This is a genomic window from Alteromonas sp. Cnat3-28 (assembly GCF_022348265.1).
GTDB classification, from domain to species: Bacteria; Pseudomonadota; Gammaproteobacteria; order Enterobacterales; family Alteromonadaceae; genus Alteromonas; species Alteromonas macleodii.
Window position 1 is genome coordinate 230,685 of sequence record NZ_JAKREY010000002.1, and the last position, 57,671, is coordinate 288,355.

Sequence of the window (57,671 nt, forward strand, 5' to 3'; positions counted from 1 at the left end):
CGCCGTCTAAAGATGTGCAAATTGTGGAGTTTGGCAATTACAAGCTGAACCTTGCCACCCGCGAGATGACAGCGGGCGATACGCCTTTAACCCTGACAAGCGGTGAGTTTGCGGTATTAAAATCTTTGGTTACTCACCCACGTGAGCCTTTGTCACGTGACAAACTGATGAACCTAGCGCGTGGTCGCGACTACAGCGCATTAGAGCGCAGTATTGACGTTCAGGTTTCACGCTTACGAAGAATGCTTGAAGAAGACCCTGCCAACCCTCGTTATATACAAACTGTATGGGGATTGGGCTACGTATTCGTGCCTGATGGCGAACAAGTTTAGCACCTATGACTGATACGGCGGGCTCTACCGTCTTGGCCTGTGCGCAAGTGAAGTATGTTTACTCATGACCCCTAATTATGCGTTTACCTACTGCCAATCCAAACTCTGGCTTATGATTCAAAGCGACGGCATGTTATGCGTTTAATTCCCAAAAGTGCATTTGGCCAAACCGTCATGCTTATTGGCGTGCTGTTGCTTATTAATCAGATTGTGTCCTACATCTCTGTTACCTATTACTTTATTCAGCCCAGCTACCAACAAATTAACAGCTTATTGGCCACCCAAGTTAAATCTGTGCTCGCCAACGATTTGTTAGTGACTAACCAAGAAACTCGCGACCGCTATTTTCAAAAAACCCAGGTACAGGTCTTTGACGAAAGCGTTGCCAAACAGAATGGATTAGAAAGCGCCGTATACTATAGCTATATTTCTTCTCAGGTTAGCGAGCAGCTCCGGCAGCTTGCAGATGTGCGCATTAGCACCACCACGCAGGCCAGTGACGAAAATGCGCCATACATTGTTTGGATATCCCTGAACCGCTACCCAGATACGTGGATCTCTATTCCTATTTCAGGACTTAACGAAGCGAATATATCCCCTCTTACTATGTACTTGATGGTAATTGGCATATTGAGTGTGGCCGGGGGCTGGTTGTTTGTAAGACGCATGACGCGTCCATTGTCAGCCCTGCAAAAAGCAGCAATAGCGGTGGGTAAAGGCGAGCACCCGGCGCCGCTTCGCGAACAAGGCAGCACCGAAATGATTCAGGTTACTCGGGCGTTTAACCGCATGAATCAGGGTATTAAGCAGCTTGAGAATGACCGAAATATTATGACAGCGGGCATTTCTCACGACTTGCGCACGCCGCTTACCCGTATTCGCCTAGCCTCAGAAATGCTGCCGGAAGACCAAGATTGGATAAAAGACGGCATTGTAAATGACATAGAAGACATGAACGCCATCATCGATCAGTTCATTGACTATGCACGCTACGACACCGAAGAAGTCACTCAAGAAACTGATTTAAACGCGATTATTGCAGAGCTGGTACAAGCCAGACATTTAGACGACAAGCACCACATCGAACTCAAACTCAACGCCATTCCTCCGCTGTCACTTCGGCGAATTGCAATGAAACGCGTGATCGACAACCTCATCGAAAATGCTTTCAAGTACGGCTCGGACGATATTGCAATTAGCAGCTTTTACAATCGTCACGAAAAGCGCGTGTATTGCAAAGTACGCGACTTTGGCCCGGGAATACCGGAAGCGGAGCTCGACGGTGTATTCATGCCGTTTGCACAAGGCGACAAAGCCCGCAATTCGTCAGGTTCAGGCCTTGGCCTTGCCATAATAAGGCGAATTGTAGAAGCTCACGATGGTGAGGTGACGTTGCGAAATCATCCTCAGCAGGGCTTGGTCGCAGAGTTTTATTTACCCTATCAAACCCATTAAGCCCAAAAACACTACACGGATTGGTATTAACTTCTGTGGTACTTAATTTTTCGGCTGTATCCATAAGATGCCAACCACAGCACGCAGCCGCCAAGTGGGATCACCCAAAACGCCGTAGTAAGTGGCGCGAAGTTCGCCCATAGTCCGGTAGAAAACGATGCCACTTGAACGCCTGTAGAGTTACCGATAATTGAAATACCAGAAAGTACGGGGCCGTTGTCACTGTCGATATTCATTGCCGCAGAAAGTGCTAACGGGAAGAGCCCACCTAGCCCTAAGCCAAGCAGTAAGTTACCAGCGCCAATCCCATAAAATGAAGGCATTAGTTTCAGTGCAAATACACCCGCTAGCGAGGCTGTTGCCATGATTACAATCATGCGGTGTACCGATACGAATCGCAGTAAAAAAGGGAAGGTAAGACGACTGATCACCATGCCAGCGGTAAAAAATGCCAGTAAGTTTCTCGATTGTTCGCCGGTAAAGCCTAAGCCGTTTTGCGCATAGCTCACAAACCAGTTCGCGTTACCGAACTCTACGGCACCATAGCCAAAGGTTAGCAAAGTTAGAAATATGAAAACGGGCTGCTTGATAATAACCCCAAATGCCAAGGTCTTTTTAGGTGCTTTAGGCTGACCTTTAAGCACTTTTGCCTGAGAACGCGCCGCAATAAATGCATAGCACGAAAGCACAATCATAACGCCTGCCAACACCTGGATAGGTAAACGCCAGTTGTGCTCAACAAGGTATAACAGCGTTACAAAGAACGACGCCGCAAACGTTCCTAAACTGAACATAAAGTCCATTAAGCCCATCATAGTAAAGCGCTTTTCTGCGTACATTCGTGCAATAAGCGTGTGGCCAATAGTAAATATTGTTGAGCTCACCACACCGATTAATACCGCTAACACCAAAAACCACTGCCAAGCGGTAAGTACTGACACAAGCAGCAACAGCGCCGTATTCATACTGAATAATGTAGCTAATAGCGGCATATACTCAAAGCGACTGGCATACTTGCCACCAATCACAGCGCCTAACATCATGCCTACAGAGAAGAGCGAAAAAAGTGCGCCGCTGACTACTTCAGACATTTGCAAATCGGCTGCAATATCTGGCAGTAATATTCCCCACAAGAGAAACAATTTACCAATTAGAAAAAAACCAGCGAAAATAACGATGGTGGCAGGAAGTCGGCTCATTTAGGCTCCATGGCTGATATCAGTAGAAAGACATCCGATTTAGGCGTGAGGGCACAGCGTAGTTATGCCCTTGAACACAAAGTGAACCTTTTGAGGGCGCTGACCTTTACTGTGCAAGAAAGAACAGCAGCCCTTAATTATCACATAATCACTACCTTTACAGATTGCTGATAATCGCAAGAAATTGCAAGTGAAAGCGTTTTCCCTTTTTCATCCCACATTACAGGCACGCTCCTGCCATCAATTGAAACGCTCTGTGGTTTTTCGCTTAAACCGTGCACGATGTAAGTGATGTCTCGCTGCTTAGGCATACCTATATAGCTGCCTTCGCTATCAAGAGTCAGGGTTAATGCGGCCTTTTCGTCTACTGACGCATTAAGAAGTAGCTTTGTATATAAGCCTTTTTTGACAGACGCTGGATTTTTGCCGTCATCCTCGTAATAAGTATATGAAGATGAATTCACTGAATTGTCATGCCAGTAGTGCATTTCTATTTTACGTGCATCAAACTGCTCTGTGCGGCTAAGCCCTTTAGTCATTGGCATAAAGCTTCCCGCTTTTACCCACACTGGGTAATTATCTTGGCTTAGCGGGTAGTTAACGGTTTGACCACCTTGGTATTTCGTATCAGAGAAAAAATCAAACCATACGCCTTCGGGAAGCAAAGTCGGCCACTCCGCTTGGTTAGCGCTCGTCACAGGCGAAACTAACAGACCATCGCCCCACAGATAACTGTCTGCATTTTCAAACCAATCGCTTTCACCGTACGCCATAGCTAACGGGCGCATTAATGGCGTGCCGTAAAGCGCATTTTCAAAGGCCAATGAATAGTTATAAGGCAGCATGTCGTAGCGAAGTTGGATAAACTTGCGCGCAATAGACTTTACGGGATCGGCGTGGAAAATTGGCTCTGGCGCAATATTATCTTGGGCATGAGGCCTAAATACCGGTGAAAAGGTACCGAACTGAAGCCATCTTGTATAAAGCTCAGGATCAAAGATTTCGCCTCCAGCAAACCCACCTAAGTCGGAATGGGTATACGCCATTCCAAAAACACTCATTTGAAGTGCCAACTCTACCTGAGGTTTAAGTCCGCCCCAGCTTCGACTCACATCGCCTGTCCACGGCACCATTCCGTACCGTTGACTGCCCAAAAATCCTGAACGCATCAGCACAAAGGGGCGCGTGTCGGGTTGTAGCGCAGTTAAATTGTTATGCACGGTTTTCGCCCACTGATGACCGTAGGCATTGTGCACTTCTGCGCCGCTTACTTTTGTAGACTGCCACATGTGCTGAATGTCATCAGGGTGCACTTCAGGCTCACCCAAGTCGCCCCACCAGCCGGAAACACCCTGTGCAGCAAGCTTTTCATAATATTGCCAAAACCAATTTTGACCCGCTTCACTGAACACATCAACAAGGCCGGTATTGCCAAAATAGAAATCGAAAGTATACGGCGCACCATCATCGTTTTGAGCAAGGGCATTACTGGCAACGGCACTATCCCATTGCTTTGACGTCGTAAGAATAAAAGGCTCGGTTATCAGCACGGTTTTCACGTCTTGAGCGCGTAGCTCACTAATCATTTTCTCGGGCTCAGGGAAAGTGGCGGCGTCCCAACTTAAGTTCCCCATGTGCCCCTTAATGTCTTTGCCAAACCAATATAAATCGAGCACTACGGCATCAACGGGAATATCTTGCGTATTAAAGGCATCGACAACATCCATCACCTCATTTTGAGATTTATAGCCAAATCGAGATGCAAAGTTACCCAGCAGCCAACGCGGTGGAAGCGGCTGTTTTCCCGTAACTGCTACGGTATTCGTAACCGTGTCTTCTAAATTTTCACCCAACACCATGATGTAGCTAGCACGGCCGCCTTGTGCCTTAAATAGCAACTCGTCGTTGTTCGTTTTGCCAATATCTAGCTCACCAGAAGCGGTGTTATCGAACAATACGCTGTAATTTTTTGACGACATCACAGCCGACAAACCAAAGTACATTTGATTTGAAGACGTGGTGTAGCCATAGTGTGCTTTGTTATATAGCGGCATGCTATGACCACGACGATCCATACCTAAGACGCGCTGGCCGCCACCATAGAGTTTTTCGTTTTTATCTAACGCAAACGACAGGCTGACGCCGTTATCAGAAATGTTTAGCCCATCTTGTTCTTTTGCTACTACTTTGCCGTTTACCGAGTAACTGATAACGTGCGTTGATTTATCGACATGTGCAGAAATATTATTGAGTTTTAAGATTAGGGTTGTCGCAGTTTCAACTAGCTCTACATCATTAGCTTTTTTGTTTGTAACATCAGTCAACGCGGGCTCGGGAAGCGCCATAGACGGTAGATTTGCGTAAGGCGAGCCATTATCATCAGTAAGATACGTTACTTGAAAGCCACTATCGTGCAACGCGCTTATCGTGAAGTCATTGGTATCCGTATCAATATTTAGCGTTGTATTTTCGAGTGTCGCTGTTTGAACTTCGGCTACCGTATTTACCGAGAAAAATGCCAAACCAGCACATGCAAGTGCTATACGCTGTTTCCTGTCTATCATGCTCAAAACCTTCTTTATGCTTCAAAGCGAAGCGCACCTAATTAGCGAACCGCACTTAATTAACGAAGCGCGCTTAATTAAAGCCTTCTTGTGTACGGTGAATGATAGCCAGTGCATTACTCAACTTAAATAAACATACGTATTCATAATGTTAAATTTGTTAACAACAATACAAAAAAAGCCCGCAACACGGTGCGGGCAAAACATCAATCACGTTGAGTGTGATGAACGTTGGGAAGGGGCGAACCGAGTGTTAGTTACCCGGCCCGGCTTTAACGATAGCGTCGCTAACGTCATATTTTTCAAAGTTCTGTTTAAAGTCGTTAACCAAGTTAGCGGCGTATTCGTTGTACTTCTCTTTGTCTGCCCACGTATTTTGTGGCACAAGCAAATTGCTGTCTACACCGTCTATTGCCACTGGCACATCTAGGTTTAATGCGTCAATGTGCTGGGTTTCAACATCAGCTAAGTTACCCGATACAATCGCATCGATGATGGCGCGTGTGGTAGGGATATCAAAACGGCTACCTGTGCCGTAAGGACCGCCTGTCCAACCGGTATTAACCAAGTAAACCTTAGCGCCAAACGCTTTAACACGCTTAATCAGAAGCTCTGCATATACGCCTGCTGGACGTGGGAAGAAAGGCGCACCAAAACAAGTTGAGAAGGTTGATTCAATATCGCTTGTAGAGCCAATTTCAGTAGAGCCTACTTTCGCTGTGTAACCGCTTAGGAAGTGATACGCCGCAGCTTCTTCACTTAACACTGAAACAGGAGGCAATACGCCACTTACGTCACAGGTCAAAAATACAACCGAGCGAGGTTCACCGCCTCGGTTTTCAGCAACGCGCTTTTCAATGTGCGAAAGCGGGTAGGCCGCACGTGAGTTTTGGGTTAACGACGTGTCGGTATAATCAGGCGTGCGTGTTTCATCAAGCACTACGTTTTCTAGGATGGTACCAAACTTGATAGCATTCCAAATTACTGGCTCGTTCTTTTGAGATAGGTCGATACATTTAGCGTAGCAACCGCCTTCAATATTAAATACGCTACCTGGTGCCCAGCCGTGCTCGTCGTCACCAATCAAGAAGCGTTTAGGATCGGCTGAAAGCGTGGTTTTACCTGTGCCTGAAAGACCGAAGAACAGAGTCACATCGCCTTCTTCACCCACGTTGGCAGAACAGTGCATAGGTAGCACGTCTTTTGCCGGAAGCAGGAAGTTTTGCACGGAGAACATGGCTTTTTTCATTTCGCCCGCGTAACGCATGCCAGCGAGCAACACACGCTTTTTAGCGAAGTTGATGATAACTGTGCCATCACTGTTTGTGCCGTCACGCTCTGGCTCACAAGTGAAACCAGGTACGTTTAAGATTTGCCAAGGCTGGTCGCCTTTAACATTCCATTGTTCAGGAATAATAAAAAGGTTGCGGGCAAAAACGTGCTGCCACGCGGTTTGCGTTCTTACTTCAAGCGACAAAGCATGTTCAGGATCGGAGCCCACTTGAAGGTGTGAAAGAAAGTGTTCTTGGGTAGACAGGTAGGCTTCAACGCGGTCCCACAGCGCATCAAATTTATCAGCGTCAAAAGGCTTGTTCACCTTGCCCCAATCGATGTCATTTTCGGTTGTTGACTCTTTAACGATAAATCTATCATTTGGAGAGCGACCGGTTCGTTTTCCGGTCTCAACGACAAGCGCCCCGTTTTTGTCAAGGACACCTTCGCCGCGCTTTACGGCGCGCTCGATAAGTTCTGCATTTGGCAGATCGGTGAGTGGCGTTACTTTCAGTTCCGTTTGAATTGAGGCTGCTGCGGTCATGGCTGTTACCCTATATGTAATTTTTCAAAAGCACTTTCAAAAAAGTATCACCTCTTCAAGTGTAATGTAAACAAGGCCTAGCACGCATTTATAAAACACATACTCACTATTTCTCATATGTTAATTTCATAAATATTGTAAATTAATTACAAGGAAAGCCTTTTCCTTTGATATAAATGCAAAAATAAGGCGTAGAAAACCTATATTGATCGATGAATTTCAAAATAAAAAATGACAATTTTTTTTTAGAAAGTGAAGGTGAAAATTTTCACCACAACAGGAAGAAAAGGAAAATAGGATGATGTAGGAAAGTTAAACACTTACTACTGGGTATTTTTTAACCACAAGTGAAGTGTTGGGAAAATGAACCTATCTAGACGGTGAGAGATTCAGAAACAAAAAAGCACCTTCGAAAGAAGGTGCTTTAACACAGCAGTAAACAAGTAGTTACTGATTTGAAGACGGTGCGTCGAAGTTGCCGCTGTGAATAGCCTCTACGTCGATACTATCGAAGCGATATTCGGTATGACAATACTGGCAGTTCATTTTGATTGCACCTTCTTCAGCTATAATTGCGTGAAGCTCAGACTTCTCAACGTGACGAAGTGCTTCAGCGCTGCGCTCCTTCGAGCATGAACAAGCAAAGGTTACGTCCTTCGCTGGATACACTTCCACGTCTTCTTGGTGGTAAAGACGATATAAAATGTCTTCAACCGACAACGTAAACATCTCTTCTTTGGTCAACGTTTGAGTAAGTTTAGAGATATGAGCAAACTCATTGGCTTGCGACACATCAGTAGCGCTGGCATCAGTCGGTAAGACCTGAAGTAACACACCCGACGCTTTCGCGTTTTTAGGGTCGCTCATGTCGGTCATTAGGTGCACGCTGGTCGCTAGCTGCTCTGACTGAGCAAAGTAGCCTTCAATACATTCAGCTAGAGAAGGCTTATCTAATGCAACAACGCCTTGATAACGCTCGCCTTCATCAGGTGTGATAGTAATGACCAATACCGCTTGAGACAATAACTCTGAAAACGTTTCTGGCAATGTTTCTAATGTCTCGTCCCAGCGCGCCACACCGCGAAGCGTTTGTTCGTGAGTGGCGTTTAACACCGCGTAACTTACTGGACCTTTGCTTTGAATTTGAAGAGAAATTTCACCTTTAAACTTAAGCGTTGCCGTTAACAATGACGTCGCTGCCGCCATTTCACTTAGCAATGTTTGAATTTGCACAGGGTATTCATAGCTGTGCACAATTTGCTTTAAGCTCTCATCAAGACGAACCAATTCGCCACGAACGTTAGCTTGGGTAAATAAGAAGCGGTGTAATTTATCGAAATCGCTCATAACTAATCCTGTTGAGCAGCTCATTATTGCTGCTTAAATTTAATAATCTGTCGTCGCTGCTTTTTATCAGGTCTATGATCTGGTTTAGGGCTGTGAAAGGCGTTCATTTTGCGCGCCGTTTGGTTTTCTTCACGTTTCGTTACACTTTCAATCGTCTCTTCAAAAAGCGCCTGCGCCAAAGGCGCGCTCAAACGCTTGTCACTTAAGCCTAGCACCTTAATTTCACGATTATCCCATCCTGAGGGAACTTTAATCATGGCGCCAAGCTCTACATGCTTACCAGGTTTGGCTCTTTGCCCGTTGTACTGGACTTTTCCCGACTGCACCATGTCTCTTGCTATTGCGCGGGTCTTAAAGAACCTTGCAGCCCATAGCCACTTGTCCAGCCTGACATTTTGTGTTGTATTGTTGCTATCCGATTGGCTCATGTAATATTTTCGTAATGGTGTGGCTTTAGTGTTGTGACCCTCACCTTTACTAGGCTATTATGGGTTTGCTAAAGCGCGGTTAACCAAAAATTCACTATATTATAATAAAGCAGTACCATCAGTGGCAGCATGACATTCAATAAACCCAACCCACAATCTCTGGTTGTTTATCTGAACCAGCATCAAAAACAGCTACATACCATCGTAGTGGTTCTGCTCAGCCTGTATTTAATTGCATTTGCTGCCAAACTCGTGTGGCGAATTATACCCGAACCTCAACTATCTGCGACACCCACAGTAAGCCGTGCTCCGGTTATTTCTTCGTCGTCAGGCCAAAATGGGGGCAACATCGCCAAAATACAACAGCTGAATTTATTTGGTAATGCTGCGGCCAAACCTGCTGAACCGGTCGCCGAGGTTACCGACGCACCAGAAACGCGCTTAAACCTAACCCTGACGGGCGTTGTGGCCAGTTCAGAGCAGGAGGCGGGTACCGCTATTATTGAAAATCGCGGCAGCCAAGCGGTTTATGGCCTAGGTGAGAAGATTGAAGGCACCAATGCCACGTTGCAAAAAGTGTACAACGATCGCGTTATTATTAGGAACGGGGTGAGAAACGAAACCCTGATGCTTGACGGAATTGACTACGACGAAGCTAATCGTCGCCGTGAAATGCAGGCAAGAAACCGACCTGAGCCAGAAGAATTAGAAGAAGACACCGTTGAGCTTAGCGACGAAGCATTAGAGGCAACTGCAGCTCTGCGAGAGCGTCCAGCCAACTTCACAGACTTTATTTCAATATCGCCAAAAACTGAAGAAGGCCAGCTTATCGGCTACCAAGTGAGCCCAGGCAAAGAGCCTGAATTATTTAAATCGGCAGGGCTTCAGGCTGGTGATGTCATTACACAGATTAACGGGCTAGACCTTACCGACTTGCAGCAATCGCAAGAGGCGCTGTCTGAGCTACGCAATGCACAAACTATAGAATTAACGATTATTCGAGATGGCAGTTTAACTACGCTATACCTAGATTTACCCGAGTCTTAATACCACTAACGGTAGCAGCGCTATATTGTCGCTAGGTAAGCAAAATAACAAATAAAGCAATTCGGTCATCGACAAGTTAGGAAATGAAGGAAGTTAGAATGAAAAGGCGCACTAGCCAAAAACTATTATCTCGCTTGAGCACAGCCATGTGTACAGCGCTTCTGTGTTTCTCGGTGACGGCCGCTGAGTACATGCCTAATTTCAAAGATACTGACATCAACGAGTTTATTAATATTGTTGGTAAAAATCTTGAGCGCACCATTATTGTCGACCCTAACGTACGTGGAAAAATAAGCGTACGCAGCTATGACATGCTCGATGAAGATCAGTACTACCAGTTTTTCCTAAACGTACTTCAAGTGTATGACTTTGCCGTTGTAGAAATGCCTAGCGGTATTTTGAAAGTGGTTCGCTCGAAAGACGCTAAAACATCCAATATTCCTGTTGTTGAAGGCGCTAATCGCGACGGCGATGAAATGATCACTCGCGTTGTGCCTGTTTATAACGTACCGGTGCGCGAACTTGCACCTATTTTACGTCAGCTAAATGACCAGGCGGGCGGCGGTAACGTGGTTAGCCACGACCCATCGAACGTAATGATGCTAACCGGCCGTGCTGCGGTAGTTAACCGACTAGTAGAAATTATCGAGCGCGTGGACCGTGCCGGTGACGAAGAAGTAGAAATCGTTAAACTTCGCTATGCGTCAGCATCAGAAATGGTGCGCATTATTGACAGCATTAATAAGTCGCAAGGCAAAGCCAATACTGGCACTAAGTCGGAGCCTCGCGTTGTGGCAGACGACAGAACTAACTCGGTTATTGTGAGCGGCGATATTAAAGCACGCCAGCGTCTTATCAACCTTATTCAGCGCATGGACCAAGAGCTTGAATCAAACGGCAACACCCGCGTGCTGTTTCTTAACTACGCTAAAGCGGAAGATTTAGTAAAAGTATTACAGGGCGTATCTGCAAGCATTCAAGCTGAAGAGCAAGGCGGTGGCACTACATCGCGCCGAGCGGGTTCTAACCGTGAAATCAGCATTGATGCGCACGAAGATTCTAATGCCATTGTTATTACCGCAGAGCCGGACATGATGCGCTCGTTAGAAGAGGTAGTACGTCAGCTTGATATTCGCCGTGCGCAGGTACAAGTTGAAGCCATTATCGTTGAAGTCTTTGAAGGCGACGGCACTACATTGGGTGTGCAGTGGGCTTCTGAAGCCGGCGGCGGTACACAGTTCAGCAACGGTGTTGTACCGGTTGGATCATTGGCGGTAGCCCTTAAGCAAGCAGAAGACGATACCGATACCGAAGCCTATGTAACAGATGATGGCGAAGTGGTCACAGTTAACACCACCGATGAAGGCGATTACACCGCACTAGCGAGCCTTTTAGGCGGCGCTAACGGCCTTATTGCCGGCGTTATCGAAAATGGCTGGGGCGCGGTAGTACAAGCAGTAAGCACCGACACCAATTCAAATATTCTTGCCACACCTCACCTAACTACTATGGATAACGAAGAAGCGTTTTTCATTGTAGGTCAGGAAGTGCCTATTATCACAGGCACAACTACAGGCGCGAACAACTCTAACCCTTTTCAAACCGTTGACCGCCAAGAAGTGGGTATCAAACTTAAAGTTACGCCACAAATCAACGAAGGCGACGCGGTACAGCTGCTTATCGAACAAGAAGTGTCTAGCGTAAGTGGCGCTACATCGGTAGATATTTCAATTAACAAGCGTGAAATTAAAACCACGGTGATTGTAGATGATGGCGGCACTATTGTTCTTGGCGGTTTGATTGACGAAGACGTGCAAGAAAGCGAATCAAAAGTGCCGTTATTAGGTGACATTCCAATACTCGGTCACTTATTCAAATCGACATCAACCAGCAAGCGTAAGCGCAACTTGATGGTATTTCTAAAGCCGACTATCGTCCGCGACGGCGCAACAATGAACGCAATCAGCCATCGCAAATACAACTACATTCGCGCACTTCAGCTTAAACGCCAGCAAGAAGGTGTTTCGCTAATGCCTTATGAAGAGACGCCAAGCATTCCTCAATGGGATGACGCACTCGCTTTACCTCCTTCATTTGAAGAATACCTCTCGGAGAAAGAGAAGCAGAAACAAGAAGAAGGTAACGACTAACATGGCAGGGCAGGACGAACAGATTACTCAGGCATTAGAGGCACAAGAAGAAGCCTTAGAAGCCATGGGTGAAGAAGCCGGTTTGCCTGAAGAAGAGGCCGGTCCAAGACAGCTTTCTTTTAGCTTTGCAAAGCGTAATCAGGTGTTGCTGGAAACCAATGAAACACCTGCGGTCTTATATTTTACAGAGAATACGCCGTTTGATGTATTTGCCGAAGTGCGACGCTTCTACGGCGAACCTTTTGTTCCTAAAACTATTCCTGCCAATGAGTTTGAAAGCCTGCTTACCAGCGCCTTTCAGCGCGATAGTTCTGCGGCTAAACAACTTATGGAAGACCTTGGTAACGAAAGTGATTTGTTCGCTCTTGCTGAAGACTTGCCTGACACTGAAGACCTGTTAGACAGTGAAGACGATGCGCCTATCATCAAGCTTATCAACGCCATGTTGGGCGAGGCGATCAAAGAAGGTGCATCAGATATTCACATTGAAACCTTTGAAAACCAGCTTGTGGTTCGTTTCAGGGTAGACGGCGTATTACGCGAAATTTTACGTCCTAACCGCAAGCTGTCTTCCATGTTGGTGTCACGTATAAAAGTTATGGCGAAGTTAGACATTGCCGAGAAACGTGTGCCTCAGGATGGTCGTATAACGTTGCGTATTGCAGGGCGAGCGGTGGATGTGCGTGTTTCTACTATGCCTTCAAGTCACGGCGAGCGCGTGGTGCTGCGTCTATTGGATAAGAACAATGCGCGCTTAAATCTAGAAGATTTAGGCATGACGCTGCAAAACCGTAACCACTTTTCATCTCTTATTCGCAAGCCTCACGGCATTATATTGGTTACCGGTCCAACGGGCTCGGGTAAAAGTACCACCTTGTACGCAGGGTTAACCGAAATAAACTCGCGAGACAGAAACATTTTAACCGTTGAAGATCCTATTGAGTTCGATCTTCCGGGCATCGGACAAACGCAGGTTAACCCTCGCGTAGATATGACATTCGCCCGCGGCCTTCGCGCTATTTTGCGTCAAGACCCCGATGTAGTCATGGTGGGTGAGATTCGTGATATCGAAACCGCGCAAATTGCTGTTCAAGCCAGTTTAACCGGCCACTTGGTACTTTCTACCCTGCATACCAATACGGCAGCGGGCGCGATTACCCGTTTAGAAGACATGGGCATTGAGCCATTTCTGTTGTCTTCGAGCTTATTGGCCGTATTGTCACAGCGACTCGTTCGTACCCTGTGCCCAGATTGCAAAAAGCCACATTCACCTGACGCCTCTGAGCTGGAAATACTAGGGCAGAATGCCACAAGCGACACCACTATCTATAAGCCGCACGGCTGCGCCGCGTGTAACCAAACGGGATACCGTGGTCGTACCGGTATTCACGAGCTATTGTTGGTAGATGAAAAAGTGCGTGAAATGATGCACGAAGGTGTAGGTGAGCAAGCCATTGAACGCTACATCAGAAAGACGACACCAAGTATTCGTGAAGACGGCTGTAGCAAAGTGCTTGCTGGTGCTACCTCACTTGAAGAAGTGCTTCGAGTTACGAGGGAAGACTAAATGGCGGCATTCGCTTTTAAGGCGGTTAATGCCCGCGGTAAAAATACAAACGGTGTGCTTGAAGGCGATAATGCACGTCAGGTTCGTCAGCAGCTGCGTGAAAAAGGCTTAATTCCCTTAGAAGTAGAGCAGGTCGCAGAGCGTACACAAAGCGAAGGCAAAGGTCTTTCGTTTTCTTTATTCAAACCGCGAATTTCTGCATCAGATTTAGCGCTACTCACGCGCCAGCTTGCTACCCTTGTCGAATCGGCCCTTCCTGTTGAAGAAGCATTACTTGCCGTAGCCGAACAGTGTGAAAAGCCTCGCCAGAAAAACATGATGATGGCGGTGCGCAGTAAAGTGGTGGAAGGTCATGGGCTTGCCGATGCTTTGGGTCAATTTCCGAGTGTGTTTGATGAGCTATACCGCGCAATGGTTGCAGCAGGGGAAAAATCCGGTCATCTTGATACCGTGTTGAATCGCCTTGCCGACTACACTGAGCGCAGGCAACAAACCCGTAGCCAAATCACGCAAGCAATGATTTATCCATCGCTAATGCTATTTTTTGCCATGGGTATCGTGTTGCTGCTGTTAACCGTAGTAGTGCCAAAGATAGTTGGGCAGTTCGATCACATGGGGCAAGACCTTCCTGCCATTACACAATTTCTTATATCCGTAAGTACGTGGCTGCAAAACTACGGCCTGTTCATGCTTATTGGTATTGGTGTGCTCATTGTCATTATTCAGCGCGTGCTGCAGCAAAAGCACATGAAGCTGCGCTACCACAGAGCGCTGTTAACCTTGCCGTTAATTGGCCGGGTATCTCGCGGTCTTAATACCGCGCGTTTTGCTCGCACCTTAAGTATTCTCAGCGCCAGCGCAGTACCCTTGCTTGAAGCCATGCGTATATCGGGTGATGTACTGGAAAATCAACATATTAAGAACCAAGTAGCTGAAGCAGCCATTAACGTTAAAGAAGGCAGCAGCCTGCGGGCGGCACTAGATAACACAAAAATGTTTCCACCAATGATGATGCATATGATTGCGTCTGGTGAAAAATCGGGTGAGCTACAGCAAATGCTAGCTCGCGCCGCAGATAATCAAGATAGGGAATTTGAAGCGCTTATTGGTGTCTCACTTAAGGTATTTGAACCCTTACTTATTGTATCGATGGCAGGCATTGTTCTGTTTATCGTTATGGCAATATTGCAACCAATTTTAGCATTGAACAACATGGTGAATATTTAATGAAAACACTTAATCGCAGTTCTGGTTTCAGTTTGATTGAAGTCATGGTCGTACTTCTAATCATCGGTATTATGGCGTCTATGGTGGCACCGCAAATCTTGGGTAACCAAGAAGAAGCGCAGCTTAAAAAGGCGGCGGTAGACATCCAGCAAATGGAAAGTGCGCTTGAGATGTACAAGCTGCGTAACAACCGCTTTCCAACCACAGAACAGGGACTAGAAGCGCTAGTTACCGCGCCGACTATCGACCCGATTCCTCGTAATTACCCTGAAGGTGGTTTCATTAAACGCCTGCCTGAAGATCCGTGGGGCAATCCATATGCACTAATTAGCCCGGGAGAACTTGGCGTAGTTGATATTTTTTCTAATGGTCCAGACGGCGAACCGGGTACTGATGATGACATTGGTAACTGGAACATTAACGAATACCTGAACTAACCTTTATGCGCAACCGCGGCAGTACATCTTTGAAAAAAGCAGGCTTTACCCTATTAGAAGTCATGCTGGTACTGCTGCTTATGGGATTGGCGGCGGGTTACGTTATGTTTAACGCATTCGGTGCGAGTAAATCTGACCTGCTAAAAACCCAAGCGCAACGCCTGCAGGTGATTGTTGATATGGCCAGCGATTTTGCGGTGTTAAATCAACAACAGCTTGGTGTGCGGTTTGAAGCCGATAAAAATGAATACTACTTTGTCTACTTAGACGACGATGATGAGTGGCAGCGTATCGAAGGCGAAAAAACCTACGAGCCTTATACGTTACCTGAGCCTTTCACCTTCACTTTAAATTTAGACGACTTACCATGGGATGTTGAAGACAGGCTCTTTGACAGGGAACTATTCGACGAGAATTTAAGTGTTTCTGATGAAGGGGTTGAAATAGGTAACGAAGAAGAGAAAAAGCTGCCTCCGCCTCAAGTGCTTATAATGTCGAGTGGCGAAATTACGCCTTTTACCTTGTCGTTTAATTACGAAGGTGATGACGGCGACAACCCCGTCTATTACAGCCTGCAAAACCAAGATCTTCCGCCTTTAGTGCTTGAAGGGCCGCTGGAGAGACCACTATGAGTGCGTTCAACGTTGATGCATCGACAAAGAACGTTGCACCTGCCACGCCACGCCAGCAAAGTGGCTTGACGCTACTGGAGGTTATGGTTGCCCTGCTTATTTTTGCGCTAACCGGTACAGCAGTACTTAAAGCTGCAGGCGAGCACTTATCAAGCGTTGGGCAAATAGAATCTGTCACCTTTGCCAACTGGGTGGCAAGCAATCGCTTAAACCAGCTTCAATTAGATACCACGTGGCCGCCCAAGAACAACTTAAAAGGCACGATGGAGATGGCCGATCGCACGTGGTACTGGCAGCAAACGGTGACAAAAACCAACGACAACGACTTGCGATCGGTAACCGTTTCGGTGGGTGAAGACGAAAGCTACGGCAGTTCAGTTACATCAGTAACCACTTTCGTTGCTAAACCGACGGCGGGAAATTAGCATGCAGCGCGGATTTACGCTTATCGAAATACTGATTGCTATGGCCATATTCACCCTAATTGGGCTTGCATCCACAGGTCTACTTACCACAGTTATCGACAGCAATGATATTTCAGAAGAGCGTTTTGCAAAACTTCAATTATTGCAGCGTGCCATGATCACGATTGAGCGAGACCTTCAGCAAGCCGTGCCTCGCGCAGCAAGGGTTAACGGCGAAAAGCAAGACGTGGTCATGTCTGGCGGTGAAACCGACGACAGTGACGATGACGGCATTGGTTTTGTACGCGGAGGGTGGCACAACCCTCAGTTAATGTTGCCACGAAGTACCCTACAGTTTGTCGCCTATAGACTTAGAGAAAACAAACTGGAGCGCCTTTACAGCAACTATGTGGATAACGTCATAGGCTACGAGCCCAAAGTCCGTGTGCTGTTAGAGGATGTAGAAAGCTTAAAAATTGAATTCCTTGCCACCGCTAACAGTAGTTCCTTAGATGAAGACGAAGACCTGTCGTGGAGCGAAAGTTATAAAGGAGCTGCACTGCCGCGCGCGGTGGCCATTGAGTTTGTCAGTAAAGACTTCGGAAAAATACGCAGAGAATTTACCTTAACTACGGGTGAATCGTCATGACAATCAAGAGTACTCAGCGCAAGTCGATTGCTCCACCCGCTAAGCAGCAAGGCGTGGCATTAATGATTGTGCTCATGATAGTAGCCTTGGTTGCGGTATTAGCCACAGAAATGGGTACACGCTTGCAGCTTCAGGTGCAGCGTACGATGAACTTAAAAGACAACAATCAAGCCTACTGGTACGCCATGGGAGCCGAGGCTTTTGCGCGTAAGTCTATTCAGTCTTTGATAGAAGAAAGCCCGAATGTGATTTCTATAGATCAGCCTTGGGCACAAGAATTCAGCTATCCTTTAGAAAACGGTGGTTTAACCGCTAACTTAGACGATTTGCAAGCGTGTTTTAATTTAAACGCGATTACGTCTGGCAGTGCAGGAGGCGCGGGCAGTAACAGCGGTAATGGCAGCAGTGGGGCAAGTAACACCACGGAAACCATGGACGCTTTTCACACTATGTTGCTATCACTTAGCGTTGACGGACTAGACAACTACACCGCAGATACCTTACGCGACAGTTTAGCCGACTGGGTCGACGAAGATGACAGAATGCGCCCTTACGGTGCAGAAGACAGCGAATACGAGTCCAGAGAGTTTCCTTACCTAGCAGCTAACGGACCACTGGCATCAAAAAGTGAATTGCGTATTATTAACGGTGTATCACCACAATGGCTAGACGCATTACTGCCATTAGTTTGCGTGATCCCGGATTACAATGAGTTGAAAATTAACGTCAACACATTAGAAGAAGAAGATGCACCATTACTTGCAGGCCTAACGGGGTTAGACATTCAGCAGGCCGCAAGTTTGATTAGCAGTCGCCCGCAAAACGGCTGGGACGATACCAATGCATTTTTAAGCGAGCCCTCTATTCAAGCGCTTAATTTAACAAGCACTCGACAAGATTGGTTTTCGGTTAAAACTGAATATTTTATGTTGCATACAAAAACACAATACAACAAAGCAACCTTTAAGCTTTCCACCGTGTTTCACGTTAATGCCGATACCGGCGTTAGTATTGTGAATCGCGAGTTTGGGGGAACCTATTGATGGAACAACTCTTGGTGCGTTTAGGCGCCAACCATACAGACCCAATTAGCTGGCTCGTTTATTCGCGAACCGAAGATGAAATTATTGCATCGGGCGAGCTGCCTAATGCAGAAGCCTTATCTTCGCTGACCGAACGCGCGGGACAACGAAGTGTTATTGCCTTAGCTCCTAGCAGCGAAATTTTACTCAAATGGGTTGAGCTGCCGCCTAAAGCTGGCCGCAAGATCATTTCTGCTATCCCGTTTATGCTAGAAGATGAGCTTGCCACTGACATTAGCCAGCAGTTTTTTGCGATCGGCCCTAAGCGAGGCGATGAACAGGCCGTTGCAGTAGTTAGCCATGAAAAGATGGAGCTGTGGCAGTCCTGGCTTAGCGAAGCAGGGTTATTCTGCGACATCATTATTCCTGATGTACTCGCAGTGCCAGTCACCGAAAACGGTTGGTCAGTGCTTACGTTAGGTGAACAGCTTCTCGTTCGACAAGACACATTCAAAGGCGTGCAGGGCGAGGCAACATGGTTACTGCCAACTCTTGTCCATTTTACAGCACAACAAGAAAGCCCGATAACCATTACCAATTATGCGGGTATCGATTTAAGCACTTTGCCAAATATTGAGGAAGCGCAGGCACCCTTAGAGCTGCCTATGCAAGTATTGGCAAAAGAAGCGATGCAAAGCAGCTTTAACCTATGCCAAGGCGATTACAAGGTAAAGCGCAAGCGCAGCGGTGTTCTGAATCAGTGGCGTGTTGCTGCAGTATTAGCAGTGTTAGCGCTATGCACCAGCCTTATCGACAAAGGATTTTCTCTTTACCAGCTTAAAGCCCAAAATCAGGCGTTAAGCAGTGAGATTAATACCGCTGTTAAAGCGGGTTTCCCCAATATTGGTACCTATCGCAACGTGCGATTGAAGCTACAAAGCGAGCTTGCCAAGTTAGAACAAGGTGGTGGCAGTGCCTCTATGCTTATTATGCTAGACCAGCTCGCTCCGGCTTTTTCAGCCACTGATGTAAAACCGCAAACACTGCGCTTCGATGCCACCCGCACTGAGATTCGCATTCAGGCGCAAGGTAAAAACTTTGAAGCGCTAGAGCAGTTTAAACGTACAGCAGAAAACGCAGGCTTTGTGGTTGAACAAGGGGCCATAAACAATCGTGACAATGGCGTTGTAGGTACAGTATCAGTAAGGAGTACCTCATGAATGCACTCTTAGAAAAGTACAAAGCGCTGACCGAGCGCGAACAAAAGTTAGTACTGGTTTCAGCTGTGCTATTAATAATTGCGCTATTTTATTTTGCGGTATGGTCGCCGCTTAATGCTGCTTTAGATAAACAGAAACAGCTTCTCGACAATCAGCAATCCTTGTTGGTTTGGGTAAAAGACAGTGCAGCAAGAGCACAGCAATTGCGCCGCAGCAGCGGGGGTAAACGAACATTCTCTGGCTCGTTACCGCAAGCGGTAAACCGCACTACTGCTCAGCACGACATTGCTATATCTCGTATGCAGCCACAAGGCGACGAGCTTCAGGTGTGGGTTGATCAGGCGCCGTTTAACAGTGTTTTAGAATGGCTCAAAGCCATGGAAAATATGGGCGTGATTATTCTTCAAGCGGATATTGCCGAGGCCGATGCGCCAGGCTATATCAAAATTCGCCGATTACAATTAGGTAAAGCATGAAGTCGAAAGTTAGTTGGATTATAGGCGGCATTATTGCCTTCTTATTGTTTGCCATTGCTTACATGCCTGCTGTTCACGTTATTGGCCGTATTGCGTTACCTAGCAATGTTGCCGTTAGTGGTGTTAGCGGCACCTTGTTTTCAGGCAAGGCGCAAACTGTAGTGGTTAATGGCCTGCCTATCAACAATGTAAAATGGGAGCTTAGTCCCTTACATATGTTGATAGGTAAAATTAAATTAAACCTTAAAGCAGGTAATATTCGCGATAAAAACGACATTGCATTTGAAGGGCCTATTACCACGGGACTTTTCAGCCAAAACAGCGTAAATACCGAAAACTTCACGCTGTATTTACCGGTAGACCGCGTGCTTGCACAAGTTCGCCTTCCGCTGCCAGTAAATGCTGGAGGGCGCTTTAAAGTGTCGCTTAGTGACTTAACGTTTGGGCCTGCGTGTCAATCGCTAAACGGTACCGGAGATTGGCTAAACGCGACAGTTGCCGGCACACAGGGTCCTATTGATTTTGGCACTTATTCCGCAAAGCTGCGTTGTGAAGGCGATGACATTGGAATACTAGTAAGCGAGCCTAACTTACTAAGCTTGTCGATGGATGCGGTTATCCCTACTACGATGAAAAATATTCGAGTAAGTGGTAAATTTAAGCCTGACGACAGCTTACCGCAAGAAGTCCATCAGGCCGCACGCTTGTTTGGTGCGCCGGATAGTAGCGGCTATATCGCTATTAAGCTGTGATGCATTAGCACAAACTATGCGTAGAATTTCTAGGCCACCAACGTACTTCACGTTTGTGGCCAGAGGAACTGGGAACACTTTTTAACAAAGGATTGTAATCATGAACAAACCTCTTCTAGCTGGCGCGGGCGTAACTTTGGTTGCACTTGGCGTTGCCCCTTATTTTATTGGCACTAGCGTTCACGAAAATGTTAACGCCGCCGTAAACGAAATTAACCAACAAGCCGTTTATTCTGCCGAGGTACTTTCGTATGACAAAGGCTGGTTTTCGACAACAGCAGAAATCAAGCTTGCTGTCGATTTTCAAGCGCTAATCAATGCACAGAATGTTGACTCCACTGATATACCAATGGAAGAAAACCCTAGCATTACCGCTACGCTAGTAGCTCATCACGGACCGGTGTACTTTGGCGATGGCTTAGGATTAGGCCGCGTTCACTATACGGTGTCTATTGATGGAGATGAGTTAAGAGAATACGTTCAGTGGGATGGCCAACAGCCAATTTATCGCAACGAAGGCGTGGTTGGTTTGTTTGGTGGACTAAGCTACGCAGACGTTATTCCAGCGCTTAGCGCGACGGCCGAAGAAGAGGGGTTCACACTGCTTTTCTCTGGTTATGCGGGTGAAGCTGAGCCTGATGGTGACCAAACTTTGTATACGTCGTCGGGTGAATCGCTAAGCATAAGTGCAGATGAATTTTCCTTAGAGATGAAAAACCTGTCTATGGATATGAGCTATAATGGCGATATGGTAGCGGCGTTCAAAGGTGACTTATTTGAATCTACTGGTAAGGCGCGTATTGAAAGCATAGAAATTTCTAACATTGAGCCAGGTGCGACAGTTAAGATTGAGAACCTAGCTTTTGCTACTGACGTCAAGATTGACGAAGACAATAACACCGCCAATGTCTACGTAGAATACGCTGTCGACAAAGCCGTGGGCCCTGAGCTTGATGCTACAGACATGGTATTAGGCGTTGCCATCAATAACTTAGATATCGACTTCATTAAGGCCTATCAAGATTTTAGCAACAATTCATTATTGGTGCCTTCTAAAGAAGTGCCAGCCAAAATGATGGAGTTTATTGAAGCTAACTTGCTAACACAGCTTAAAGCTGAGCCAGAGATTAATATAACGAAGCTGAAAGCAACGTTGCCTGAAGGGTCGTTTAACGCTTACGCAAACACGAAATTAGTGGGTATAGATGCACTTCCCGGTACGTTGGAAGACGCCGCTTATTGGGTCACGCATTTGCTGGCTGATGCACAAATCACCGCCGATAAAGCGCTAGCACAGAGTATGGCATCTGGCTATATGATGGGCCAACTAATGGCGACGCCACAAGCACAAAATATGACGGCTGAAGAGCTTCAAGCCGCTGTAGAACAACAGACACCTATGATGCTAAGTACCTTTGCTCAACAAGGCTTAATAAAAGAAACCGAGAAAGGTTACGAGACAAAGCTAACACTAAAAGATGGCGAAGCCAGTGTAAACGGTACGCCTATTCCGCTGCCTTTTGCCCCTCAATAGTAGTTAGAGAACCTCTATAAAAGCGTAAACCGTGTATCGCAAACGGTTTACGCTTACTTTACTCCTGTTCAGACAGGGTAATGTTCATTAAATCTTCAGCGGCATATACTCGACCTTCTGCTACAACAGTAACCGCCTCAGTAAGTGCATCAAGACCCGGTTCGCTACGTTTCATAATATGAGACAACACTATTTGCTTAGCGTTTGACTGCGCGGCAATGTCGATAATCTGAGTCGGCGTCATATGCAAGTTCTTAGCAACCTGACCCGCGTCATCACCAATGGCGTTGTGCAGCACCAAAAGGTCCGCGTTTTTAGCAAAACGAGCAAGGTTTCCTTGTTTATCATTGGTATCGCCTGAAAATACAGCCTCGCAGCCATTGGCCTTGACCTTCCACGCTAATGCTGGAATAGGCCCGTGGTTCACCGTCATTGCCTCAACACTGACGCTATCGTTTACATTACGTTTAAACGGTTGTTCAAAGGTTGTGGCCCCGATGCTTTTTGTGGATATCGTATAGTCATCTTGGCCTTCTATGGTGTAAGAAGACAGATACTTAAACGCGCCGTTTTTCCCTATTAACGACGACACATAGGCGTTTGTGGACGGCATAATGTCGTTGCCCTCTGGCCCCATTATTATTAAATCCTTCTCGCGATCGGTGAAATACCCACCTTTTACAAAGCTTGGTAAATCGGCGGAGTGATCGGTGTGTAAGTGGGAAAGCAAGATAACTTCTAACGATTCAAACGTTGCCCCCGCAGCGCCAAACTGAACGCTGCTTCCGCTTCCAGCGTCTACCAACACGCGGGCGCTGTCATTTATCCAAACCACATAGGCACTAGATGTTCTGCCGTCATCCAATTCAGGTCCACCCGACCCTAATATTTGCACTGAAACGTTATGGCAACCCATAGGAGGACTGGTGCTTAGGCCGGCATCGTCTGATGTAGTTGATAGTTGAGACAACGGCTGCGCTAAAGCCGAGAACGATAGAATAGCAGTGGTTGTCATAGCGCAAAAAAACGCAGTTTGTTTTCTACCGCGCAGTTTGTCCTGCCTTGTAAGCCCAATGCCTGATCTTACATTGCTTAAGCGTTTATTTATAACCGTCATAACCATCGCCTTATGTTATTCCCTACTCATTAATACACAGATATTTGATTAAAAGACCGTTTGCCCGGACGAAACTATTCAGCCTAGTTGACTGTGCACTGTTTTTTCCCCTGAATGTTTTCGATTACATGGACTTGACTGTGCGACTACCTTAATGAATAGGGCGTACGGCAAAACAAAAAAGGCGAACCCTGAAGTTCGCCTTTCTTCTCATTGCTTCTTACCGAAGTGCACTACTCGGCCGATTTCTCAGCGACCATGATAGTTTTGATATTGACGAATTCACGCATACCATAACCTCCGTGCTCACGACCGTAACCGCTGTCTTTCACACCACCAAAAGGTAAGTTTGGCTGAGCGAGTGAATAGCCATTAATATTTACCATTCCTGTATCAAATTCGTCTTTCGCCAACGCAATGGCTTTATCAGTATCTGTACTGAAAATACCACCGCCTAAGCCATAGCGTGAATCATTTGCTACTTCCATGGCTTGCTTGTCGTCGCGTACGCGAATGAGCGACGCAACTGGTCCAAATAGCTCATCATCATAAGCGGGCATACCTGGCGATACATCTTCCAGCACCGTGATTGGGTAGAAATAGCCATCAGAGTCTGGAATTTCTCCACCCAGTGATAGCGTAGCGCCGTTTTCTAGCGACTTTTTCACTTGCTCATGAAGTTCATCGCGCAAGTCTTCTCTCGCCATTGGGCCCAAATCCGTGTTTTCGTTTGTGGGGTCGCCAACTTTTAGCTTTTTACACTGCGCCACAAATTTGTCTCGGAATTCTTCATAGACGCTATCCACAATAACAAAGCGTTTAGCCGCCACACAGGTTTCACCGTTATTAATAACGCGTCCTTGGATACACATTTCTACAGCATGGTCGATGTCAGCATCCTCTAACACCAAAAAGGCGTCGTTACTTCCAAGCTCCATTACGGTTTTCTTAGACAAGCTTGCAGCTTCCTTAGCCACTTCTTTACCTACTTCGTCACTCCCGGTAAAAGTAACGCCGCGAACGTATTTGTGCTTGATTAAGTCACTTGCCGTGCTGCCATCAATTAGCAGCGACTGGTAAACATTTTTAGGAAAGCCAGCATCTTCGTACATTTGCTGAATGGCTTGCGCCATACCAAACACGTTTTTAGCATGTTTCAGTACCGTGGTGTTACCCGCCATTATGTTTGAGGCGCTGTAACGAATAACTTGGTACAACGGAAAGTTCCACGGTTGGATGCCAAGAATAACGCCAATGGGCTGGTACGTAATGATTGCTCGACCGCCTTCGAAAATGCGGTGTTCGTCTTCCAAAATTGAAGCGCCGTGTTCGGCCGTATAGCGGCATATTTCAGCGCATAGCTGCACTTCTTGCTTTCCTTGCGCGGTAACCTTACCCATTTCCCGTGTCATCAGGCTGGCGAGATCGTCAATTCGCTCTTCCATCAGGTTTGCAAGGTTATTAAATAAATCTGCGCGGGTCTCAAATGACGTACGGCGCCAGTTCAAATAGGCTTCTTGTGAACGGGTAACTGCTTGCTCGGCGTCCTCGGCTGACATCAAATGATAATGATCGATCTTTTCACCTGTAGCAGGGTTGTAGGTATTGATTGTCTCACTCATTGTCACTCTCCTTATTCCGTTTGGTCTGAAGGAAGTGCAACTAAAAAGCCAAGGTGTCAAAAAATATTTTTTAACCTATTTTCAATAATATAGAAGTAACTTGAAGTCTAAGTAATGGATAGTGTCAGAAAGGATCCAGAAAAGATTACCTATCGCAGTAAAGATTTCAGGGCGACCGTTGCGATCGCCTTATCATTTTTCCTAAGTAAGGATACCCTTGCGGCTCTCTGTTTGATTAACGGTGTAATGCGCCTTGTTGTACAGCACAAGAGGTTCAACACTAGTCAGTGTATAAGTCGGGGAAATGGAACTTTGCCATAGCAAGCGTTAACGCCACCTCATAAACACTTTGTCGCGAGGCGTGATTTAGAGTAAGCAAACCAATAGCCCCCCCTTTTTGCTTTATGTTTACCGTATCAAAGAGCTTGTCCATAACTGGCCCAAGTTCTTCTCCACGCTGTAGCGCCTGATATACGCTTACAGGAAGAGGCAAGCTTGCACTTCGCGTTACCGACCAGTGACCTTCATGGTATATCGCCACATAGGCAAAGGTAGCAGGACCATCTTCAAATACATCCACACCACCTTCAATTGCCACATACCACGCATCTGTGATTCCGCCTTGATGATGAGCAAGCATGGCCTTCACGCGATTAATTGCGCCCAAGCGCGTTTCATCTTCATTCATTGGCTGGTCAGGCACGCCGCTTGGTACAGCCATACCCTGAGCGTCGAAATCGTGCTCTAGTGTGTCAGAGAGTGTATTGAGCGCAGCATTAATTTTTACCGGATTCAGCGACCCTACATAAATTGTGTCAGAAACCATGTGCTTTCGTCCTTTAAAAACGTCCTTTCGAAACAGTCCCCACAGGGTTCTGCTTAATATCTTCTAGCATTAAACGGTAATCGCGCACCGCTGGAAACTCACTAATATTGCGATTTGGCAAGGTACTATCAGGGTTATCGACAGCAAGTAAATGTTTAATACCGTATGTCTTTGCCGCATTTAGAATTGGCAGTGAGTCATCGACAAATAGAGTGCGATGGGCATCGAACTTTACCCGTGCCTGTAATCTTTCCCATAGCAGCTGAGACTCTTTGGTTACGCCGAACTCATGGGTAGAGATAAGGTTGTCGATATGTGCGTCGAGCTGGGTATGCTCTATCTTTAGCGCCAAACTGTTTGGGTGCGCATTGGTCACTAATACCACCTGCCTGCCTGAGTCATGAAGCGCATCAAGGAACGGAATTGTATCGTCACGAAGGGCGAGCAAATGTGCCAGCTCACGCTTCAGCGGCATAAACTCATTTTCTAAGTCCATTTCAAGAGATTCAGCCCAGTAATCTAAGCAATACCATTGAATTTGCCCGAATACTGACTCATATCGCGCAGTCATTTCACGTTGACTCTGCGCCTCTGAAATTCCTCTTATTTGTGCTAATCGTTTAGGCAAATGATGTAGCCAGAACTGGTTGTCGTAATGAAGGTCCAGCAAAGTGCCGTCCATGTCTAACAGTACAGTTTCTATTTCATTCCAGGGCAGAAAGGGCAAGCGATTTTCCTTATAATGAAGTAAGCTAAGAAATTGTATACAAGTATGATAACAAAGTTGTAGCGATAGACATGCCAAAAATTGATCCGAACAAACCGTTACCACAAATTCATTCTCGTGAAATCGTTGCGCAAAGCAAACTCTTTAGGGTAGAACGCTTAGACCTTGAGTTTTCGAACGGCGCCACCCGTGAATTCGAGCGGATGGCTGGCGGAAACAGGGGCGCGGTAATGATAGTGCCTATGCTTGATGAAAACACCATGGTGTTAATTCGTGAATATGCTGCCGGCACACATTCGTATCAACTAGGCTTTCCAAAAGGTTTAATAGACCCTGGCGAAACTGCCATTGAAGCTGCTAATCGCGAACTACAAGAAGAGGCAGGCTTCGCGGCCAATGATCTTGTGGAGCTTCATAAGGTCAGCATGGCGCCCACTTTCTTTAACGCCAATATGACCATTGTTTTGGCTCGAGACTTGTATCCAAAGCAACTTGAAGGCGACGAACCTGAGCCTCTTGAGGTGATTCACTGGCCTTTAGATGAAGCAGATGCTTTACTTGCACGAGAAGACTTTGTAGAAGCACGCTGTATAGCCGCGCTGTTTTTAGCTCAAAAGTGGTTTAAGGAACAATAAACAATGCCCGATGACGCCCATGCCGACCTACTAGAACTTGCGAAAGAAATTGCCATCGAAGCCGGTGAAGCCGTATTAGAAGTATACGATAAAGGGGAGTTTGACGCTTATCAAAAAGACGATGAGTCTCCCGTTACCAGCGCAGATTATTTGGCAAACGATATCATCAACAAGCGCTTACAAGCCGCAACGCCTGATATCCCAATCCTCTCAGAGGAAAACAAACACGCAAGTTTAGAAGAGCGAAAGCATTGGCCTCGATACTGGTTAATCGATCCCATCGATGGAACCCAAGAATTCATTGCTAGAAGCGGTGATTTCGCAGTAAACATTGCGCTAATAGAGAATAATGAGCCGACAATAGGCGTTATCTTTTGGCCGCCAGGGCAGTCGCTATATTACGCCCAGAAAGGCAAAGGTGCGTTTAAGTCATCACCTGATGGCGATCACCCAATAAGCGTACGCAAGCTAGACGACCCTAAAAATAGTGTGGTAATGATTGCAATAAGCCGTCGTCAGTCGAGAGAAAAAGTGCTCAGCAGAATGTGCGCCAAGCGCGTATACCAAACGCTTCCATTGGGAAGCTGTTCCCTGAAAGCCTGCTTTATTGCCGAAGGAAAAGCTGATGTGTTTATGCGCATCGGTATTACCGGCGAATGGGACACTGGCGCATCGCAATGCATTGTCTCTGAAGCGGGTGGGAGTATTGCCGCCGCTAACTTCGAACCTCTTACCTACAATCAGCGTCATTCGTTAGAGAACCCAGATTTTGTGGTAATGGGCGATCAAAGGGTGCCATGGCAAGATGTAGTCCAGTATGATGACTTCGTAAACCCACATCAGCACTAGCGCGTAATAATTTACTTAGCGCAGCGTGTTAACCTACGTATAATAGCGTAGTAATGTTGCTGGGCCACATTACTCTGGTAGTGGTTAAATCAAGCCAGATGGAACCAAAAAGTAAAAGGAGTAACCTATGATGACTACACGTATTCGCACGTTGTCTGCAGCATTGCTCGCATGTGGGCTAGCATTTCCCGCCGCAGCCGATTGGTCAATAGACGGCGAAACAAGTGCACTACACTTCTTATCGACGAAGAATGCACAAGTCACCGAAGTACATAAGTTTGATAGCTTTGATGGTACGCTGTCTGACGGTGGCAAACTTAACGTGGCGGTTGACTTATCGTCAGTGAATACAGCCATTGATATTCGCAACAAGCGAATGCAAGAGATGCTGTTCAACGTGACCAAGTTTGCACAAGCGACATTTGAGGCCAACTTGCCTGAGTCAATGATGAACCTGAAATCGGGCCAAGTTGTTAACGGGAAGGTAGACGGTATTTTGATGTTGCACGGAAAAGCCGTTCCTACGTCATTTTCTGTTAAAGCAAGTAAAGTAGACGACGATACGCTTACCGTATCAACCACGTCACCAACGTTAATTAAAGCAGAGTCTTTTGGACTTGCTGAAGGCGTAGCTGCACTTCAAAAAATTGCAGGGCTTAAGAGCATAACAACAACAGTACCCGTAACGTTTTCAGTTACGTTTACTCAATAAAGCACTGTTCTTGCCGCCGTCTATCTATAAAAAGCTAGGTGGCACGTAACTAAACGCAATAAAAAACCGCACACATGTGCGGTTTTTTTGTTTTGATATCTACTTTGAGTCCATTATGCGCTGTTAGGAAGCCTGTGGCGCATAGGCAATGGCTTTTGACTTAGTACTTGCTCTGGCATGCTCTGCCACACGTTATCAGGAAGCGCAGGTACTTCTGCCTTGTGCTGTGATATAGCGAAATACCCCATTGCAACGCGTAAACGCTTAAGTGCTTTACACTCATTCACTTCCTGGTCAATGACAAACACGCCCCACTTACGCATGGCTATGCCTAGTTTATCGCTGCTTGTTAAGCGGATAACCGGCGCCGCTAACACCATGCCTACCAATACAGGTAACAACCACATAAATAGCGACGGGGTGAAATAGAAGGTAGTTACGCCCCACGCTACCGCTAGACAGCTCATAATTTGCGTGTGTTTAATTGCAACTTTCCACGGTACTTTGCGCCCTTCGCGCTCTTGCGCTTCCCATTTAACTGAGTGGCCAACAAAAACGCTAATCACAAAATAACTGTGATAGAACATCATTAGCGGCGCGATAAGCACGGCCATAGTTAACTCAATTGCTGCCCCTTTAAGTAGAGACCACGCGCCACCAAATTCGCCGCGACGTTTTATTAAAGCTAAGGTAATACCGAGAAGTTTAGGCAAGAATAGTAAGGCCGCCGTACCCCACATGGTTACCATCATCATGTCTTGGCGCGCTACCTGCCAACTAGGGAACAGCTGGTATTCAGACACGAAGAACTCTGGCACTGACGTGGCGCGAATTAACGCATCTGCTGTACCTAGCGCCAACATGCAAAATAGTATGAGTGAAGAGATGTACGCAAACGCACCAAATAAGAAGTGCAGGCGGTTTGCCATTTTTAGACCTTTAACGTTCAATAACCCTAAATGCTGTATGTTGCCCTGCACCCAACGACGGTCGCGAATTGCGTAGTCAACAATGTTACTTGGCACTTCTTCATAGCTGCCCGTGGTGTCGGTAAGCAAGTAGGCCTGCCAGCCAGCACGGCGCAGTAGGGCAGCCTCAACAAAGTCATGACTTAAAATTTCACCGCCAAAAGGCGCGCGCCCTTCAAGGGTAGGTAGCCCGCAGTGCTGCATAAATGGTGCAATACGAATAATGGCATTGTGCCCCCAATAGTTTGCACTGTCTGTTTGCCAAAACGATAGACCTGTCGCCAACATTGGGCTGTAAAGATGAGCAGCAAACTGCACAAAACGACCAAAGAAGGTGTTTTGACGTACCGGCATTGGAATGGTCTGCACTAACGCCGTATCAGGGTTTTGCTCAATACGACGCGCCAAGTCTTGCATGCGCTCTCCAGTCATTACGCTGTCGGCATCTAATACAATCATTGACTCGTAGTTTGCACCCCAGCGTTCACAAAACTCTTTGAGATTACCCACTTTTCTGTGCAGGTTTTGTTCGCGACGACGATAAAACACTTGACTAGAGAAGGCACCTAAACGCTTTTTCAAACGGGTAAATGCACGTAGCTCTGCATCCGCTTTTTCCATATCGCGGGTGTCGCTGAGCATGAAAAAGTCGAATTTAGAACTGTTGTCACTTTCCATTAATTCGCGAATACAAGCTTCAAACCCCACCATAATACGGCGGGTATCTTCGTTATAAACCGGCATGACGACAGCGTGCTTTTGCGTTAATGACACAGAAGTATCAGGAGGCGTTTGATTTCTGCGCAAGCTCAACGGGTCAACGTTAAAAAGCTGCAGAAAGAAACCGATAATGCCCGTCCAAAACGCCATACACAACCATGCGAACAGGGTTAGCCCCAACCCCAGCTGTGCAATCTCTAGGTTGGTAAGGCCGTTAGGTAAAAAGATCTCGTATAAACTCCAACCGGCCAGTGCCGTGCTTGGAATAACTAGCATTGCCATGATAAACAAACGCATATGCTCTCCTTTTAAGATGAAGTGTGAAGCACGTGCAGTGCCATCACTTTTAACCTGAGGCACGGCTTTAGCCTCGTCCGATACCGCTACGTAAGCGCGATTATTTTGGTTGGTAGACATAATTCCAAACCTCACTCACACGTTTACCGTCTTTCTCTATGTAAGCGCGCATATCTACCGTCTGCTTTTCTTTCGGCTTAACAAAGAAGGTGGCCCGCCATTCTTGTCCATCAGCAACGGGGTAAAGTCGCTGCTGAGAAATTGTGCCATTAGTACCCTGTACCACCAACTTCATCGACTCGTTATCAAAAGCAATGGCAGAAGGCGCGCTGAAGTCCACGCTGAACTGTCGTGTCGTATTTAGACTGTCGTTTTTAAACTCGTCACCCGGCAACACAGCCTTGCCTTGGCGGGTACGTACAACTGAGGCCAGTTCACTGACAAACGGATTTTGTTCTACGGTTTTAAGCTCGTAAGCGAAATACAGTGATTCGCCCGAATTGAATGGCTTTTCAGGCGTCCAAAAAGCCACGATATTGTCGTGTATTTCGGATTTAGTCGGAATTTCGACGACTTCTAATCGGCCTTTCTCAAAACCAGCTTCTGGCGTCACCCATAGCCCTGGGCGTATATGGTAATTGGCCTCTGCGTCGAGGTAATTATCCCATTCGCCGTCGCGTTGAAGCATGCCGAATCCTTTAGGGTTTGCGTCGCTAAGTGACGTGACTTGAAGGCGTGCAGGATTAGTCAGTGGGCGCCAAATTTCTTCACCAGCGTGAGTCACCATGAGTACACCGTCACTATCATGCACCTCTGGACGATAGTCGTCATGGCGCTTTTCTGTGTTCTCGCCATACAAGAACATACTGGTAAACGGTGCAATGCCTAGCTTGCTCACGTCATCTCTGGCAAATAACCAACTCTCTACCTTAACGCTGGTATCAATATCAGGCTGTATAACAAATTTGTACGCGCCCGCTACAGAAGGGCTTTCAAGACGCGCATAAACAGTAATAGGTTTACCCTCACTCGGTTCTATGACCCAGAACTCAGTGAAGTGGGGGAACTCTTCGCCTTTGGCTAGCGCCGTATCAATCGCAAGACCTCGTGCAGAGATACCGTACACTTGATTTTTACCTACAAGACGGAAGTACGTTGCCCCCAAAAATACAGCAAATTCGTCTTTGTACTCTTCGTTCTTGATAGGGTAGTGAACGCGAAATCCAGCAAACCCTGACTTTTCGTCCGTTAGCCCAGCTAACCCCGACGCAGACCCGTCGTAGTTGAACATGTCACTGTTGAACGCTAGGCGTTCAGGCTTATTGCTTTCACCAATAGTGTGGATAGTGACAGGGTATTCATATAAAAAACCCGGGTGAAAAAACTGCAGTTCGTAGTCATTCTCGCCATGCCAAAGACTCTGCTCGGGCTTGAAGCGAATTGAACGATACGTGGTGTAGTCAATTTCTTTAAGCTTGCTGTTTAACCCGTGATCGTCCTGCTCGTAGCTCTCTGTCGCTGACAGGCGTGCAGCATCAATAATTGACTGAAGAACCGGCGATGCTTTTTGAGGCTGATTATCGTCGTTAACCTCAACTGCACCGGCTTGATGAAACGCAAATAATGCGATGACACTGCTCATCGCTAAAAGAAGGTGTGACAGCTTATTGCGCTGGCGCACATTCGTTTGTAAATCTTTACCGAAAATTGAAACTGGCTTAGCCATTTGTCCTCTCCTTATGAAAACAATGGTTATCCAGATGACCATCAACAACTCGCTACACGCCTTGCCTACTGAAAAGCGTCTTTTACAAAAACGGTATTGATTGAAGCCACGCGAGAAAGGCGCTCTCTTCCTTTCTTTATCCACTAATATCGTGAAAAACCGAATTCCTTGCCGAAGGGCTAAAGTGAATGTTGGATAACACACAGAGACTTGAGCAAAAGCTGTTCCAACACGAAATAGTCGCCGCTATTTTTTATATTTTTTCATAATTTACAATGCCTTACAAACACACACATTGTGGATTAGTGGAGAACACTGGCTTGTAAAAATGTCCGATGAGTTAGACAAAAGGATAACTGTTGTTTTTTAGAGACAGTTTTGTGTGCCAACGTTTTACTAGGAATACATCAAACTTTGATTTTGAACATTTCAAATGTGTAGCCTCTAAAAAGCCAGACGTATTTTATCTATAAATATTAGCAACATAGATAAATTAAGACATATCAAAATAGTGATTTAGTACGAAGTTGGCAAACGCTTTGCTATTCATCATGTTGATAAATAAATCGGACACTATTTCTTAACGGAAATAATAAAGATGGCATGAAGGCAAGTACGGCTTTGTGTTCATCAACCAAGTAGCCTTTTGCAGTGTGTCGTAAAGCACTGACTTGCAACACGTTTTGCAAACTGTCTAGAGCCATTGTGTAAAGACTAGAACCATTATGAAAAGGTTAGAGCTTTATAGAGTACCTAGAACGTGTTTAAACAACGAAAACGTTTGCGGTGAACAAGGTGGGTTACTGAACATACTAAGGAGTTATCACATGCGTAAATCATTCACACTTATTGCAGCAGCACTAACTGCGGCAACACTTCCTCTTACAGCTATGGCCGACAAGCCTGACTGGCGTTACGTAGAAGGTGGTTACACTAAAATGGACTTTGACGACAATGAGTCTTTTGAACCAGACGGTTTAACCGTTAACGGTAAATACCTATTAAACAGCAACTGGTACCTGAACGGCGAGTATAGCTTCTTTGAAGAGGGCAACTTTGACTTTGATATGCTGACACTAGGTGCGGGTTACCGTTTACCTGTTAACGCGACAACAGACGCGTATTTTGGTGCCAACTTAGAGCGTATTGACGGTGACGTAAATGACGAAACAGGTTACAGCATTAATGCTGGCCTTCGCTCGATGATCACAGAGCAGGTAGAGCTGGCGGGTGAAGTTGGCTACTACGATGTAGACGATGGTGAAGCGACATTTAGAGTAGGCGCTAACTATTACATCACGCCACAATGGGCTGTGGGTGCAAACTACAGAATCATTGATGATTTAGACATTATGCAGGTAACTGCACGTTACGCGTTTTAAGCCTTCCTCTCCTCAGGTAGGTAGCCGGGTTGCTCGACCCGGCTTTTTTGTGTCTATTGTTCTTCAGCTTCGCTTGGCTCAATATCTTCTTTTCTTTTGATATCTACACTTTCATGAAGCTCTGAATAGACCAGCACCGCCTCACCCGATTTGAGTCTGTTTAACACTTGCTGCACCTTCACATCTAGCGCAACTTCTTCAGCGCCGTAGTCCGTGCCCTCTCGCAGAACAAAAGACTCAGCCAAGCTATAAAGCGTATCGGCTTCTAGCGCGTCAATGGGGATTATCATTCACACTCCTGATAACAAGCGTTTGGGTAAATTAATAGGACATCAACATTAGCGGCTGACGTAACGACACGTAGTATTTACAGGTAAGGCTTCACTTACAAAACGTTTCACCCGTTCGTGCAGCCATACTTTAGGATTTAATATAGAACCCTGCATGAACCCAACGTGACCGCCTCGTTCACTTAGCTCCACGGTAACGTTGCGCGCAAGCTCTTCTTCCTTAGGCACAATTAAGTGATTCATAAAGGGGTCATCAATGCTATGCAATACCAGTGTAGGACAGTGGATCGCGCTTAAAAAGTGATACGCACTACACTTTTCATAGTAGTCTTGAGCGTCTGCAAAGCCGTGAAGCGGCGCTGTGATCTTCTCGTCGAATTGGGTAAAGCTGGTGATCTCTTCCACATCAGTTTTTGTTAGCTGTATAAGCTTGCGATAATCGATGTACTCCATCTTCTTACGCAGCGTATCCTTCATGCTAGTAAGTAAATACTTTTGATATACGCGAGAAAAACCCTGGTTAATTGATTTAGCGCATTCAGAAAGTTTAAGAGGTGAAGAAATGGCAATCGCTGCCTTAAGCCACTTTTGCGCAGGGTTTTCGCCCAACAGTTTCAATAGCATGTTGCCGCCAAGGGAAAAGCCGATGGCCACTTTAGGAATTCGTGGAAATTTATCGTGAAGCCACTCTAAGAAAAAGCTGGGGTCTTCTGTTTCTCCACTGTGATACGCCCGCGCTTTTAAATTTGGCACGCCGCTACAGCCGCGATAGTGCATCATCACCACCTGCCAACCATTCACTGACAATTGAGCCATCATATCGTTCGCGTAATGCGACTTAATGCTGCCTTCTAAACCATGAAACATCACCACGATACCCGATGTTTCCTGCGGTTTTGGCCCCCACGCCACATCGACGAAGTCGTCATCGGGTAATGTGAGACGCTCCATGTCGTAAGACAAAGGCAACCGCTTTTGAATAAAACGCGGCCATATGGTTTGCACATGACGGTTCTTCGCCCACCCTGGCACCTTAAAGCTGCTTTTTATTATCTTTCCATGCGATAGCGCTGATTTACTCATTTTGTTTTCTTATTGTGTTTTTACGATAGTTGGTTAACCACTAGGCTCACTAGTTGGCGCGCCTCGTTGTTGTCTCGCAGTCCGTATGCATTTATAAACGCTGCGATGGACGCGTTAAATACGTTAGACGATACAGATTGCCCTTGACCCAGATGCGTGACTGGCTGCTCATTGAACGACGCAACAATATCGTGCTGCTGCTGTCTTTCAAGCTCTAGTTCTTGTGCTTTGAGTGCGTCATATTCTGCTTGGTCTCCGCCTTTTTCGGGGCTCGCAGCCTTTCGCCTTGCACGGTGATACTGTAACTTTTCTTCGGTCGCATTTGATGCCGCAATCACTGCTTTAAGCTGTGGCAAATTAATGATGACATTATTCTCTAAACACCAGCAAATCAGCAAGAGAACGTTTACATTAACCTTGTGGTTGTCTTGCAGTAAAAGCGCAAGGGGAGCCATATCACCTTTGGTATAGCGAGAAACGCTATACTCCCAAAACGCGCGGTTTTCGATATTAGGCGTTGGCATTGTCATACTCTTCTCGTTTTAGCTCAATTTGCTCTTGGGCATCTAGCCATGCCATCTCTTCTTCTTCAAGCTGTTGCTTAAGTTGAGTTTGCTTGTCGAGTAGGCCCATAAGCTGCGCCTTTTTGTCTTCGCTGTAAAGCGAAGTATCGGCAAGTGACGCTTCCACCTCAGCCAAAGCAGCACCACATTTTTCCATGGCTTTTTCGTGTTTTTCAATGGCTTTTTTAAGTGGCGCAACCCTTTGCCTAAACTCGGCTTCACGGCGTTTTTCTTCTTTACGATCTAATTTGCGTTCCGGCTTACTCTGCGCGCCAGCCTCTTGTTGCTCTTCGTTTTTGGCATCGCTGTTGGCCTTGGCTTTTTCCGCTGCCTGCTGTTTTAAAATCCAGTCGCGATAGTCATCCAAGTCGCCTTTAAATGGTTCAACTTCGCCACTGTCTACCAAATAGAAATCTTCACATACCGAGGAGAGTAAGAAGCGGTCGTGCGAGACCAGTACCATGGCGCCTTCAAAACCTTGAAGCGCGATATTTAGCGCATGGCGCATTTCCAAATCTAAGTGGTTGGTAGGCTCATCCAGCAGCAATAAGTTAGGCTTCTGATAAACAATTAACGCCAATACTAAGCGCGCCTTTTCACCGCCCGACATAGGTGCCACGGGCGCTAACGCTTCATCGCCATTAAATCCAAATCCGCCCAGATAGTCGCGAAGTTGCTGCTCGGTGGCTTTTTCGTCAATGCGCTGCAAATGAAGAAGCGGAGTAGCGTTAGCATCTAATGTTTCTAACTGATGCTGAGCAAAGTAACCAATCTTAAGGCCTTTAGCCGTATTAAAAATACCTTGTTTTGGCGCATGCACACCCGCCAATAGTTTGATTAGCGTAGACTTACCCTGCCCGTTTCGACCTAGAAGACCTATTCTGCTGCCAGGTACTAAATTGAGTTTCACCTGTTGCAGCACAATATGGTCGTCGTAACCCAGCTGTATCTTTTCCATTTGCACAAGCGGGTTTGGCAGTGCCGACGGCGGCGCAAAAGAAAAGCTAAATGGGCTGGCCATATGGGCTGGCAACAAGGTTTCCATTTTCTCCAACTGCTTAATACGACTTTGCGCTTGCTTAGCTTTACTCGCTTTAGCTTTAAACCGGGTAATAAACGAATTGAGGTGCGCTACTTTTTGCTGCTGCTTTTCATATTCAATGTTTTGCAAGCGAATACGTTCAGCGCGCTGGGTTTCGTAAGACGAGTAGTTACCGGTGTAGGTGATAAGCTTCTGTTGTTCAACACTGATAATTTGCGCAACCGTGTTGTCGATAAAAGCTTTATCGTGAGAAATCAGCAATAGCGTTCCCGCATAGCGTTGAAGCCATTTCTCTAGCCAAATAACGGCGTCTAAGTCTAAGTGGTTAGTAGGTTCATCAAGCAGCAGTAAGTCTGAAGGACAAAGCAGCGCTTGAGCCAGGTTTAGGCGCATACGCCAGCCACCTGAAAAATCGCTAACTGGTGCGCTTAACTGCACATTGGTAAACCCAAGACCCGACAGAATGGTCGCTGCGCGAGCTTCCACGTCGTATGCTCCCGCTTGCTCGAGCTGCCCGTGAATTTGGCCAATCTTTACACCGTCGCCGCTTTTTTCAGCGGCTTCTAATTGCGCTTGTAGATTACGTAAATGTTTGTCACCGTCCACCACATAGTCTATCGCGGTTCGGTCAGTTGCTGGCGTTTCCTGTGCCACGCTTACAATTCGCCAGTCATTCGGTACGCTGCAGTCGCCAGCATCGACACTTAACTCACTTCTCAGCAGTGCAAAAAGCGTGGACTTTCCGCAGCCGTTGCTGCCAATCAGCGCTACTTTGTGGCCTGGAAAAACCTGCGCCGACGCCCCTTCTAGCAACATTTTGCGACCGCGAAGTAGCGATACATTTGAAAGCTTTATCATGAGTAACCTGTGATGGAACAAACTAGGGCGCGTATAATATCAAAAACTTAAGGTAAAAGCTGATCAACACTTACCATTTCAAGGTATAATAATCGCGAAATTCTCCAAAGGTGTATGTATGTCAAAACGTGTAAAACGCCGCTTTGTTGCAGGGGCTACGTGCCCAAAATGCCAAGAGCTAGATACGATTTCGTTATATTTTGAAAATAACGTAGAAAAGTTGGAGTGCGTTGCGTGTGGATACAATGAAGCGCAAACTGATGAAAAGGTGAGTGCCGCCACACGCTCAAACGAAAATGTGATTGGCATCTTTAAACCGCACTAACATTCCTACCCACGTCTCAGTAAATCTTACCGTTAAGCCTGTGTAACACCTTACAACGCTGTGCTCAGGCTTTTTGCAAACGTCTCTTCATGCCACGCCAACGCTAGGTATCCTCGTTACCTAACGAAAGAGGTTGCTCAGGCATAATTTTTGTATTTCCTTCGCAAAGGAGTGAAATATGAAACATGCTAAAAAACGTGCCTGCTATGTCCTTATAGCCTTGTTGCTTACGCTTATTGCCATAAGACTTTACTTGCCTTACGCCGCAGCGTCATACATCAACACGACGCTGAGTCAGTCAAAAGAGTATAACGGCCGCGTGGGCGATGTAGATTTAATGCTATGGCGCGGCGCATACAGTTTAGAACATGTTTTGCTTTATAAGGCGAACGGGCAAGTAGATAGGCCGCTATTTAAAGCTGACTATGTGGAGTTTACGCTTTCATGGTCACAGCTTTTCAAAGGTGCAGCGGTGGGAAAAGTCATTGTTAATTCCCCCGAGATTAATTTTGTAGACGGCAACACGGAGGAGAGAAGCCAGTCTGGTAAGGATGAAAACTGGTTATCTATCGCCGACCAACTCTTCCCGTTACGCATCGATAAGCTAACTATTAACCAAGGAAAAGTCGCTTTCCACAACCCCGATACTTCTCCGGCTATCGACATTGCGCTTCATGATATTCAGCTTGAAGTGAATAACTTGGTGAATAGCGACAACTTGTCAGACTCACGTGTAGCAACGGCCAAAGCGCAAGGGCAAACGGCACAGCAGGGCACGATATCCTTAAACGCTAAACTCAACCCCGCAACAACAGCCCCCACATTTGACGTTGATATTCAAGCTGACAACGTTGGGCTAGTGAACTTTAAGAATCTACTTGATACCTACGCACCGTTTGATCTGGAAGCCGGCACCCTCACGCTTGCGGCTGAAGTGGCGTCTAATGAAGGGAAAGTAAAAGGCTATATCAAACCCATATTGCATAATGTGGAGGTATTTTCTTGGAAGGGTGACATTGAACGTGACGGCGATGGTTTTATTGAAGGCAGTATCGAAGCCATTTCCGCGTTTGTCACCGAACTGTTTGAAAACCAAAGCGAAGACCAAATTGCCACACGCATTCCTGTTGAAGGCGATTTATCAAGCCCTGACACCCAAACATGGGAGGCATTTACCGCGATTTTAAAAAATGCATTTATCGAAGCTTTTAACGGCGATGTGGAGAAAAGTATAGAGTTGGACAGACTCGAGCTGGATAAGTTGGAAGCGCCGGAAGGCTCTGAAAATTAAGAGCCCTCGCCGCTGAGCGCGCTTAAATAGTACAGCTATCGCCACAGTCGTTGGCACCGTCGCGCATACCTTCAATCTCTTGACTCTCTTGCTTGTCTTTTTCAGCCTGTTTCTCTGCTACTGACTGCTCAACAGAGTCAAAATCGATGCTATCAAACGCATCCATATCAAAATCGCTCATAACTCACTCTCTTAAATAGTAAAAAAGGCTTCTTTTTGCTGAAGCCTTTGTATCGGGGCGCAAGTGTAATTCAAATGTATATTCTGGCTAAATGAAGACTTCGCCTAACTCATAACAAGATGAACTAGCGTGATGTTTTTTCAACACTACTGCACATCAACGAAGCGCCTTTGATGTCTTCACAGGCCTCTCCCCACGATGAGCGCCCCGCAATAAGTGTCATCGCCAATGGACGTGATCCAAATGAATACCGCGTTGCAATTACTAGTGCGCTTCAATTATTTTAGTAATGCGGAGGCGGGGTTTCTTCTGACTGCTTAGCAATATTAGACGGCTCGATAGACTTAACGCGGTCAACGACATGGCGTACTTTAAAGGCTAAATCGTCAAGCTGCTTTTGTTGCGAAGACAGCGCTTCATTAAGTGCCTCGATAGTGTGTTCTTGAAAGGCTACCTTCATCTGTAACTCTTCGATATAGCTATTGGCGCTATCTATTTGCTGTTGTAGATGCTCAGCGCTTTTCTCTGTCATGTAAATTCTCTATCTCTCTCGTTGCCATTCTTCGGCAAGGCCACTACTGCTTATGGACAATATATTATCATTGGGGAGGAAGGCGACGCCATACACAACTGCGGTTGGTGGTGAAACTGACTCTCGTGAAGCAACCTGAATGGATTGCACTTGCTCGCCAGTTTCCAAATCCCACAGGTATACTTTTCTGGCGGGAGAGCCTGTTAGTAAAAACTGACCATCTTTGGAAAACTCAACGTCTGTGAAGATTTTCTGACGCGCTGCATATTTGAGGGATGCCACAGGCTGCCCGGTTTGCACATTCCACACTTGCGACTTGCTCTGGCTGTCCGCAGTAAAAGCAAAGCGGCCTTCATCATCAAGCGCTACTTTTGTTACTCGCGTGGGGTGGGTGAATGTATGAATTATTTGCCCAGTGTCAGTGCTCCATAAATACGCTATGTAATCGTTGCCCCCCGTCAATGCGAACTTACCGTTAGGGGAAATATCAATGGAGTTAACCTTTTCTTGATGCCCTAAAAACTCTAGTCGACGCGAAGTACGAGGTTCAAAGTACATAACTTTGCCATTTGAGCGCGCCACCAGTATGCCGTTACCATTATTGGTAACCACCACATCTCTAATTGATGACTCGTCGATGCGCCAAAAACCTTCAGGTTCGCCGGTCTCCAGACTCCATAAGGCAAACGCCTCGCGGTCAGCGGTCACAACATAGCGTTTGTCGGCGCTAATGTGCACTGACATGACCAGGTTGTCACCTTCACCTTGGTGGCTCCAGTGATAAAGGGGCTCACTTTGTCCAATTCGCCATACGTTTACCCCGTTATTCACACCTGAAACCACCGCTAACGTGCCGTCGGTAGAAATATCTGCGGCATAGGCGCCTTCTTCTACATGACGCCACTGCTGTATTGGCGTACTATCAGGGACAGAGCATCCCATGGAATTACCTATAAGTACGATGAGTAACGCTATTCTATGGAACATTTGAGGCCTAAACATAATCAAATGGGTTTCGCTTTGTAAACGCTAGGTTTAACATAGCATGGATCACGCATCTTTAACTATCGTGCACACTGCCTTGGATGCAGCAGTATAGACATAGACGCATGATGATAAAAATTTATGGAGACGTTTTTATGCAGAAGTCGCTCGTTGCCTTATCTACTATCGCTGCGCTAGGCCTTTTCGCTTGCCAGCCAAATACATCTGATGAGGCCGCTTCTACAAGCGCTGATAGTGCAAAAACAACTTCTGTTTCAGCAGAAGAAATGACAGATACGCAAAAGCAAGCTTACGCCATGGGCGCAAGCATGGGTTTGTTCGTTAGCAACCGTGCCGAACAACAAGAGCAACTGGGTTTAACATTAGACCAAGATGCGCTACAACAAGGCTTTAAAGACGGTCTAAACGACACCCTTAAGTTTACGCCAGAGCAGATTCAGCAAATCGCTCAACAAGGCGAAGAAGTACTTCGCGCTAAGCAGCAAGAAATGGCGGAACAAGCCGCTGAAAAAAATATTGAAGCTGGCCTAGCTTACCTAGAAGAAAACGGTAAGAAAGAAGGCGTGGTAACTACCGAATCTGGTCTTCAGTACGAAGTACTTGAAGAAGGCGAGGGTGCAAGCCCAGAAGCGACAGACATGGTTAAAGTTCACTACCGTGGCACCTTGCTAGATGGCACAGAGTTCGACTCATCTTATAAACGTGGCGAGCCAGCAGAATTTCCACTTAATCGCGTTATTTCTGGTTGGACTGAAGGCGTTCAATTGATGAAAGAAGGCGCAAAGTATCGCTTCCATATCCCATCTGAACTTGCTTATGGTGCGCGTTCTACTGGCGCAATCACGCCAAACTCGACGCTTATCTTTGACGTTGAGTTGCTAGAAGTGGTTAAGCCTGAAGCAGAAGCGCCAACGGAATAAGTTAGTGCTTTAAGAAAAAGAGAAAGCCGACGCATAGCGTCGGCTTTTTTGTTTTAGTGAGTCAGCGTGATCCTTGCTTACCTTTTCCCTACGAGCCAGTGGATTTTCACCACGCGCGTACCCAAATAGTAAAGTGGGTTATTCAATATGCTTGGTGCCTCGAATTACACTATTAAGCTTAGTCTAAAGTGGTAAAATTTCACGGTAGAAACGGCATTTTCTTGTAACAATTTAGCCTTAAAAATAGCGTCTTAAAACTAAAGGTTTTAACGCTGTGGTGCGCGTCGTCTTTCAGTGTGTACTTTGAACGTAGCAAAGTGATTTAAAAGCGACTGCCCAACTTTATACATGGCACAGCCCAAAATTAAATATACCACTGTTTGCATACTCTTTAAGCGAACAACAATATCAAGTGAGGCATAGAGTAATAACAGCCCACCGCTTAAAAACAGCATGAAACCAATGATAGTACCGCTGGTTTGGAACGGGTCGTTCCCCGACCTTCGACGGTTCAACACAGGTATCCTGTTACGCATTCATATCCCCTAATAATTAGAATACTATTTATACTACGACACTACGTGAAAGGTTTATGTTCAATAATTATTCAATCTACTCACTTTGTCACTTTTTGGCATACAGAAAGATTGCGTTTTGCCTTATTACCCACATAAAGTAAGGGTAATTAGCTGGATTATTTATAGGACATTGTGAAAACACCGCTTATCACTCGAAAGGGCTATTTAAAGTTAAAGCAGGAACTGGATTTCTTGTGGCGTGAAGAACGGCCAGAAATAACTCGCAAAGTAACCTGGGCTGCAAGTCTTGGCGATCGAAGCGAGAATGCCGACTATCAGTACAATAAGAAGAAGCTGCGAGAAATAGACCGCCGCGTGCGCTATCTTCGCAAATGCTTGGAAAACCTTAAGGTTGTGGACTACGACCCACAGCAAGAAGGAAAAGTCTTCTTTGGCGCCTGGGTCGAAATTGAAAATGACGCGGGCAAAGTAATGGAACTAAGGCTCGTAGGCTACGATGAAATTTTCGGCCGAAAAGACTACATTTCTATCGACTCTCCTATGGCGAGAGCATTGCTGGGCAAAGAAGAAGACGATGAGTTTGTTGTGAAGACCGAAACGGGCACCAATGAGTGGTGGATAAACCGTATTTGGTACGATTCAACAGACAAATTGTGAACCGTTATATGCGCCAATAAATTACTCGTTGATGACGCAATGATCAGACGACTTCCCCTACACCGCGGTGATATACTCACCGCTCATATTTTCACTACGAACGCTGTGTATATAAGCCTTTCGCACACCGTTTATTCGCCATTGCCTAACGCGAATTTTTAGTATCTTAGAGCGACTTATGATTATCAATAAAATTGCAGATGAACTTAGCGTTCAACCTTCGCAAGTAACTGCCGCCGTTAAACTTCTTGATGAAGGGGCTACCGTACCTTTTATCGCGCGTTATAGAAAAGAAGTGACACAAGGCCTTGATGACACGCAGCTGCGTACCCTAGAGCAGCGCTTAACTTACTTGCGAGAGCTTGAAGAGCGCCGCGATGTTATTCTTAAATCGATTGAGGAACAGGGCAAACTGACCGACGAGCTTAAAAGCAGCATCACCAGTGCAGACAGCAAAACTACCCTGGAAGATTTGTACTTACCCTACAAACCTCGCAGGCGCACTAAAGGCCAGATTGCTATTGAAGCAGGCCTCGAACCTTTAGCTGATGCTTTATTTACTCATCCTGATACCGATGCTGAAAGTGCAGCAAGCGAATACGTTAACGCAGATAGTGGCATTGCTGATACTAAAGCAGCATTAGAAGGCGCCCGCTATATCTTAATGGAGCGCTTCGCCGAAGACGCTACGCTGCTGGCAAAAGTGCGCAAGTACTTAACTGAAAATGCTTATGTAAAAAGCACGGTTGTATCAGGTAAAGAGCAAGAAGCCGCCAAATACAAAGACTATTTCGAACACAGTGAAAAGTACAAGAACGTACCATCTCACCGCGCGTTGGCGATGTTTAGAGGCCGCAACGAAGGCATGCTACACATTCAGCTAGATGCCGACCCGCAGTCAGAAGACAACGGCCCGTCGCATTGCGAACATATTATTGCCAGCCATTACGATATTATGCACCGCGGCCGTGGTGCAGATGACTTCTTAGCTCAGGTTGTACAGTGGACGTGGAAAATCAAAATTGGTTTACACATGGAAACTGAGCTCTTCAGCGCCCTTCGTGAGCGCGCTGAAGAGGAAGCCATTGAGGTATTTGCTAAAAACTTAAACGACCTGTTGATGGCTGCGCCTGCAGGTGCAAAAACCACTATGGGTTTAGATCCAGGTTTGAGAACCGGCGTTAAGGTAGCGGTCGTAGACAGCACGGGTAAAGTGGTCGCAACCAACACCATTTTCCCGCATGCACCACAAAATCAATGGGATAAATCTATTCGCACGCTCACCACGTTGTGCAAGCAATACAAAGTAGATTTAATCAGCATTGGCAACGGTACAGGCTCACGCGAGACAGACAAACTTGTTGGTGAAATGCTCAAGAACAACAGCGAGCTTACTGCACAAAAAATTATGGTCAGTGAAGCGGGTGCATCGGTGTATTCAGCCTCTGAGCTTGCCTCAAAGGAATTACCTGATCTTGATGTGTCAATTCGTGGTGCGGTGTCTATCGCACGCCGCCTGCAAGACCCGTTAGCGGAACTGGTTAAAATTGAGCCTAAAGCCATTGGTGTTGGCCAATATCAGCATGACGTAAGCCAAAGCCAGTTAGGCAAGTCGCTAGACCGTGTTATTGAAGACTGTGTAAACGCCGTTGGGGTTGACTTGAACACTGCTTCGCCCGCGCTATTGAGCTACGTATCGGGCTTGAATAAAACTCTAGCGCATAACATTGTTAATTTCAGGGACACTAATGGCGCTTTCCCAGACCGTAAAGCGCTATTGAAAGTTGAACGTTTAGGGCCTAAAGCCTTTGAGCAAGCGGCAGGCTTCCTTCGCATTGTAAACGGCACAAACCCACTTGATGCCTCTGCGGTTCACCCCGAAGCGTACCCAGTGGTAGATAAAATTGTAGATACGACCGCTGTTGCTGTTAATGACATCATCGGCAATACCGAGCTTCTAAAAAGCCTGTCGCCAGATACCTTTACCAGCGACGCATTCGGTTTGCCAACGGTTAAAGACATTCTAAAAGAGCTGGATAAACCAGGCCGCGATCCTCGTCCAGAGTTTAAAACTGCCGCGTTTAAAGAAGGCGTTGAAACCATCAACGATCTTAAACCAGGCATGATTTTAGAGGGTGTGGTTAGCAACGTGGCCAACTTTGGCGCGTTCGTTGATGTAGGCGTACATCAGGATGGACTGGTGCATATTTCAGCACTGACTAACAAGTTTATCTCAGACCCGCGCGAGGTAGTTAAAGCAGGCGATATCGTCAAAGTAAAAGTGCTTGAAGTAGACGTACCGCGCAAGCGTATCTCCTTCACCATGCGCTTAGACGATACACCGAGTCAAAGCAATAATGCAGGCGGCCATAGCGCTTCAGGTAAGGGAACCTCAGGTAAAGGAGCTAATAGCCAAGGTGCAGGCAGAGCACAAAACAAAGGGCCTGGGCGTACAAACCCTAAAGCTAACCCTCGTTCAAATCAGGGTGGCGGCAATCGCAACAGCCAGCCTCAAAACAGCGCCATGGGCAACGCCTTTGCTGATGCATTTGCTAAAGCAAAAAAGTAAACAGTAGCGATTCAACATAATTTACTGTTGCTTATAGAGGGCCTGTCACTGACAGGCCCTTTTTGTATCACGCTTCCATTTAGCCTGCCGTTTTTGTTACATTAGATTGTGGTACATTAGTTCGGGCGCATGGAAATTTTATGTGCCCAAAAACTCTTTAGCCAAAAGCACCAAAATAGAGAATACCGAAATAATGAAGAGGTGTGGGTCACACCGAAACCGAAGTTCGTATATTGGTAGCGTTTAACAAGGCCGTTGACATGCTTTTAGAGCCTTAACGTTTAACGAAGGTAATGTTGCTCATTTGACCACAGCCTTTTTCTAGGCAGCACTTTCGGACAACCACAATGAGCTAAGGGCCACTAACCTTTGGTGTACGAGCATAATCATCCAACTGTACAGCAAAGATTATCTGCCCTCATCAAAGGATGATTTTATGAACTCGCCTGTCTCAAAAAACATGCTGAATGTCAGCGCCGATTACCCCGACCTTCGGGATCGTTATTACCAGCCAAATCTTACTCCACTTAAGCCTTTTATCGACCCGCCAGGCAATTTGGTTATTTTAGACCAAGGTAAAGATGGAGCGTGCACCGGCTTTGCATTGGCCGCTACCATTAATTTCATTTACCGTCAGCAAGGCCGAAAACATACTGTTAGCCCGTGGATGCTTTATGCCATGGCCAAACGTCATGATGAGTGGTTAGGTGAAGCGTATGAAGGCTCTAGCTGCCGCGGTGCAATTAAGGGGTGGTACAACAGTGGCGTATGTTACGAGTCACTAACTGAAGATATTAAGCACAGCAACGAATTTGAAATGACCCTAGCTATTGCTAACAATGCAAGCAATCACAGGCTAGGTGCGTACTACCGTATTGAACGAGAAATTAGCGATTTTCATGCGGCGCTTAACGAAGTGGGCGTAATCTTTGTTTCCGCCAGAATTCATGAAGGCTGGAAAGATAGCGAAGGTGATGTAATAAGCCTAAGGCCTGAACCCATGGGTGGCCACGCGTTTGCCATTGTTGGCTATAACGATGAAGGGTTCTGGATCCAAAACTCCTGGGGGACGGATTGGAAGAAGTCAGGGCTGGCACTTTGGCGTTACGACGACTGGGCGTTAAACGTTATGGATGCGTGGGTTGTTCAACTCGCACTTCCTATCTCTGGCACAGGAACTTACCATCAGGCTACGCGCTCTATTGCACAGGGTTTGTTTTCTCGCTCCACACCACGGGTGAGCATTCAAGATCACTTCGTTCATTTCGACGACGGGCACTTTGATACCAGAAGTAAATATTGGAGCAATAAAAACCACGTCGATGCCATTATTGAAAAACTTTCTGACAGTAACCATCGCCATGTAATGCTATATGCACACGGCGGCTTAAATAGCATAAAAGCTTCGGCTAAACGCATTGCTGCCATGAAAGACACCTTTCTTAAAAACGATATTTACCCCATTCACTTCATGTACGACACGGGTATGCTAGAAGAACTCAAAGATATTCTGGGCTTTAAGAATAAAGAGATTAGCAACAAAGTTGGAGCCTTCACTGACTACACCGACCGCATACTAGAATGGGCAACACGTAAAGTAGGCGGCGCACTGTGGCGAGAAATGAAATCAGACGCTTGCACGCCTTTTACCCGTACCACATCAGATGGTACGTATTTCCTAACGCAATTGGCCGCCTACTTGAAAGACAATTCAGATATTAAGCTGCATGTCGTCGGTCATTCGGCAGGCTCTATTTTTCATGCACACAGCCTATCTAGGCTGTCTAAAGTTGATGAAAACATAACGATTAAGAGTCTGCATTTACTGGCTCCAGCCATTAGCTACCCCTTGTTCAACGAAAAGCTCTCTGCGCTTATAGAAAGGAAACACATTGAATCGACCACGGTTTACAACTTATCTGAAGCGTTGGAAAAAGATGACCACGTGGCGCGTATTTACCAGAAGTCGTTGCTCTATTTAGTATCAAATGCGTTTGAATCCAAACCAGAGATGCCCTTGTTAGGTATGGCTGTGTTTAATCAGCCGCTGCCTAACGTGACGTTTAAGTACAGTGAAGGGAAAGAAGGTGATGCCACCGCCGCCACGTCCCACGGCGGCTTCGATAGCGACGTAGATACCATGAACTCGGTGCTTTCAGACATCACTGGCGGCTCACCTAAATATCCGTTTACAAAGGCAATACTGGATTATTAAGCCCTGCTGGTTTTAAGGCAATGCAAGGGAAGTGAAAGTGCTTTTTTCGCGATTTAGCCCTTAGCTATGACGGGCTAAATCGTTCGTGCAATGTTAAGCAGCTAGCGTTAAATGCACGTTATCATGCTTGAAGCGATAAACCTTCTCTAGAGGGGGTGTAAGCTTGCAAATAAGTATTTTGAATTCGGCCAATTCGTGTTTGCATCGCATTAGACTCATTTGCCTGAAAGCCTTGTGTGTCTGCTGATGAGGATTGATTATCTAACACCATATTCGCAATAGAATCGGTTGCGGTGCCTATATTTGTATCGGGCTGCAAGGCTGCCCCTGAGTCTGCAACAATGCCATTGCTTTGTGCTGAGGTAGAACCTGTTGAAGCTGTTTCTGTTTGGCCTTTGGCAATCTCGCTACGGGCCTCTGTGGCTTTTTGAGAAGCCTCTGCAGCCACTTTTAAATCTTGTGATGAAGGTTCAGCTGGTGCGAGGGCGGCTGCGCGCACTTGCTCCATTTTTTTCAGCGTTTCTTCAGGCGTTTTTTCTTCTGAAACATCAATCGACACTTCGCCATCGGTCACATAGCGTTTATTGTCAGGGCCTGTAGTGTATTCATATTGCGGAGCACCGGCGTACTGACCGCCTGTTGAAGCATGCGCTTGCTCGTGAACCCTTACTTCCTGATCCCGGGCTTTTAACTGCTCAATTTCAGCAGCGTCTTGTTTCTCTTGCTGTTCTTGTTGCCTGTCTTGCGCGCCCTGCTTGCCTGCACTCTCATCTTGCGCATTATCTTTCTGTTGCCCAAATACGTTTTGAAAGGCAGCTTGAAGTTCTGTTTGTACCTGAGGGCGCTCGTAAGTAACCGGCGCTGGCGGCTGGCCGGGGCTCTTCGCTTTATCGGCTTCTGACCCTAAGCCTTTTTGAGAAGCCCCTTGCTGGGAATCTGACGCTTGGGGAATAGTTTCTCGCTGCACGTTATCTCTACGTGCAGACTCTGTATTTATGTTCGCCGTGGGATAAGCAATGGCGTTAAGGATTGGTGTAACGATATTCACCGTAACTGTTCCACCTACGCAAGCACGTCTATGATGGTACCAAGCATCTCATCGGCAACACCTAATACTTTGGCAGAGGCTTGGGCATTACGTTCGTTTACATTGAGCGCGATTAAGTCGTCAGTGAGACGCGTGGAGGTAGACGTTGAATTCGATGACGTGTTTATTGTGTCGGTATTGGTCGCAATAGGTTGAGCGGGTGCTACCGCATCCTCAGCAGTTCGCTGAGCAATATTTGATGCTGCCTGCGAAATTCCGTCGCTGGCATTTTGTAAACCATATTGAGCCGCTGCAAATGCAGAGCCTGCACCTAAACCATCAATACTTGTCATACACTACCCCTAACCTCTCATGTGCAATTATTAACCAATTTCACACAAATGGAAAGACATGTATCACACCCTGTCATTAACTTATTGTAAGCAGGCGATTTTTATTAAGCTGTCAAAGATAAGAAAAGCTTCAAACTATCGGCAAGCCGCGGTTTGAAGCTTCATGTCATCGCTCTATTAAGACGCCTTTTGCTGGTAAACGCCAGCGGCAAAGCGAAATAAAATGTCAGCAGTTTGCTGAGGATGTGAAATAAACGGCGCATGCGACGCATGAGGCAGAACAACGGTATCGGCCTGCGGATGTAGCTCACATATATGATCTATTCCGCTGGTCGGCACTAGACTATCTAACCTGCCATACAGTCGTAACGTGGGTGTAGTTATTCGCCCCACGTCTTGACGCATGTCTTCAGTAGACAATATGCGTAAACCTTTCTTAAGCGCTTCCTCGGCGGGATCTGGGAATTGGGTTACCTGTTCTCTGATCGCCTTAATATCCTGCTTTGCCGTTTCGCTGCCCATCGCTTGAATTGCCAAAAAACGTTCCAGTGTTTTCTGATAGTTCTTTTCAAGCTGAGTCTCGAACATTGAAAGTAAATCGGCAGCAATACCCGGCCAACAAGGCCCTGCTATAAATCGGGGTGTTGAAGCAATCGTTACCAGTCCGGTAAGTTTTTCTGGTGCTAACAGCGCTAACTTTTGCGCAACTAGTCCACCTAATGACCACCCAACCAACACACACTGGTTTGGAAGCTGGTTCACAATGGATTGAGCCAATGTTTCCACGTTATACGGTGACGGGACGAACTCTGCATTTTCTCCAAACCCAGGAAGATCTATGGTGGTGACGCGAAAATTATCGCTTAAATAAGGAATAAAGGATGTGAACGCTCCGCTGTTCATACCCCAACCATGAAGAAATACCACATCTACGCCTGTACCCTGAGTACGGGTGACAAGCTCGCCGTTTGTATGCAAACTTTCCATTTACACCTCCTTAGGCAGTCACGTGTTTTTGAGGCAACACGAAATAATGAAAACAGGTCGACATTCGACAATTCAAGGAAGTTGATGGAATCAACACTATGAACCTTTCATGCTTGCTATGTTATCAGGCAAGTCCTACGCCAGTATGTCACTGGTGTGAAGATGACATATTTTTTTTCGATGCCACGTTGCACGGAAGTAACCTACTTCAATATGGCCCTGTGGCAGGCCACGTCAAGCATAGCCACTATGACGCGTTACGCGTTTTGGGACTTCATACGTGGCCAATGTCATCGCTGGTTCACCAGTTAAAGTTTACGCATTCCCTTACGGCAGGAAAAGTATTAAGTAACTGGTTTGTCCATAAAATGCGACAGTGCACTTTATCAGTGCCCAATGTGCTGCTTCCGGTGCCAATTAGTGCATGGCGACTTGCTACACGGCACTACAATCAGGCTACGCTTCTGTGTGAAAGCATAAGCAGTGAGCTGAATATTCCAGTTAACCAGTCGTGGGCCAAACGACGGGGCTTTAGCGTGCAGCATCACTTATCCAAAATGGCGAGAGCCGAAAACGCAAGCCGTGTATTTAGCCTATCGACTCAGTGTATCGATGATGAGATAGCAATAGCGCAAGGTAATAAAGATGGCAGCAACTTCAGCGTTGCAATTGTCGATGACGTACTCACCACCGGCGTGACCGTGAATACATTGAGTAAAAGGCTCAAAAAACGCTACCCAAATTTACACATTCAGGTGTGGGTCGCGGCATTTACGCCACCACCTAAAAGCAGTCTGTATCAGAAAGCCTAGTGATCAGAAGCGGTGATAATGAAAAGCGCGGCATTCGCCGCGCCTTTCAAGCTGATTTAGCGAATAAAGTGAGACTGGTAGATTGCATTGGCCAGCATCTTGTTCGTGCCATACCAGTACCCTCTAAACTGCGTATTGTCGGTAAAGCCAATGACAACGCCGCGCCCCATTTTTTGAGTCGTCACAGCAGTTGATTCAGCCATTAGCGCAACCATTCTTTTGTCACTAAACCCAGCCATGAGAGGCTCATCAGTGTAGCGTGCAGGTGTTATAAAGGGTGAGCTACTGGCCTCCACTATCATATTATTGGTTTTAAACATAGGCAGTGTGTCGTCATCATAGCCGTAGAATAATGGATGAGTATTGTCGATATTGGCTTCAAACACAGCGCCAGCCACCAACTTTCTGGCGTATAACGATGCGCCATCTTTATAGCTGAGTTCGCTTTCATCGAACGCGTTATCAATACTCTCTCGACTAACAATTTCTACGTCTAACCATTTATGTTGAGCGAAATAACGCAACGCGGATTTCTGCCCCACGATCACGCCACCGGCTTTCACCCACTGTTCAATTTGAGTTCTTTCACTTTCGGTAAAGCGATATCCACCGCTAGGGAATAAAAGGTGCGTATAAGTAATGCTAGGATTATTAAGCGCGCTTGTCAGATGTTGTTGCTCAACAATACTGGCAGCCAGCCCCACTTTTGTGTCGAAATAGTGCCATATTTCACCTGCTTCGTATTCACTGGTGCCTTCGCCGCCCACTATTAACACCTGTGGCAAGGTAACAGGTGCCATGCTCCGGCTACCCAAATCGTGCCCAGTGGGTGTTAACCCACTGCGCAAACTAAACACAGGCACCTGAAGTTGCTGTTGCGCATCGCGCAAAATGGCCGCCAAGTTTTCTGGCTGACCCAGCCCTTTCGGTACAACTATGCTGCCAGGCTGAAGCTCAATGCTGTTGCCATCGTATTTAATAGCGGAAAACGCTTCTTCACTACTACGCACCTTAACGCCAGCTTCCAATAACGTTTGCAGCATGGCTGGCGCATAGTACTGCTGCCATGAAAACGCATACGCGTATGCCTCTGGGTGAATATCATTAAGTGCGGGTTGTGCAAGTGCGGTGCTGTCGCTAAGTTTTAGGCTTCGCGCATCGCCCCTATCTAGAGGCGCGTAATCCAAATTGAAAGCCAAAGCCAAATTCCACGTTGATACATCGTAAAACGTGTTGTTCTCAAACGAGGTTTGGGTAGAGAAAATTGACTTTACTAAACGGTATTGAGGCTGGTTTGAAGGAATATAAATCGCGCTACCTGCACCATAGCGAACTTTGCTTACCTCAACATCTTTCGTTAACACCTCGTAATTAATATGATGCTGTTCAAGCAATGCAACAAATGCGTTAAAGCGAGCTGTGTCATTCGATGCACTAACAACAAAACCTACCTGCTCATCCTTTTCAGCCAGTGACTTTGTGCTCTTAACAAAACCCGATTGATAATGGAGAATAGCAGCCTTATTTGCCAATGCGCCTCTAAAAGTGCTTAAAGACGTAGTAATTTGATTTGCTATGGTGTCTTTGAAGGCAAGCTTGCCATTAATAGAGTCCTGAATGTGGCCCCGTGAGCTTGCTTGCTCAAAAAGAATACCCACACTGCCGTGTAAATCTGGATAGGTCGAGCCTTTGCCTGCGTAGAAATCGTCAAACGCTTCTTGGGTAAAATAGAGCTCCCCTTGCTCATCAAACGCGGCAGCGTGATACTGGGCAAGCGCTTCAGTTAGCGTAACGTTCTCATCAGGCGTCAGTGGATTTTTACGCGAGCGCACACCAGGCTGGAAAAAATAGGTGCTGTCTGTCCCCATCTCATGAAAATCGGTGAGGATATGTGGGCGCCATTTATGAAACTGTTTAATTCGCGCCTGCGACTCTGGGTGCGCCAGTAATAGCCAGTCGCGGTTTAAATCAAACCAGTAATGATTTGTTCGACCTGACGGCCACCCCTCATCGTGTTCACGATGTCGACTGTCAGAAACCAGCTGCTTGCCCTTGTGCATATTTGCCCACTGAGCAAATCGAGAAAGCCCATCGGGGTTGAAAGACGGATCAAACAGCACAATATTGTTATTCAACAAGGCATCAATTTCTTTACCTTCAGCCGCGGCCAAATAATAAGCCAACGCAAGTGAAGCATTGGTTCCGGAAGGCTCGTTACCGTGAATACTGTAGCCCATGTAGAAAATAAGGGGAGCATCGCTACCTACTTTCTTGCCGCTTTCCATTGCATCAATGTGTTGCTGCCTCATCGCCTCAATATTGTTTCTATTTGAGGGCGCTGTGATTGTCAGTAACAGAAGTGGGCGGTTTTCGTGAGTACGGCCGGTTTCTTCAATGGTGATACGGTCAGACTTCTCGGAAAGTAGTTTCATATAATTGACGACTTGGTCGTGACGCACATGCCACTCGCCAATGTTGGCGCCTAGTATCGATTCAGGCGTGGGAATAGCTGGGTTGTAGGATACCGTGTCAGGTAAGTATGCTGTCACCGGCTGCCCGCCTACATCAGGTGCAATAGTAACAGTTGAAGCAGAGGCGGGATGTGCTAATGATTTCTGACTGGCTGTTGCCCCAAAGGCGATGGTACCAAGGGCTAATAATGAAACGAGTGAGAATGGATTCTTTTTGGCGGTGTAATGCAATTTCGCGAACATAGCGCTTCCCGTCTTGTTGTTATGGTTGAGAATAGTGTCGACGTGCACGCCTCTCAACAAATTCGATTCACTGGAATAATTTATTTAATTAATACCTGACTGTTTTACTCAGGTAAATTTGATACAATAATCCAAATTTCAAAATATGTAGGACTTGCTGATGATAACTATATCAGAAGAAGCCCAGGCTCACTTCGTAAAACTGTTGAGTAAACAAGAGTCTGGCACGAATATTCGTGTATTCGTCGTAAATCCAGGCACTTCGTCGGCTGAGTGTGGCGTGTCCTATTGCCCACCAGACGCGGTTGAAGAAACAGATACCCGTTTGCCATTTAATGGTTTCGATGCGGTCGTAGATGAAGAAAGCGCGCCTTATTTAGAGGAAGCGGAAATTGACTACGTTACCGATCAAATGGGCTCACAGTTAACCTTAAAAGCACCTAATGCTAAAGCGCGTAAAGTGTCTGACGACGCACCATTAATTGAGCGAATTAACTATATGATTGAGTCGGAAATCAATCCTCAGTTAGCGAGCCATGGTGGCAATGTTGTATTGACAGAATTGACTGATGACGGCTATGCCATACTTCAGTTCGGCGGCGGCTGCAATGGTTGCTCAATGGTAGACGTAACGCTTAAAGAAGGTATTGAGAAGCAAATGGTTGAGCAATTCGCTGGCGAGCTTAAGGGCGTGCGCGATGCGACTGAGCACCAAGCGGGTGAGCACTCTTACTACTAAGCGTAATATTGCACTTGCTTAAGTGTATATCTCGATAACTATCTCATGCTAAAGCAAGACATTCACAAAAGCTGGCAACGATTCAAAATAGGTCTATCTATTTTCGTTGTCGGCGTCTTGCTGTTGTTTACCTTAAGTGAACTTCATATCACGCTGCATTACCTGAGCCTTCTTATATTATTTGTCGGTTTCGCTATCGCCATGTTGGGTTACTGGGGAATTTTTATTCAGCGTTTTTCGTTTATAAAAAACAAAAAGCCACCGCCTAAATTCTGATTACTTCCTGCTCTACGCCATACCTTCTTGCCCTATTCTTAATGTAAGCCAGTCTGATTGCATTCAGTTTTACCCATACGCCATACTCTACATTGCGAAGCTGTCTCCCGTTCATTTATGTTCGCCTAGCGCTCGTCTCGGGTTATAGGTAGATTAGAGGTTGCGCAAAGTGCCTAACAATATGAAAAGGAGCTGTAGTGAATACAACAAAGAAGCTGGGCCTGCTTGGCGGAATGAGTTGGGAATCAACGGTCAGTTACTATCAAGCCATAAACCGTGGTGTTAATGCTCGACTTGGCGGCCTTCATAGCGCACCGCTGATAATAAGCAGCGTTGACTTTGCCCACATAGAGCAGCTTCAGCATAAAGGAGAATGGGATAAAACCGCCGATATACTGATCCGCGAGGCGAAGCACTTAGAAACTGCGGGTGCAAAAGCCATATTAATTTGTACCAATACCATGCACAAAGTAGCAGCTGACATAGAGCAGAAGATCACTATTCCACTTATTCACATTGCCGACGCTACGGGGTGCGTGTTGCAACAAGATAGGGTTAAGAAAGTTGGGCTACTGGGCACCCGCTTCACCATGGAACAAACCTTTTATACATCCCGCCTTAAAGAGATTTTTGGCATTGAGGTTGTTACTCCAAATGCCCAACAACGAGACACGGTTCATAACATTATTTATGAACAATTATGCAAGGGCGTGATTTGTGTTGAATCCCGTAACGCGTATATTGACATTATAAATGAACTGGCGGCCGAGGGTGCTGAAGGCATCATTTTAGGCTGCACAGAAATTGCCTTATTAGTTCAACAACATCACACCAAAGTTAAGTTATACGATACTACCGCTATCCATGCTTCAGCTGCGGTAGATTTTGCATTAGCTCCCTAAAGCGTTAGCAAAGGGTAAGTAGCGAAATACACATAACCTAACTTTGATAAAAGGGAATTGGCCCTACTATTTTCAGAGGACACAGCTATGTTTAGCCACGTAATGATTGGTGCGAACGACCTTGAAGCATCAAAAAAATTCTACGATGCTATTTTAGGAGTATTAGGATACGAACCAGGCGTTTTTGATGAATACGGACGGGTTTTTTACTATACGCCAAAAGGTATTTTAGCGCTAACAAAGCCGATTAACGGAGAGGCTGCCACACACGGTAATGGCACCACACTCGGCCTTGCCGCTCGAACACCAGACATCGTTGATGAATGGCATAAAGTAGGAAGCGAGAATGGGGGCGTGCCATGCGAGGACCCACCGGGTATTCGAGGCAATGGGGAACGCCAACTGTATCTTGCTTATCTGCGAGACCCAGCGGGCAACAAGCTCTGTGCCACGCACATCGTAAGAAAATAGCTGTAGTGCTGCCTGCTTAAATGATCACGCTCTTTTTGCAGGCTATTTGCTTTAAGCTGTCTATTTGGCCCAAAGCCCTTTGAGTAATAGCCCTTTGAGTAATAGCGCTTTGGGTAATGCCTAGTTAAGTCTACATATAAGCCCTAACCAAACGAAACTGCATAGGTGTTGCTGTCCGGCCGCTCAATATCCTAAACGGGTTTCGCCTTTTCTCTTCTTTGCACTTTGCACTATACATTGTTGCTAGATGAATTAACCTTGAACCAGAAAAAGCTCAGCTAACAGAGGGAATATGACACCTGAAGAAACTGGCAAGGCCTACGACACCATTACACACCTTTGGACTCGTCCTGAATTTAATCAGAAAAATGGGTTAACCGCCTACCAAAAAGCATTGTCATTTTTAGCGGACACCCCATCACAAGAGCCTGATACGGTGCCCAGCGAAGCGCTTGATAAGGGAGAAGCGCTTGGTAAGGGCGAAGCGAGTAATAAAGACAAACCAAAGAAACGAGGTTACGCACTAGACATAGGTTGCGGATGCACCAATCGTTTTGTCCCGGTTATCGAGCGCGCAGGGCTAACTTACGAAGGCATTGATGTTTCCAAAGATATGCTGGCCATTGCGGCGTCCCAATTACCCGCTCATACCTTCTATTGCGCCGACGTGTGTACATTCACTATCCCCAAACACTATTCGTTTATTAGTGCTTGGGATAGCTTTTGGCATATTCCCCTAACGCAGCAAGAGCCTTTGCTTAAGAAGCTAGTGGATCATTTAAACGATGATGGTGTTTTGCTTTTTAGCTGTGGGGGTACAGGTGAAAGCGGTCAACACACAAACAAAGTGATGGGCCCAGAATTCTACTACGCCTCGCTGGGGCTACATAGATACATAGAAATATTGATAGAAGCAGGCGGGTTTGTTCGTCACGTTGAATTCGATCAGCACCCTGAACTACACACTATTATCATTGTGCAAAAAAGAACCGCGCAAAAAACACAGTAGCAAAAAAAATAATACTGAATGATGCCCTAGAAAAACTGAGAGAGTCACCGTGCTCAGCACGCCTTCCCTAAGTAAGGTCAGCGAAGCGTTATAAAACACTAGCTTTGCGGTGTCGCTAGCTCACCGCGTTTATCTAAACGATAAAAGCTCCAGGCCAATGTCACACCGCGAGCGAGTAAAAAGGCAAGGAGAGCATACCAAAGGCTGACGTTACCGTGATCTTGCGTGAGATACCAAACGGGGAAATACACCCCTAACGCACTTATTATCATGGTATTTCTCATTGCGCTGGCTCGGGTAAGACCAACAAATACGCCATCGTACAAAAAACACCAATGCGCTAATAGAGGAAGTAATACCATTAGACCAAGATAAGGTAGCGCAGCTTTTACAATGTCACTATGCTCGGTAAGCAGCGCGATAATAGCCTCACCGCCAGCGAAAAATATCAAGCTATAAATAAGGGCAAAAA

The 57,671-nt window shown here is 46.3% G+C and carries 55 protein-coding genes (2 of these 55 cut by a window edge); 30 read left to right on the plus strand and 25 right to left on the minus strand.

Annotated elements, in window-relative coordinates:
• Together ompR and envZ are read left to right on the plus strand one after the other, a co-directional pair.
• A protein-coding gene (ompR, locus tag MHM87_RS03150) for a two-component system response regulator OmpR (protein WP_014951298.1) crosses the window boundary here: on the plus strand, positions 1-332 show its final stretch. 391 nt of this gene lie to the left of the window's left edge; 332 of the gene's 723 nt are visible here — the last part of the coding sequence; its start codon lies off the left edge, out of view; its stop codon occupies positions 330-332.
• 135 nt (positions 333-467) lie between these two features.
• Positions 468-1,787, plus strand: coding sequence for a two-component system sensor histidine kinase EnvZ (gene envZ / locus MHM87_RS03155; RefSeq protein ID WP_014951299.1), 1,320 nt, complete (start codon positions 468-470; stop codon positions 1,785-1,787).
• A gap of 26 nt (positions 1,788-1,813) precedes the next feature.
• Here envZ and MHM87_RS03160 read toward each other — a convergent pair whose 3' ends face one another.
• The 5 genes from MHM87_RS03160 to hslR form a co-directional block, all read right to left on the minus strand.
• Positions 1,814-2,986: an MFS transporter gene (locus tag MHM87_RS03160; protein WP_239257754.1), complete on the minus strand. Its 1,173-nt coding sequence runs from the start codon at positions 2,984-2,986 to the stop codon at positions 1,814-1,816.
• A 140-nt stretch (positions 2,987-3,126) separates the two neighbouring features.
• Entirely contained in the window at positions 3,127-5,550 is a 2,424-nt protein-coding gene (locus tag MHM87_RS03165) for a TIM-barrel domain-containing protein (protein ID WP_239257755.1), read from the minus strand.
• Between the two features lie 253 nt (positions 5,551-5,803).
• Positions 5,804-7,366, minus strand: coding sequence for a phosphoenolpyruvate carboxykinase (locus MHM87_RS03170; protein ID WP_069945196.1), 1,563 nt, complete (start codon positions 7,364-7,366; stop codon positions 5,804-5,806).
• A gap of 447 nt (positions 7,367-7,813) precedes the next feature.
• Positions 7,814-8,713 (minus strand): Hsp33 family molecular chaperone HslO, encoded by a 900-nt coding sequence (gene hslO / locus MHM87_RS03175; RefSeq protein WP_014980693.1) that lies wholly within the window; start codon positions 8,711-8,713, stop codon positions 7,814-7,816.
• Between the two features lie 23 nt (positions 8,714-8,736).
• Positions 8,737-9,141 carry a ribosome-associated heat shock protein Hsp15 gene (hslR, locus tag MHM87_RS03180; RefSeq protein ID WP_014977772.1) on the minus strand — a complete coding sequence of 135 codons (405 nt, stop codon included), beginning with the start codon at positions 9,139-9,141 and terminating at the stop codon, positions 8,737-8,739.
• Between the two features lie 129 nt (positions 9,142-9,270).
• Here hslR and gspC point away from each other — a divergent pair, with 129 nt between their 5' ends.
• The 13 genes from gspC to MHM87_RS03245 all read left to right on the plus strand — a co-directional run bounded on the left by gspC (position 9,271) and on the right by MHM87_RS03245 (position 22,258).
• A complete protein-coding gene (gspC, locus tag MHM87_RS03185; protein WP_239257756.1) occupies positions 9,271-10,188 on the plus strand; it encodes a type II secretion system protein GspC in 918 nt (305 codons plus the stop codon).
• Between the two features lie 98 nt (positions 10,189-10,286).
• The gene (gene gspD / locus MHM87_RS03190; RefSeq protein WP_014951306.1) at positions 10,287-12,338 is read left to right on the plus strand and encodes a type II secretion system secretin GspD; all 2,052 of its coding nucleotides are present in this window, start codon (positions 10,287-10,289) and stop codon (positions 12,336-12,338) included.
• Position 12,339: 1 nt separating this feature from the next.
• The gene (gene gspE / locus MHM87_RS03195; RefSeq protein ID WP_275443088.1) at positions 12,340-13,905 is read left to right on the plus strand and encodes a type II secretion system ATPase GspE; all 1,566 of its coding nucleotides are present in this window, start codon (positions 12,340-12,342) and stop codon (positions 13,903-13,905) included.
• Positions 13,906-15,132 (plus strand): type II secretion system inner membrane protein GspF, encoded by a 1,227-nt coding sequence (gene gspF, locus MHM87_RS03200; protein ID WP_156087244.1) that lies wholly within the window; start codon positions 13,906-13,908, stop codon positions 15,130-15,132.
• Positions 15,132-15,569 carry a type II secretion system major pseudopilin GspG gene (gene gspG, locus MHM87_RS03205; protein ID WP_014951309.1) on the plus strand — a complete coding sequence of 146 codons (438 nt, stop codon included), beginning with the start codon at positions 15,132-15,134 and terminating at the stop codon, positions 15,567-15,569. The genes gspF and gspG overlap by 1 nt, the downstream gene beginning before the upstream one ends.
• 5 nt (positions 15,570-15,574) lie before the next feature.
• On the plus strand, positions 15,575-16,201 hold the full coding sequence (gene gspH, locus MHM87_RS03210; protein ID WP_014977775.1) for a type II secretion system minor pseudopilin GspH: 627 nt from the start codon (positions 15,575-15,577) through the stop codon (positions 16,199-16,201).
• Entirely contained in the window at positions 16,198-16,626 is a 429-nt protein-coding gene (gene gspI / locus MHM87_RS03215) for a type II secretion system minor pseudopilin GspI (protein WP_014980699.1), read from the plus strand. The genes gspH and gspI overlap by 4 nt, the downstream gene beginning before the upstream one ends.
• A 1-nt stretch (position 16,627) precedes the next feature.
• Positions 16,628-17,254 (plus strand): type II secretion system minor pseudopilin GspJ, encoded by a 627-nt coding sequence (gene gspJ, locus MHM87_RS03220; RefSeq protein ID WP_014951312.1) that lies wholly within the window; start codon positions 16,628-16,630, stop codon positions 17,252-17,254.
• On the plus strand, positions 17,251-18,297 hold the full coding sequence (gene gspK / locus MHM87_RS03225; protein ID WP_239257757.1) for a type II secretion system minor pseudopilin GspK: 1,047 nt from the start codon (positions 17,251-17,253) through the stop codon (positions 18,295-18,297). Before gspJ ends, gspK begins: the two co-directional genes overlap by 4 nt.
• Positions 18,297-19,496, plus strand: a complete 1,200-nt coding sequence (gene gspL / locus MHM87_RS03230; protein ID WP_239257758.1) for a type II secretion system protein GspL — start codon at positions 18,297-18,299, stop codon at positions 19,494-19,496. Before gspK ends, gspL begins: the two co-directional genes overlap by 1 nt.
• Positions 19,493-19,972 carry a type II secretion system protein M gene (locus MHM87_RS03235; RefSeq protein WP_014977776.1) on the plus strand — a complete coding sequence of 160 codons (480 nt, stop codon included), beginning with the start codon at positions 19,493-19,495 and terminating at the stop codon, positions 19,970-19,972. The genes gspL and MHM87_RS03235 overlap by 4 nt, the downstream gene beginning before the upstream one ends.
• On the plus strand, positions 19,969-20,724 hold the full coding sequence (locus tag MHM87_RS03240) for a type II secretion system protein N (protein ID WP_039228726.1): 756 nt from the start codon (positions 19,969-19,971) through the stop codon (positions 20,722-20,724). The genes MHM87_RS03235 and MHM87_RS03240 overlap by 4 nt, the downstream gene beginning before the upstream one ends.
• A 100-nt stretch (positions 20,725-20,824) precedes the next feature.
• The gene (locus MHM87_RS03245) at positions 20,825-22,258 is read left to right on the plus strand and encodes a YdgA family protein (RefSeq protein ID WP_239257759.1); all 1,434 of its coding nucleotides are present in this window, start codon (positions 20,825-20,827) and stop codon (positions 22,256-22,258) included.
• A 58-nt stretch (positions 22,259-22,316) separates the two neighbouring features.
• Here the strand turns inward: MHM87_RS03245 and MHM87_RS03250 are convergent, their stop codons facing one another.
• From MHM87_RS03250 to yrfG, 4 genes are all read right to left on the minus strand, one after another.
• Entirely contained in the window at positions 22,317-23,375 is a 1,059-nt protein-coding gene (locus MHM87_RS03250; protein ID WP_239257760.1) for an MBL fold metallo-hydrolase, read from the minus strand.
• Between the two features lie 233 nt (positions 23,376-23,608).
• Positions 23,609-24,997 carry an NAD-dependent succinate-semialdehyde dehydrogenase gene (locus tag MHM87_RS03255; RefSeq protein WP_014951319.1) on the minus strand — a complete coding sequence of 463 codons (1,389 nt, stop codon included), beginning with the start codon at positions 24,995-24,997 and terminating at the stop codon, positions 23,609-23,611.
• A 280-nt stretch (positions 24,998-25,277) separates the two neighbouring features.
• Positions 25,278-25,823, minus strand: a complete 546-nt coding sequence (gene yjjX / locus MHM87_RS03260) for an inosine/xanthosine triphosphatase (RefSeq protein ID WP_239257761.1) — start codon at positions 25,821-25,823, stop codon at positions 25,278-25,280.
• Positions 25,824-25,836: 13 nt separating this feature from the next.
• The gene (gene yrfG / locus MHM87_RS03265) at positions 25,837-26,550 is read right to left on the minus strand and encodes a GMP/IMP nucleotidase (RefSeq protein ID WP_014951321.1); all 714 of its coding nucleotides are present in this window, start codon (positions 26,548-26,550) and stop codon (positions 25,837-25,839) included.
• A 71-nt stretch (positions 26,551-26,621) separates the two neighbouring features.
• Between yrfG and nudE the strand changes: the two genes are divergently transcribed.
• The 3 genes from nudE (at position 26,622) to MHM87_RS03280 (ending at position 28,746) form a co-directional block, all read left to right on the plus strand.
• Positions 26,622-27,185 carry an ADP compounds hydrolase NudE gene (gene nudE, locus MHM87_RS03270; RefSeq protein ID WP_014951322.1) on the plus strand — a complete coding sequence of 188 codons (564 nt, stop codon included), beginning with the start codon at positions 26,622-26,624 and terminating at the stop codon, positions 27,183-27,185.
• 3 nt (positions 27,186-27,188) lie between these two features.
• Entirely contained in the window at positions 27,189-28,034 is an 846-nt protein-coding gene (cysQ, locus tag MHM87_RS03275) for a 3'(2'),5'-bisphosphate nucleotidase CysQ (protein WP_014951323.1), read from the plus strand.
• 127 nt (positions 28,035-28,161) lie between these two features.
• Positions 28,162-28,746: a YceI family protein gene (locus tag MHM87_RS03280; protein ID WP_039228733.1), complete on the plus strand. Its 585-nt coding sequence runs from the start codon at positions 28,162-28,164 to the stop codon at positions 28,744-28,746.
• A gap of 113 nt (positions 28,747-28,859) precedes the next feature.
• Here MHM87_RS03280 and mdoH read toward each other — a convergent pair whose 3' ends face one another.
• A complete protein-coding gene (gene mdoH / locus MHM87_RS03285) occupies positions 28,860-30,851 on the minus strand; it encodes a glucans biosynthesis glucosyltransferase MdoH (protein WP_239257762.1) in 1,992 nt (663 codons plus the stop codon).
• A complete protein-coding gene (locus MHM87_RS03290) occupies positions 30,832-32,457 on the minus strand; it encodes a glucan biosynthesis protein G (protein ID WP_239257763.1) in 1,626 nt (541 codons plus the stop codon). Before MHM87_RS03290 ends, mdoH begins: the two co-directional genes overlap by 20 nt.
• 827 nt (positions 32,458-33,284) lie before the next feature.
• Between MHM87_RS03290 and MHM87_RS03295 the strand changes: the two genes are divergently transcribed.
• On the plus strand, positions 33,285-33,839 hold the full coding sequence (locus MHM87_RS03295) for an outer membrane beta-barrel protein (RefSeq protein ID WP_014977785.1): 555 nt from the start codon (positions 33,285-33,287) through the stop codon (positions 33,837-33,839).
• 53 nt (positions 33,840-33,892) lie between these two features.
• Here MHM87_RS03295 and MHM87_RS03300 read toward each other — a convergent pair whose 3' ends face one another.
• From MHM87_RS03300 to MHM87_RS03315, 4 genes are read right to left on the minus strand one after another with little or no spacing between them, the layout of a single operon-like run.
• A complete protein-coding gene (locus tag MHM87_RS03300) occupies positions 33,893-34,129 on the minus strand; it encodes a YheU family protein (protein WP_014951328.1) in 237 nt (78 codons plus the stop codon).
• 48 nt (positions 34,130-34,177) lie between these two features.
• Complete coding sequence (locus MHM87_RS03305; protein ID WP_014951329.1) at positions 34,178-35,212, minus strand: hydrolase; 1,035 nt, start codon at positions 35,210-35,212, stop codon at positions 34,178-34,180.
• A gap of 20 nt (positions 35,213-35,232) precedes the next feature.
• A complete protein-coding gene (locus tag MHM87_RS03310; RefSeq protein WP_231513130.1) occupies positions 35,233-35,742 on the minus strand; it encodes a TIGR02444 family protein in 510 nt (169 codons plus the stop codon).
• Positions 35,723-37,675 carry an ATP-binding cassette domain-containing protein gene (locus MHM87_RS03315; RefSeq protein ID WP_239257764.1) on the minus strand — a complete coding sequence of 651 codons (1,953 nt, stop codon included), beginning with the start codon at positions 37,673-37,675 and terminating at the stop codon, positions 35,723-35,725. Before MHM87_RS03315 ends, MHM87_RS03310 begins: the two co-directional genes overlap by 20 nt.
• A gap of 118 nt (positions 37,676-37,793) precedes the next feature.
• On the opposite strand from MHM87_RS03315, the gene MHM87_RS03320 reads away from it, so the two are divergent.
• Complete coding sequence (locus tag MHM87_RS03320; protein WP_012520152.1) at positions 37,794-38,000, plus strand: YheV family putative zinc ribbon protein; 207 nt, start codon at positions 37,794-37,796, stop codon at positions 37,998-38,000.
• Between the two features lie 178 nt (positions 38,001-38,178).
• Positions 38,179-39,291: a DUF748 domain-containing protein gene (locus MHM87_RS03325; RefSeq protein WP_014977789.1), complete on the plus strand. Its 1,113-nt coding sequence runs from the start codon at positions 38,179-38,181 to the stop codon at positions 39,289-39,291.
• Between the two features lie 22 nt (positions 39,292-39,313).
• Here the strand turns inward: MHM87_RS03325 and MHM87_RS03330 are convergent, their stop codons facing one another.
• From MHM87_RS03330 to MHM87_RS03340, 3 genes are all read right to left on the minus strand, one after another.
• Positions 39,314-39,472: a hypothetical protein gene (locus MHM87_RS03330; RefSeq protein ID WP_012520154.1), complete on the minus strand. Its 159-nt coding sequence runs from the start codon at positions 39,470-39,472 to the stop codon at positions 39,314-39,316.
• A 283-nt stretch (positions 39,473-39,755) separates the two neighbouring features.
• Positions 39,756-40,004, minus strand: a complete 249-nt coding sequence (locus MHM87_RS03335; protein ID WP_052234916.1) for a SlyX family protein — start codon at positions 40,002-40,004, stop codon at positions 39,756-39,758.
• Between the two features lie 9 nt (positions 40,005-40,013).
• Positions 40,014-40,946 (minus strand): hypothetical protein, encoded by a 933-nt coding sequence (locus MHM87_RS03340; protein ID WP_081099416.1) that lies wholly within the window; start codon positions 40,944-40,946, stop codon positions 40,014-40,016.
• Between the two features lie 197 nt (positions 40,947-41,143).
• Between MHM87_RS03340 and fkpA the strand changes: the two genes are divergently transcribed.
• Positions 41,144-41,929: an FKBP-type peptidyl-prolyl cis-trans isomerase gene (gene fkpA, locus MHM87_RS03345; protein WP_014951335.1), complete on the plus strand. Its 786-nt coding sequence runs from the start codon at positions 41,144-41,146 to the stop codon at positions 41,927-41,929.
• A gap of 266 nt (positions 41,930-42,195) precedes the next feature.
• On the opposite strand, the gene MHM87_RS03350 is transcribed toward fkpA, so the two are convergent.
• Complete coding sequence (locus MHM87_RS03350; RefSeq protein WP_239257765.1) at positions 42,196-42,465, minus strand: hypothetical protein; 270 nt, start codon at positions 42,463-42,465, stop codon at positions 42,196-42,198.
• Between the two features lie 174 nt (positions 42,466-42,639).
• Between MHM87_RS03350 and greB the strand changes: the two genes are divergently transcribed.
• From greB to MHM87_RS03365, 3 genes are all read left to right on the plus strand, one after another.
• Entirely contained in the window at positions 42,640-43,125 is a 486-nt protein-coding gene (gene greB / locus MHM87_RS03355) for a transcription elongation factor GreB (protein ID WP_239257766.1), read from the plus strand.
• A gap of 178 nt (positions 43,126-43,303) precedes the next feature.
• A complete protein-coding gene (locus tag MHM87_RS03360; protein WP_239257767.1) occupies positions 43,304-45,694 on the plus strand; it encodes a Tex family protein in 2,391 nt (796 codons plus the stop codon).
• A gap of 436 nt (positions 45,695-46,130) precedes the next feature.
• The gene (locus MHM87_RS03365; protein WP_239257768.1) at positions 46,131-47,909 is read left to right on the plus strand and encodes a C1 family peptidase; all 1,779 of its coding nucleotides are present in this window, start codon (positions 46,131-46,133) and stop codon (positions 47,907-47,909) included.
• A 121-nt stretch (positions 47,910-48,030) separates the two neighbouring features.
• Here MHM87_RS03365 and MHM87_RS03370 read toward each other — a convergent pair whose 3' ends face one another.
• From MHM87_RS03370 to bioH, 3 genes are all read right to left on the minus strand, one after another.
• Positions 48,031-48,957 carry a putative metalloprotease CJM1_0395 family protein gene (locus tag MHM87_RS03370; RefSeq protein WP_239257769.1) on the minus strand — a complete coding sequence of 309 codons (927 nt, stop codon included), beginning with the start codon at positions 48,955-48,957 and terminating at the stop codon, positions 48,031-48,033.
• A gap of 14 nt (positions 48,958-48,971) precedes the next feature.
• Entirely contained in the window at positions 48,972-49,289 is a 318-nt protein-coding gene (locus tag MHM87_RS03375; RefSeq protein WP_014951365.1) for a hypothetical protein, read from the minus strand.
• A 177-nt stretch (positions 49,290-49,466) separates the two neighbouring features.
• On the minus strand, positions 49,467-50,276 hold the full coding sequence (gene bioH, locus MHM87_RS03380; RefSeq protein WP_239257770.1) for a pimeloyl-ACP methyl ester esterase BioH: 810 nt from the start codon (positions 50,274-50,276) through the stop codon (positions 49,467-49,469).
• Positions 50,277-50,374: 98 nt separating this feature from the next.
• Here bioH and MHM87_RS03385 point away from each other — a divergent pair, with 98 nt between their 5' ends.
• Positions 50,375-51,088, plus strand: coding sequence for a ComF family protein (locus tag MHM87_RS03385; protein ID WP_039235725.1), 714 nt, complete (start codon positions 50,375-50,377; stop codon positions 51,086-51,088).
• A gap of 56 nt (positions 51,089-51,144) precedes the next feature.
• Here MHM87_RS03385 and MHM87_RS03390 read toward each other — a convergent pair whose 3' ends face one another.
• On the minus strand, positions 51,145-53,802 hold the full coding sequence (locus MHM87_RS03390) for a M14 family zinc carboxypeptidase (protein ID WP_239257771.1): 2,658 nt from the start codon (positions 53,800-53,802) through the stop codon (positions 51,145-51,147).
• A 160-nt stretch (positions 53,803-53,962) separates the two neighbouring features.
• Here MHM87_RS03390 and nfuA point away from each other — a divergent pair, with 160 nt between their 5' ends.
• Positions 53,963-54,541 carry a Fe-S biogenesis protein NfuA gene (nfuA, locus tag MHM87_RS03395; RefSeq protein WP_014951369.1) on the plus strand — a complete coding sequence of 193 codons (579 nt, stop codon included), beginning with the start codon at positions 53,963-53,965 and terminating at the stop codon, positions 54,539-54,541.
• Between the two features lie 265 nt (positions 54,542-54,806).
• Here the strand turns inward: nfuA and MHM87_RS19820 are convergent, their stop codons facing one another.
• Entirely contained in the window at positions 54,807-54,932 is a 126-nt protein-coding gene (locus tag MHM87_RS19820) for a hypothetical protein (protein ID WP_275443096.1), read from the minus strand.
• A gap of 82 nt (positions 54,933-55,014) precedes the next feature.
• Between MHM87_RS19820 and MHM87_RS03400 the strand changes: the two genes are divergently transcribed.
• The 3 genes from MHM87_RS03400 to MHM87_RS03410 all read left to right on the plus strand — a co-directional run bounded on the left by MHM87_RS03400 (position 55,015) and on the right by MHM87_RS03410 (position 57,199).
• On the plus strand, positions 55,015-55,719 hold the full coding sequence (locus MHM87_RS03400) for an aspartate/glutamate racemase family protein (protein ID WP_014951371.1): 705 nt from the start codon (positions 55,015-55,017) through the stop codon (positions 55,717-55,719).
• 87 nt (positions 55,720-55,806) lie between these two features.
• Entirely contained in the window at positions 55,807-56,190 is a 384-nt protein-coding gene (locus MHM87_RS03405; RefSeq protein ID WP_014951372.1) for a VOC family protein, read from the plus strand.
• 292 nt (positions 56,191-56,482) lie between these two features.
• Complete coding sequence (locus MHM87_RS03410; RefSeq protein ID WP_239257772.1) at positions 56,483-57,199, plus strand: class I SAM-dependent methyltransferase; 717 nt, start codon at positions 56,483-56,485, stop codon at positions 57,197-57,199.
• Between the two features lie 98 nt (positions 57,200-57,297).
• On the opposite strand, the gene MHM87_RS03415 is transcribed toward MHM87_RS03410, so the two are convergent.
• Positions 57,298-57,671, minus strand: partial view of an MATE family efflux transporter gene (locus MHM87_RS03415; protein ID WP_239257773.1) — the final stretch only. 973 nt of this gene lie beyond the right edge of the window; the window shows 374 of its 1,347 coding nt (coding positions 974-1,347); the start codon falls outside the window, past its right edge; it ends in the stop codon at positions 57,298-57,300.

Coding starts and splice junctions, on each gene's coding strand:
- envZ (WP_014951299.1), top strand. CDS start 468: ATGCGTTTAATTCCCAAAAGTGCATTTGGCCAAACCGTCATGCTTATT.
- MHM87_RS03160 (WP_239257754.1), bottom strand. CDS start 2,986: ATGAGCCGACTTCCTGCCACCATCGTTATTTTCGCTGGTTTTTTTCTA.
- MHM87_RS03165 (WP_239257755.1), bottom strand. CDS start 5,550: ATGATAGACAGGAAACAGCGTATAGCACTTGCATGTGCTGGTTTGGCA.
- MHM87_RS03170 (WP_069945196.1), bottom strand. CDS start 7,366: ATGACCGCAGCAGCCTCAATTCAAACGGAACTGAAAGTAACGCCACTC.
- hslO (WP_014980693.1), bottom strand. CDS start 8,713: ATGAGCGATTTCGATAAATTACACCGCTTCTTATTTACCCAAGCTAAC.
- hslR (WP_014977772.1), bottom strand. CDS start 9,141: ATGAGCCAATCGGATAGCAACAATACAACACAAAATGTCAGGCTGGAC.
- gspC (WP_239257756.1), top strand. CDS start 9,271: ATGACATTCAATAAACCCAACCCACAATCTCTGGTTGTTTATCTGAAC.
- gspD (WP_014951306.1), top strand. CDS start 10,287: ATGAAAAGGCGCACTAGCCAAAAACTATTATCTCGCTTGAGCACAGCC.
- gspE (WP_275443088.1), top strand. CDS start 12,340: ATGGCAGGGCAGGACGAACAGATTACTCAGGCATTAGAGGCACAAGAA.
- gspF (WP_156087244.1), top strand. CDS start 13,906: ATGGCGGCATTCGCTTTTAAGGCGGTTAATGCCCGCGGTAAAAATACA.
- gspG (WP_014951309.1), top strand. CDS start 15,132: ATGAAAACACTTAATCGCAGTTCTGGTTTCAGTTTGATTGAAGTCATG.
- gspH (WP_014977775.1), top strand. CDS start 15,575: ATGCGCAACCGCGGCAGTACATCTTTGAAAAAAGCAGGCTTTACCCTA.
- gspI (WP_014980699.1), top strand. CDS start 16,198: ATGAGTGCGTTCAACGTTGATGCATCGACAAAGAACGTTGCACCTGCC.
- gspJ (WP_014951312.1), top strand. CDS start 16,628: ATGCAGCGCGGATTTACGCTTATCGAAATACTGATTGCTATGGCCATA.
- gspK (WP_239257757.1), top strand. CDS start 17,251: ATGACAATCAAGAGTACTCAGCGCAAGTCGATTGCTCCACCCGCTAAG.
- gspL (WP_239257758.1), top strand. CDS start 18,297: ATGGAACAACTCTTGGTGCGTTTAGGCGCCAACCATACAGACCCAATT.
- MHM87_RS03235 (WP_014977776.1), top strand. CDS start 19,493: ATGAATGCACTCTTAGAAAAGTACAAAGCGCTGACCGAGCGCGAACAA.
- MHM87_RS03240 (WP_039228726.1), top strand. CDS start 19,969: ATGAAGTCGAAAGTTAGTTGGATTATAGGCGGCATTATTGCCTTCTTA.
- MHM87_RS03245 (WP_239257759.1), top strand. CDS start 20,825: ATGAACAAACCTCTTCTAGCTGGCGCGGGCGTAACTTTGGTTGCACTT.
- MHM87_RS03250 (WP_239257760.1), bottom strand. CDS start 23,375: ATGACGGTTATAAATAAACGCTTAAGCAATGTAAGATCAGGCATTGGG.
- MHM87_RS03255 (WP_014951319.1), bottom strand. CDS start 24,997: ATGAGTGAGACAATCAATACCTACAACCCTGCTACAGGTGAAAAGATC.
- yjjX (WP_239257761.1), bottom strand. CDS start 25,823: ATGGTTTCTGACACAATTTATGTAGGGTCGCTGAATCCGGTAAAAATT.
- nudE (WP_014951322.1), top strand. CDS start 26,622: ATGCCAAAAATTGATCCGAACAAACCGTTACCACAAATTCATTCTCGT.
- cysQ (WP_014951323.1), top strand. CDS start 27,189: ATGCCCGATGACGCCCATGCCGACCTACTAGAACTTGCGAAAGAAATT.
- MHM87_RS03280 (WP_039228733.1), top strand. CDS start 28,162: ATGATGACTACACGTATTCGCACGTTGTCTGCAGCATTGCTCGCATGT.
- mdoH (WP_239257762.1), bottom strand. CDS start 30,851: ATGTCTACCAACCAAAATAATCGCGCTTACGTAGCGGTATCGGACGAG.
- MHM87_RS03290 (WP_239257763.1), bottom strand. CDS start 32,457: ATGGCTAAGCCAGTTTCAATTTTCGGTAAAGATTTACAAACGAATGTG.
- MHM87_RS03295 (WP_014977785.1), top strand. CDS start 33,285: ATGCGTAAATCATTCACACTTATTGCAGCAGCACTAACTGCGGCAACA.
- MHM87_RS03300 (WP_014951328.1), bottom strand. CDS start 34,129: ATGATAATCCCCATTGACGCGCTAGAAGCCGATACGCTTTATAGCTTG.
- MHM87_RS03305 (WP_014951329.1), bottom strand. CDS start 35,212: ATGAGTAAATCAGCGCTATCGCATGGAAAGATAATAAAAAGCAGCTTT.
- MHM87_RS03310 (WP_231513130.1), bottom strand. CDS start 35,742: ATGACAATGCCAACGCCTAATATCGAAAACCGCGCGTTTTGGGAGTAT.
- MHM87_RS03315 (WP_239257764.1), bottom strand. CDS start 37,675: ATGATAAAGCTTTCAAATGTATCGCTACTTCGCGGTCGCAAAATGTTG.
- MHM87_RS03320 (WP_012520152.1), top strand. CDS start 37,794: ATGTCAAAACGTGTAAAACGCCGCTTTGTTGCAGGGGCTACGTGCCCA.
- MHM87_RS03325 (WP_014977789.1), top strand. CDS start 38,179: ATGAAACATGCTAAAAAACGTGCCTGCTATGTCCTTATAGCCTTGTTG.
- MHM87_RS03330 (WP_012520154.1), bottom strand. CDS start 39,472: ATGAGCGATTTTGATATGGATGCGTTTGATAGCATCGATTTTGACTCT.
- MHM87_RS03335 (WP_052234916.1), bottom strand. CDS start 40,004: ATGACAGAGAAAAGCGCTGAGCATCTACAACAGCAAATAGATAGCGCC.
- MHM87_RS03340 (WP_081099416.1), bottom strand. CDS start 40,946: ATGGGATGCTCTGTCCCTGATAGTACGCCAATACAGCAGTGGCGTCAT.
- fkpA (WP_014951335.1), top strand. CDS start 41,144: ATGCAGAAGTCGCTCGTTGCCTTATCTACTATCGCTGCGCTAGGCCTT.
- MHM87_RS03350 (WP_239257765.1), bottom strand. CDS start 42,465: ATGCGTAACAGGATACCTGTGTTGAACCGTCGAAGGTCGGGGAACGAC.
- MHM87_RS03360 (WP_239257767.1), top strand. CDS start 43,304: ATGATTATCAATAAAATTGCAGATGAACTTAGCGTTCAACCTTCGCAA.
- MHM87_RS03365 (WP_239257768.1), top strand. CDS start 46,131: ATGAACTCGCCTGTCTCAAAAAACATGCTGAATGTCAGCGCCGATTAC.
- MHM87_RS03375 (WP_014951365.1), bottom strand. CDS start 49,289: ATGACAAGTATTGATGGTTTAGGTGCAGGCTCTGCATTTGCAGCGGCT.
- bioH (WP_239257770.1), bottom strand. CDS start 50,276: ATGGAAAGTTTGCATACAAACGGCGAGCTTGTCACCCGTACTCAGGGT.
- MHM87_RS03385 (WP_039235725.1), top strand. CDS start 50,375: ATGAACCTTTCATGCTTGCTATGTTATCAGGCAAGTCCTACGCCAGTA.
- MHM87_RS03390 (WP_239257771.1), bottom strand. CDS start 53,802: ATGTTCGCGAAATTGCATTACACCGCCAAAAAGAATCCATTCTCACTC.
- nfuA (WP_014951369.1), top strand. CDS start 53,963: ATGATAACTATATCAGAAGAAGCCCAGGCTCACTTCGTAAAACTGTTG.
- MHM87_RS19820 (WP_275443096.1), bottom strand. CDS start 54,932: ATGAACGGGAGACAGCTTCGCAATGTAGAGTATGGCGTATGGGTAAAA.
- MHM87_RS03405 (WP_014951372.1), top strand. CDS start 55,807: ATGTTTAGCCACGTAATGATTGGTGCGAACGACCTTGAAGCATCAAAA.
- MHM87_RS03410 (WP_239257772.1), top strand. CDS start 56,483: ATGACACCTGAAGAAACTGGCAAGGCCTACGACACCATTACACACCTT.